We start from the raw sequence: 57671 nt of genomic DNA on the forward strand, positions 1-57671 counted from the left end.
AGGCGCTGGGCGGACTGACACCCGCCGCCTACGCCAAGCAGTTAAAGTAACACCGGACTCCAAACAGACCCGCTACTCAAGGCGGGGGGACGTCGTGCTGTGCAAGACAGAACAGCGAGAAAAAGCCAAGACGTTAAACGATTCATCCCTGATCTCCCCTGTGACTTGCTTCAAGTCTATCCAGTTTCTCTTCGCATTTGGGTTAAAGCCGACGCAGGATGGATCTTGGCCAATAATGGACTTTTCGCAAACGGTCTGTCAGCGCGCCAGGCCGTAGCTCAACTAATTCGATAATTAAAAAGCACTTGGGCAAATGCGGTGCAGTCGTTGTGCCCACTCGATGAGAGCCACTTTCGATTGGATGAGAGGCTGTCTCGCCTCAGTAAGTGGCATTGGCTACTCTTCTCGTGTGCCACAAGTGCTGGCCCGGTGAAAGGCACGGATGTTACATCTGTAATTTTGCTGCGTTACCGCAACGAACGACGCAATCTTTTTGCCATCCATCAAAGCTTCGCCGAAAACGTCAGCTCGTAGCTGCGCGCCGGTATCGTGAAATACAGCGGCGTGTTGTCCTGGGCGGTGTAGCCGGAAAGGTAGTAGACGCTCTTGTTGTCGAAGACATTGTTGACCTGCACGCCGATCTTGACGCTCTTGAGCGCTCCGAAACCTTCGGCAAACGTATAGCTGGTGGCAAAGTTGGTGGTGGCGTAGCCGCCGAACGGCTGCTGCAGACCGGTATCGCCATAGCGGTGACCGACGAATTTGTCGATCAGCGAGGCATACAGCGGTCCGCTGCTGTAGATCACACCCAGCGCGGCGGTCTTGCTGGGCGCGTTGGGCAGCCACTGGTTGGTGGCGTTGTCGATGGCACGATTGAGCGAGCCGTTGGCATACACGCTGAAGCCGTCAGCCAGCAGATAGGTCGCCTCTCCCTCCAGCCCTTTGTAGACCGCTCCGCCGGCGTTGTAGAAGGTGGTGATGGCGCCGACCGTGCGGCTTTCGATCTTGTTGTTGAAGTTGATGTAGTAGCCGTCCGCCGACAGCGTGAGGCGACCGTCGGACCATGTCGTACCGATCTGCTTGTTGATGGTCTGCTGCGGTTTGACCGTATTGTCCTGCGGTGCGCTGGTGTAGAAGGTGTTGAGGTTGGGCGCCAGGAATCCCTTGGCGAGCTGTGCATAGGCGGTCCAGCTGTCGCTCAGCTGCCAGTGCAGCGCCAGTGACGGCAGCACCTTGCTGTAATCTTTGGAATACACCAGGGGCTCGCCGGTTTTCTGATTCACCACGGCATTGATGTCGCGCTTGAAGTCGGCATCTTTCACGCCGCCGGTCAGGGACAGCCGGTCGGTGATGTTCCAGTTGTATTCGAGATACGGCTGAAAGGTGGTCAGCGTATCGCGCATGTCGCGATCGGTGGCGGCCAGCTGGGTCGGCGCGTTGTAGGCGTAGTTGAGATTGGCGTCCACCTCATAGAGCGTGCGCAGGTTGCGCTGGTGGTCGTACCAGAAACCGGTGCGCAGCTCGCCGGGGCCCAGTTCCTTGCCCAGGCGGAAAATGTCGCCGTACGACGTGTAGGTATTGCGCAGCGCCTGGGCCGGCACGTCGAGCGGGCTGTAGATGGTGCCGTTCGGCGTTTCGCCATTCGGGTCCTCGCCGTTCCAGCCGAAGTGGTTGTACGAATAGGTGTAGGCCTTGTTATCGATCGTCCAGCCGTCGAACGCCGAGTGCAGGCCGACGTAGCTCATATAGGTGTCGATATTGTCGATGTTGTAGCCGTAGTAGTCCTGGCTGTACGGATCGTTGTTCAAGCCATAGTTCGGGCCGTATGCCTCGATCTGGGCGCGCGTCGCGCCCAGCGGCACGTTCTGGTGGATGTTGTTGTACATGCCGACAAACGTCAGCGTGGTGTTGTCGCCGATCGGCTGCACGATCTTGGCGAAAACGTTCTGCCGGCGCTGCCCGGCGTACGTCAGGTAGCCATCCGACCGGGCGTTCTCCAGGTTGATCAGCGCTGTGGTGCCGCCGGTCTGCTGGATCGCACCGGTATGGAGCTGAGCGCCCTCGACCCAGGTGCCGAAGCTGCCGAAACTCAGATAGGGCTCGATACCCGCGGTATCCGACGGCGTGCGTGAGCCCACCGCAATGGTGCCCCCGAACGTGGCGTTGCCCAGCGTGCTCGCGGTGCCCGGGCCACGATCGACCACGATGCTGCCGGTGTCCTGGGTGGTGAAGTACGAGGTCGAGTGATGGGTGAAGTCGTTCGAATCGCCCCACGGAATGCCGTCGAAGGTGACGTTGTACTCGCCGTCCTGGAAGCCGCGCATGGTGACGCTCTGCGCCTCCATCAGGCCCGGACCGTTCGGCGCGACGGTGGAGATGCTCGGCGCGATGGAGATGGCGTCGGTGTAATCACCGGTCGGCGCCACGTTTTCGCGTAGGTACTGCTCACCGATGATCGACTGCGGCTGGATCGCCATCATCGAACCCTGGGTCGGCGCGATCTTGTCGACTGTGATGGCGGCACCGGTCACCTTCACCGCGTCGAGATTCTTCACCTTCTTGGAAGAGTCTGCGCTGGCGTCATTCGTCGCTGTCGCCGGGATAGCGGCTGTTGGCGTGGCATCGCTGGCGTAGCTGGCAAACGGCAGGTTGGCTATCAGACAAAGGGCAAGCTGAGTGCTCGTGAAAAGAGTCGTGCGACTGATCCGCTTCATGATTATCCAGAAAATAGGGTCGTTAATGACCATCTATTTCTATTCATAAACCGTGACATTTTTATAACCGAAAATGGATTATCGATATTATTTTTCAAATACAAAAATAATCATTTAAACTAAGCGAAAACTAAGTATTCGCAAGAACTGGAGCGCAAAGGTTTGCGCTGGTGCCGATGCCGATATCACCCGAGGTTTTCGGACTGGAATATCGCGGAAAATGGCAGATTTCCATAGCTGCATCGCACTTCGGGCAAAATTGCAGAGTATCGGTTAAGGCCATTTGATCAGGGGCGAAGAATGCAGCCCGATCGAAGGGTCGACTAATGCTCATTCGCCGATCGGAAAACATGGTCAGATGTAATGCAGGATTATCTGGCGACCCCGTGTATCGCCGTGGATTCGTTTTGGCACCGTTGAAACGCGCGATCCATTTTTTGATTATCGGCACTTCGACACGCGACGGCCCCGGCCTGCGCGCAGCTCGGGGCCGTCGTGATGGTTATCAGTCGCGGCGTTTCAACGTAAACCCGATCAGCATCGGCATCACCAGCAGCACCATCGGATACTGCAGCATCAGTCCGGCGATGATCGCGATCGCCAGCGGTTGCTGCAGGCCTGAGCCCTGGCCGATCGCGAGCGCCAGCGGCAACAGGGTGAGGATCGCGGCCAGCGTGGTCATGGTGATCGGCCGCAGGCGGTCGACGCTGGCCTGACGCAGGGCCATCCGCGGCTCCACGATGTCCGCCAAGCTCACGTACTCGGAGACATAGAAAATCGCCATCTCGGTGCCGATGCCGATGATCATGGTCATGCCCATCATGGCCGTGATGTTGAGATCGACGCCACTCAGCCATAGCGCAATGAAAACTGCCGTGGTGGAGAACAGCGAGCAGCTCAGCACGATCAGCGCCAGCCACAGCCGCTGGTACAAAAACATCAGCAGGATGAATTCGGCCACCAGTGCGGCAGCGAAGACCTTGCTCAAACCGACGAAGGCGATCTGCTGCTGCTGGTAAAGGCCACCCAGCTCGTAGCGCACGCCCGCATCCAGCATGCCGGGTTTGGCCAGCAGCGCTTTGACATCGGCCACCGCCGCGCCGATGCCACGACCTTCGATGCGCGCCGTCACGGCGACCATCGGCTGCAGATCCTCGCGCGAGATCTGCGGTTGTCCGCTGACCGGCTCCAGCGTGGCCACGCGCCCGAGTGGAAACACGTGGCCGTCCGGCGCGCGTATCGGCAGACGCGCGAGCTGCGGAATCTTCAGCTGCATCGCGCCGGGAATCCACACGCGCACGCCCACGCTTTTGGTCAGCTGCGGCAGCTGCGTGGCGACCGTGCCGGAAACGGCCTGATCGACGGCCTGCGTGATGGCGTCGACGGTCATGCCTTCGAACGCGGCACGCGCTGCATCGATGTTCACGTTGAGCGCATCGCCGGCGAGCTGCACGCCGCTTTTGATCTCGACCACGCCGTCGATTTTTCCGATCGCCTTGGCGACCTTGTCGGCCTGATCGTCCAGCTCACCGGGGTTGGTGCCGTAGAGTTTTATCTCGATCGGCTGCGGCACGGCCGTGAGATCGCCGATGAGATCTTCCATCAGCTGCGCCAGTTCGATCTCCACGCCGGGCACTTCGCTTTCGATACGGGTGCGTACCGCGCTCATCACCTCCTCGGTGGCGCGCGCGTGATCGGGCTTCAGCTTGACGAAAAAATCGCCGTGATAGGACTGTCCGAGATCGCCGCCGAGGCCGGTGCCGAGCCGGCGCGAAAACGTGTCGACCTCGGGTTGGGCTCTGAGAATGGCCTCGATCTGGCCGACCTGCCGCGAGGTTTCCGGCAGCGATGTGCCGGGCGCGGTGTAGTAGTCCATGACGAAACCGCTTTCGTCGACCGTCGGCATGAAGCCGGTGGCGACCTTGGTGTAGGCGACGTAGCCGAGCACCAGCAGCGGCACCAGCACCACGGCCAGCAGCCACGGCCGCCGCGTCAGCCCGTCGTAGAGCGGCCCATGCGCGCGCCGCAGCCAGCCGCGCGGGTTGCTGCCGGGGTCCTGCCAGCGCTGAAAGTTGATCAGCTGGCGCGCCAGCAGCGGCACCACCAGCGCGGTCACCAGCCAGGACACGATCAGCGCGCTGGCCATGGTGATCGACAGCGCCTTCGAAAACGCGCCGGTCACGCCGTCGAGGAAACCCAGCGGAATAAACACGATCAGCGTGGCGAGACTCGATCCCGACAGCGGCGCCATGAATTCGCGCGCCGCCGGCAGCACCGCATCGGCGCCGACCGCGCCGTGCGCCTGGGTGGGCGCGGCGCCGGCGCGGCGCGCGATGTGTTCGATCATCACGATCACATCGTCGATCACCAGGCCCACGGCGGCTGCGATGCCGCCCAGCGTCATGATGTTGAAGCTCAGCCCCAGCACGCTCAGCAGCAGCACCGTCACCGCCAGCGTCGCCGGCACCACGATGACGGTGATCAGGGTCACGCGCAGGTTGCGCAGAAACAGCAGCATCACGATCGCGGCCAGCACCAGGCCGATGATCACCGCATCGCGCACGCTGTTGGCCGACTCGGTGACCAGCTCGCTCTGGTCGTACCAGTTGCGAATCGTCACGCCGCGCGGCAGCGCGAAGCCGGACAGCTTGTCGCGTACCGCCTGCGCGATCTGCACGGCGTTGCCGTCCGGCTGCTCGTAGACGTTGAACAGCACCGCCGGCTTGCCGTCCTCGGCGACCTTGATCCACTGCGGCAGGTAGCCGTTGCGCACCGTCGCCACATCGGCGAGTTTGAGCCAGCCGGTCGCATCGCTTTTCACCACGACGTTGCGCAGCGCATCGATCCCTTTGAGCGAATGATCGGCGACGACGAGATACAGCTTGTTGTGATCCTGCACGCGGCCGACCGCTTGCCGCGCATTGGCGCCGGACAGCGCGGTCACCAGGTCACTCAGCGCCAGGCCGTGCAGGGCCAGCTTCTGCGGATCGGCCTCCACTTCGATCTCGGCCGTCTCGCCGCCCTGCACGTCGACGTGCGAGAGCCCGGGCACGGCGGCCAACAGCGGCACGATCTGATACTGCGCGAGGTCGCGCAGCGCGACTGGCGACAGCGTGTCGGAGCGCAGGGCGTACGAGATGATCGGAAACACGGTCGGGTCCATCCGACGTACGCCGTACGTGCTGCCCACAGGCAAGGTGGGCAGCACGCGCGCGATCGCCGCGTCCACCAGTAGGGTCGACGAGGTCATGTCGCGGCCCCAGCCAAAATCGATCGACACCTGGGCCGATCCGCGCGTGGTGTCCGAGCGCAGGCTCACCACGCCTGGCACGGTGCGGATCGCTTCTTCGACAGGGCGTGTCACCAAAAGCGCGGTCTGATCGGCCGGTCGATCGCCGGCATCCAGATCGACCACCACGCGCGGAAACGACACTTGCGGAAACAGGCCGACCGGCAACGACAGCGCGCTGAACAACCCGGCCAGCATCAGCGCCAGCGCCACGATGATCAGCGTTCTGCCGTGACGCGCGAGCCAGTCGGGGCGCCTTGATATCGGCTCGCTCACTTCACCGGCTCCGCCGTACGGACCGCCATGCCGTCCTCGAGCTGGGTATTGCCGACGACGACGAGCGGGCGTTGTGCATCCAGCGTGCCGCTGACCACCGACACCGTATCGGACTCGCCAACGAGGGTGACCGGCACCTTGACCGCCTTGCCGCCAGCGACCTGAAACACTTGCCACGCCGTACCGTCCTCGACCAGCGCATCGCGCGGTATCAACCAGCCATGCCACTGGCCGACGGTGATGTCGGCGCGATAGCCCATGCCGGCGATCACCGGACTGTCGGGCGCGATGTCGGCGTTCTGCAGATGCGTGTGCGGGTCGAGCATGCCGGCCACGCGCTTTACCACACCGGTCACCGGCGCACCGGCGCCCAGCGGCACCAGCGTGACCTTGTCGCCGGGCACGGGTGCATGCTGCGGATCCATCTCGAGGCCGACGCTCACCAAGACGCCGCCGCCACGCGCCAGCGACAGCAGTGCTGCGCCCGGCTGCAGGGTGTCACCACGGGTCGCGGCGATACTGCTGACGATACCGTCGACCGGCGCCAGCAGTTCCATGGTGCGGCCGTCGCCCTGCTGTTTACGCAGCGCATCGAGTGCCGAGCGCGCATCGCTCGCCGCCTTGTCGGCTTGCGCCAGCTGGTCGCGCGTGGCGAGCTGGTGGGCCAGCAGTTGCGCAGTGTGTTCGCGTGCAGCCTGCGCTACGTTCAACGCCGTACGCGCCTGCTGGTAAGCCGCCGCTGCCGTTGGCGACAGCGTGAAGGTGAGTAGGCGCTGGCCGCGGTGCACGGCGGTGCCGGCCGTGACGTCGAACTGTGTCACCGCCCCTTCGGCCTGAATGCTCAGCGTCGAGGCCGCATCGATCGCGGGTGCCGCCGTGCCGTAGGCGCTGACGACGTCGGGCAGGCTGCCTTGATGCACGGCCTGCGTGATGACGGCGGCGCTGACCTTGTCACTGCCGCCGGCGTCCGAATCGGCGGCGCTGCCCCCGCAGCCAGCCAAGGACAGGGCGACGAGCGCAAAAATGCATCGGCATAGACGCGTGTTCATGGCGCAATGACATCCTGGGGAAGGGAATCGGGCATGCCGGTGCCGAGCAGCGTATCCATCGCCACCTGCTGCTCCAGCACGGTTTGCTGCAGGGTGATGGCCGCGGCCTGGCGGCTTTGCGCGGCGACCAGCAGATCGACGTAGGTGCGCAGACCGATCAGCCCCTGCTGCTGCGCGGTGGTTGCCTGATCGGCGTCATGCACGGCCGCGGGCAAGGTTGGCAATAGGTCGGCCAGCTGCGCACGCGCCAGCGCCTGTTCGGTTAGCAGTGCATCGATGTCGCCGTGCGCCGACGACAGCCGCGCGGCGTATTCGTCGCGCAACTGCTGCCGGGTCGCTTTGGCGATCGCGATAGTGCCCTGGTTGCGGTCGAAGATCGGCAGGTCGAAGGTGATGGACGGCCCGCCGTTGCGCACGCGGCTGTTGTCCTGCGATGCGGCGTAGCCCAGCGAGAACATCGGAAACTGCGCCAGCACGGCGGCGCGCAGCGTCGCTTCCTGTGCCTGATAGCCCAGCTGCAGCGCGACGAGGTCGGGACGCCGTCGTTCGATGTCCCGCGCGCTGGCCCGAATGCGCGCGTCGTCCGCCGCGGGGATTTCCAGCGCGGCCGGCAGCGCAATCGCGGTATCGGCCGCCAGGCCAAGTAGCGCGGCCAGATCGTGATGCTGGCTGAGCAGGCGACGCTGCAGATCGTCATAGGCAGTTTGCGCGTCCGCCGCGGCGACGAAATCCGGTGCCGCAGCGGTAAGGTCGGTATTACCCTGATTGACGCTTTGCCGCAGCTGCCGGTTGCGCTGCGCCAGCTGCTCCAGCGTGTGGCTCTGCAGCGCGCGTAGGCGCTCGCCCTCGACCAGATCGACCACGAGCAGCCGCACCTTGCCGATCGTCTGCCATTCCTGCCACAGCAGGCTGGCGTCGATCTGCGCGGCGGCAGCTTTCGCCGCCTGCCGTCGCGGCGACAGGGTGATCAGCGCGCGGATGTCTTCGCTGAAGCCTGCCGTCCACGCGGTGGCATCGCCTACGCCGGAGATCAGATAGCCGATGCTGCCGTTGATCGCCGGGTTGGGCAGCAGCCCGGCTTGCAGCATTTGCGCCTGCGCCGCGTCGTGCTGAGCGCGCGCCGAGCGCAGGTCGGGATTATTGAGTAGTACGAGACGTTCGATCGTCGGCAGATCGAGCACGCGCCCATCGCTCGGTGCGCCCTGCAACCGCGCCACGTCATGTGGCAGTTCAACAGCGGTCGGCAGCGGCGCAGGGCGGTAAGTGGCGCATCCTCCGAGCATGCTGCTACCGATCCAGCATAGTCCGATGATCAGGGCGCGCGACCGCGCAGCCGAAAATATCGGCAGCGCGTCATCGGTCTGCTTGAGTACTGATCGCGACAAGCTGCGCTCCGGCCATGCTGATGTGGCGCCCTACGTTAGCTGGCACGGCTTAGTAGGAACTTTGTGGAGCGTGACACTTTGACTTAATGGATAAAGGGCGGCGGGGCAGGATCTTGCGCGCTGTCACTAAGGTGGCAGTAAGGGGATGCTTTCATGCTGACACGCGATCGATCTCTCCCTCATTCGTCAGGACCGTCTCATGCACAAACTTTTCCGCCACGTTCTGCCTGCGGCGCTCGCCCTGTCAATCGCCGCTCCGTCCATCGCAGCCGACGCCGGACATGCCGGCAGCGGCTACCAGGTGATCTCGCGCATGGATCTCGGCGGTGACGGCGGCTGGGATTACCTCAGCTTCGACGCGCCGCGCCATCACCTGTTCGTCAGCCGCGGCGATCGCGTGCTGGTGATCGATGCCGTAAAGGACAGGCAGGTTGGAACCATTGCTGATACCCAGGGCGTGCACGGCATCGCCGTGGCGCAGGATCTCAAGCGCGGCTTCACCAGCGACGGAAAGGCAGCCACGGTCACCGCGTTCGATCTGGATACGCTGAAGACCGTCGCAGTGATCAAGGGCACCGGCCTGAACCCCGACGCCATCGTCTACGACACGGCGTCCCATCATGTGCTGACGCTCAACGGCAAAAGCAGCAGCGCCAGCGTGATCGACCCGGCAACCAATGCGGTGATCGCCACCATTGCGCTGCCGGGCAAGCCGGAGTTTGCGGTGTCCGATGGCGCGGGCCACGTGTACGTGAATATCGAAGACAAATCCGAACTGGTTGAAATCGATTCGGCCAAGAACACCGTGCTGAACACCTGGTCGCTGGCACCGTGCGAATCGCCCAGCGGTCTGGCGATCGATCGCCAGCATCATCGCCTGTTCTCGGTGTGCGACAACCAGAAAATGGCCGTGGTCGATGCGGATAACGGGCATCTCGTCGCCACGCTGCCGATCGGCGACGGCCCCGATGCGGTGGTGTTCGACGATGCGGCCTCGATGGTCTACAGCTCCAACGGCGAAAGCGGCACGATCACCGCGATCCACGAAGACGATGCGGATCACTACACGGTAAAAGACACCATCGCGACTCAGGTCAGCGCGCGTACGCTGGCGCTCGATCCGTCGTCGCACCGGCTGTATCTGTCGGCGGCAAAGTTCGGAGCTACCAAGCAGGCGAATGGACGTCCATCTGTCGTACCCGGCAGCTTTACGGTGCTGGTAGTCGGTCGACACTGATCGGTTCGATCAGCTGACGGGGCGGCGTCTTGCAGAGCTGCCCGGTTAGTCGGCCAGTGGCATGGCGACCCGCACGCGCAGGCCGGTGCCGAACGGCGAATCGAGCAGTTCGATCGACGCGTTGTGCAGCTCGGCCGCGCGCTGCACGATCGAAAGGCCCAGACCGTAGCCTTCGCCGCGGCTGGATTTTTCGCGATGAAAACGTGCGAACACGGCGGCGCGCTGTTCGACGGGAATGCCCGGGCCGTCGTCGATGACGTCGATCGTGGCTTCCTTCTCCGTCTGCCCGATGACCAACTGCACCTGGCCACCCTGCGGCACGTGGCGCAAGGCGTTTTCGATCAGGTTGCGCAGCAGGGCGGCCAGCGCGGCCTCGTAACCTTGCACGACGACGTGTGGATGGAGCCGCATGAAGTCGAGCTGCACACCACTTTCGGCGATGATGGTGGTCAGCTCTTCGATCACATCGCTGGCGACCTCGACCAGATCGATTGTCGTGTGCTGGCGCGCGGCGACGCCGGCTTCGAGTCGCGCCAGGGCGAGCAGCTGTTCGATCCGCCGCGCCAGTGCGACCACGCTGTGCTGCGCGCCGCCGAGACTGTCCTGCGCCTCTTTCAAATCGTGGGTGGCCAGCGCGCTCTCGAGATTGATCATGATCGAGGCCAGCGGTGTGCGCAGCTCGTGCGCCACGTCCGCGCTGAAGCGCCGCTCGCGCTCGAGCGCATCTTCCTGACGTTCGAGTTGGGCGTTGAGCGCGGCCAGCACCGGCTGCAGTTCCTGCGGTGCTTGATTCAGATGAATCGGCTGGCGGCTGCCCGGCTCGCGCGCCGACAGCGCCTGCGCCAGCGTCGCCAACGGGCGCAGGCCGCGCGTCACCGCCCAGCCGACCAGCAAGGCCAGCAGCGGCAGTCCCAGCAGCAGCGGCACGCCGTGGTCGAGCCAGAGCGCGCGGAGAATGCCGTTGCGGCTGTCGTAGCGTTCGGCGGTGCGGATCACCACGCCCTCGGCCGCATCGCGCAGCGTATAGACGCGCCAGAGGTAGTCACCGATGCGCAGGTCCTGAAAGTCCGCGTCGCCCAGCCTGGGCGCGGGCAGGCTCACCACGTTGGCGGTGGCCAGCGTGGGACGCTCCAGACGATCGAACACCTGAAAGCCGACCTCGGCCTCGTAGGTGTAGGAGTGTTTGCTGCGCGCCAGCTTAATGGCGGCTTCGTTCGGTACGGGCACCAGATCGCTGTGGCCGTCGGTACCACGCAGCGAGTCGATGCCGGCGTGCCCGATCAGTACTTCGAGCGTGCGCGCGGATTCGGCCAGCCGGCCGTCCATCAGCTCATCGACTTCTCGGATGGTGCGCTGAAAGCTCAGCACACCCAGCGGCACCAGCACCACGACCAGCACGATCACGATCAACCAGCGCAGCCGCGCACGCAGGCTGGTCGGCGTCATTGCGGTTCTCGCGGAATCATGTAGCCGAAGCCACGAACGTTCTGGATCGTCTCGAAGCTCAGCTTGCGCCGCAGCGCGTGCACAAGCACTTCCAGCGCGCTGCTGCCCACGGCGTTGTCCAGCCCGTACAGCGAGTTCTCCAGGCTTTCGCGCCGAACCAGTCGACCGGCGCGCTCCATCAGCGTCTGCAGCAGCGAAAACTCGCGTCGGGTCAGCTCGACACGCTCGCCGCGAAAGGTCACTTCGGAGGTGCCCAGGTCGAGGCTGAGCGCGCCTGCCTCGATGCGATTGGCGGCCAGACCCTGCACGCGTCGGGTCAGCGAACGGATGCGCGCGCCCAGCTCGTCGAGATGGAAGGGCTTGACCAGATAATCGTCGGCGCCGGCGTCGAGGCCGGCCACGCGCGCTTCCAGCGTATCGCGCGCGGTCATCACCAGCACCGGCGTCTTGATGTTGTTGCGTCTGGCTTCGATCAGCACGTCCAGACCATCCTTGCCCGGCAGGCCGAGGTCCAGCAGCATGAGGTCGGCGGTTTCATCGCGCAGCGCGGCCAGCGCCGCGCGACCGTCGTGCAGCCATGTCACCGTATAGGACAGACGTTCCAGCGCGCGCTGAATCGCGGCGCCGAGCGGTGCGTCGTCTTCCACGAGAATGATGTGCAACGTGCGCTCCTCCGGTTGTCGCTCCGCATGGTCTGTCGGAGCGGCATGGGACAAGCGCACAGTATTGCGCCGATCGCTTTCAAACGACTTAGAGGCGATGTGCGCTTACCCCTCGATCAGAGTCCGAACGACACGGACGCGAACCAGCTGCGGCCCGGTAGTACGTAATACGAGCCGGTGTTGCCGCTGACCGAGTTAATCACCAGGTTCTGACTGGCGAACAGGTTGTCCACTTCCAACCGCACTTTGTAGCTCTTGAACACCGGGCCGTTGAGGTTCTGGCCATAGCCGATGCTGGCCGCCGCCTGCCAAAAGCCGCCGCTGTGGATGGTCGAGGTGGCCGTGCTGGCGATGTCCGGATTGAACGTGCTGTTGTAGGCAGTCTGGCGGCCGGAAAACTTGTCGTACAGCGACGCGGAAAAGCCCTGGTCTTCATAGAGCAGGCCGATCGCCGCAGTGCGGTTGGGCACATTGGGCACGTCGAGCTTCGAGCCCTTGAACGTGGCGTCCTGCGCCGAGCCGTTGATGAAGGCGCTGGTGCCGGCGCCGAGGTAATACGTGGCCTCGGCCTCGACGCCCTTGATATACGCGCCCTTGGCCTCGTAGTTCAGCGGATCGGTGGTGCCGGGAATGGTGGTGGAAAACGCGTAGTTCTGGAAGTTGATGAAATAGACGTCCGCGTCGGCGTTGAAGCGATCGGTCTTGTACACCGTGCCGAACTGGTAGTTCTTGGTTTCCTCCGGCTTGATCTTGTTCTGGCCCGGATTGCTCACGTAGAACTCGTCGAGGTTGGGTGCCAGAAAGCCCTGCGCCACGGTGCCATAGATGCTCCAGTCGTCGCGCAGCAGATAGTTGGCGGTAAGAAAGCCCAACGTCTTCTGCGAGGTCTGGTCGTAGTACAGCGGTGTCTTGGTGGTCTGGTTGATCGGTGCGTCGATATAGCGCTTGAAGTCGACGTCCTTCACGCCGGGCGTAATGGTCAGCTTGTCGGCGGCGTGCCACTCGTATTCGGCGTAGAGCTGGGTCGTGCGCATGCGATCGTTCATGGTGTACTTGAACGGTCCGCTGTACACGCCCTTGGCGTTGAACGAGCCGTAGATCGGCTGGCCCGGCTTGACGTCGATGGCGCCGCCGCGGTTGTAGTCGATCGCGATGCTGCTGCGGTCGTTGCTGGTGAACTCGTACCAGCCGCCGGTACGGAACTGGCCGTAGTCGTCGGTATGGGTCAGCTCGAACGTATCGCCGAAGGCACGGTATTTGTTGATCTTGATGTAGCCGCCGATATCCGTCGGCGAGGTCTTGGTGCCGACGTACGGGCTTTCGTGGCTGGTGTTGCTATAGGCGTAGGTATAGAGCTTGTCGTCAAGCTCCCAATTGTCCGGCAGGCGGCTGTGCACGCCGATGTATTCCAGATCGGTTTCCTTGGTCTGGTAGTTGTAGCAGGCGCAGTTGGTGCTCTTGGGGTCGTTGTTCAAACCGAAGTTGCGGCCGAGCGTGGCGATCTGCTGCAGGGTCAGCGAGCTGAGGTTGGGATTGTTGAAGCGGATGTAGTTGTAGTTGCTGAGAAAGGTGATCTCGGTGCTGTCGCCGACGGGCTGCACGTACTTCACGTAGCCGGTCTTGCGCGAGGAGTCGCTGTCCGTCTTGGCCGTATCGGTGGTGAGGTACTGCGCGCTGGCGATCAGCTTGCCGCCGTTGTCGAAGGTGCCCGAGTTGAGCTCCAGATGCGTGAGCGAGGTGCCGTAGCTGCCGTAGGTCTGCGAGGGTATGAACGAGAACGTGTCGCGCGCATCCTTCGAGCTCAGTGCCACCGTGCCGCCGAAGGTCGCCTCGCCGATCGTGCTGGCGTTGCCGGGGCCGCGATCGATCAGCACCTGGCCGATCATCTTGGCCGGGAAATAGCTGCTGGTGTGATGGCTGAAGTCGTTGGTGTCGCCGAACGGGATGCCGTCGTAGGTCACGTTGTAGCTGTTGTCATTAAAGCCGCGCAAGGTCATCTGCTTCGACTCGCCCAGGCCCGGGCCCGCCGGGCTGACGTTGGTGACGCCCGGCGCGATGGCGGCGATGGTGGCGTAGTCGGCGGTCGGCGAGACGTGGTTGCTGATCCAGTCCAGGCCGATGATCGACTGCGGCTGGGTAATGGTCAGGTCCGCCTGCGTTGGCGCCTGGGTCAGCGCAGAGGTGCTGGTGTTGCCGCGCACTTCCACTTCTTCGAGCTGCTTGGGCGGCGTGACGGGCAGGGCGGTGACATCCGCCGGCGCCGTCGCATTCGGTGCCGCATCTGTGGCAAACACGTTGCCGCTCAGCGACAGCCCCGTCACAAAAATCCAGCCCAGGGGTGCCATGCTCTGGCGCAGACTGCGGATCAAAGGGCGCAGCGCCAACGAGCGGGAGCGGTGCGGCAGAGCGCTGAATCGACTTGGCATACGAACCTGCACGGTAGTGGGAATAGTCCGCTAGCGTGATCAGGCCATATGACAGTTCTGCGGCAGCCGCGTGTAGCGCGACCACCGTTTTCTTAGTTTTGTCTTAGAGCGTGGGCTCAGGCACGAAAAAACGCGTGGCATGGTATCGGATGGCTCGCCACGGGCGACGTATCCACGCAAAAACTCGGATCAATCCGAGATCGCCAGAATGCACTCGCCCGCGCCAAAGCTGCGGCAGCAGACAGAAAATATCGAGATCTGGTGCGACTGCACAGCCGGCGTCAGCAGACCTTCCAGAAAGCCGCTTAAAAACACGCAGCCGGATTGACCGCTCTCGCTGCAGATCGGGCTGTGATGGATATGCAGCTGCTCGGCCTGTTGATCGACTTCGACCAGCAGGCCGAGCGACGGCATGCCGACGCGCTCGATCGCCTCCAGCAATCCGAGCCCGCGGCTCGAGCCGTGGTCGTGTTCGAATATCGACGCGCCCAGGCGCTGGCCCGCCAGCTGCAGCGATGACGCACGGGCGGCTTCGGCTACCGAATCTTCCAGCTTCTGCAGACGGGGGAAAATATCCGGGTAGTCGCTCAGTAACTTGGGGAGCATCTGGTCGACGGACGTGACGTCGGGGCCGAGCGGGATCATTTCGATGAAGGGCTCGATCGGAGGTGCCGTGGGCGCTGGCGCTGGTGCCGATACAAGGGCAAACGGGACATCAGCCGCCATCACCTGCGCATAGTCTGGTTCGGTCGGTAGCTCGACGGCGGTGACGACTTGGGACTCTTCGGCTGCGTCGATCGTCTCCAAAGCAGGCGCGGGCGCTTCGACAACCGTGGGTTCGACAGGCGGCTCGGTAGCCGGGGCGCCGGGCTGATACGCGATGCGGCGCGAGGCGGCGAAGTGCGGCTTCTGCACACCTTCTTCGAACGCCGATATCTGATAGCTGATGATGCGCTCCTGCGCATCCATCGCCGCTGCCAGCGCGCGCTGCTTACGCTCCGGTCCGCGCACTACCATCGTCAGCAGCACGCCGTGCTGGTCATCAGCCAGGCGCTGACGCTGCAGGGTGAACCCCTGTGAGAGGACGACGCGACCGATCTCGATCAGCAGGTTTTCGCGTCGTTCCGACAGGGCCTGGATTTCCAACGCGATCATCGGTGCCTTAACGTTGTGGTTGATCGAAGGGGTGAGTTGCCTTCAGCGAATGCCATCGGTGCCCCGCGGCCGATGAAACCCATGCCGAACAACCGTAGGCGATATGTCGCCCACGCTATCCGTCGATCACCTTTTCGACAAGTCGATCGTGTAGGTAGCCGTGCCGTCGCCGTGGTCTTGGGATAGGCGGATGTTGGTCAGCCCGGCCGCGTTCGCCACATCCTGCTTGCCGCTGGCGCCGGTGAAGACAATCGGGCCGCGGGTTTTGATTGGCGCAAACTGCCACGACCTCGCTTCGAGATCGCTCGCATCGATCCGCTTTTTCTGCTTCAACCAGTCGGCCAGAATTTCGCGTGTGCCGTCCGGCGCGGCCAGCACGATGCTGCTGCCGTCGAGGCCGGGGAAGTGGCCGCCACCGCTGGCGCGGTAGTTGTTGGTGACCACGACGAAGGGCTGTTCCGGCGTTACCGGCTTGCCGTGATAGGTCAGCGCGGTGATGCGCTGGCCGACGGGCTTCGACACGTCGATGACGTAGTGGATGCCGCCCTGGATCTGGTCGACGTTGAAACCGGGGTATTTGTCGTTGATCAGCGGCTGTTCGATGGTCTTGTTTGGGTCGATCAGATTGAAGCGCTCGGCCGATTTCTCCAGCCACGCCTTGAGGCCGGCGCCGTCGGTTTTTACGGCAGCCAGCGTGTTGGGATAGAAGTACAAATCGGCCGCCCTGCGCAGCGTCAGCGAGCCGGCGGCGACGTCGGTGTAATCGTCGGGGCCACCAAAGCCGGTGCGGAAGGCCGCGGCGCTGGACAGCACCGGCACGTCGCGCAGCTCGGGATGCGTGCGCGGCAGCTCGCGCCTCACGTAGTCGGCCTGCGCGGCGTTGACCACGGCCAGCGCGGTCATATTGCCTTCGTCGGCAAAGTAGCTGCTGAGGCGCACGCGGCTTTCGCCGATCGGCGTGTTGACGTAGGCGATGGCGGCCGCCTGGGTCTGATCGAGCAGCGGCGCGATCTGCGGATCGGCCGGCACGCACTCGGGCTTGGCCGACTTGCTGGCACCGGGGGCGGCAACGCAGATCGGCCGCACTTCGCTGTGCGAGCCGCTGCGATCGATTACCCAGCGGCCCTGCTGCCGATCGAGCGCCAGCTCGATCACGCCCAGGTCCTTGCCGAAGAAGCCGCCCATCACGGCCGGCACGCCGCGCACGAAGCCGCGCTGCGCATCGACATCTTTCATGTCGGCGTAGTGTGGGCCGGGGAATTCGGTGTGCGCGTGGCCGAGCAGCAGCGCGTCGATGCCCGGCACGCCGGCCAGGTACCAGCCGCCGTTTTCCATCGCCGGCGTGTACGGCGCGGTGTCGAGGCCGCCGTGCAGGATGGCCACGATCAGGTCGGGATGCTGCGCCTGCAGCTGGGGCAGGTATTTTTGCGCCGCCTCGACCACGCCGGTGACGGTGACCTTGCCAGCCAGATTCTGCTTGTCCCACTGCATGATCGGCGGCGGGGTGAAACCAATGATGCCGATTTTCAGCGGCACGCGGATCGTCTTGCCGTCGGCTGTGGTGGCTTCGATGGTTTTCGTCACCACCGTCCACGGTTTGAAGATGGGCTGGCCGTCGCGCGCGCTGTCGACGTTCGCCAGCACCAGCGGAAAATGCGGGCCGGCGCAGCGATCGGTGCGGCCGCCGTCGACGTTCATCGGCGTGCCGGTGGCCTGCGAGAGAAAGCCCAGGCCGTAGTTGAACTCGTGGTTGCCGGCCGTGCCGCCGTCGTAGCCGATCGTGTCCATCGCACGGTAGATCGCCAGCTCCTGATCGCAGGCGATCGGTTTGACCAGCGCCTGATAGTCGGCCAGCACGCTGCCCTGGATGGTGTCGCCACTGTCGAACAGGAAGGTGTTGGGAAATTCCGCGCGGGCGCGGCGGATCAGTGTGGCGGTGCGCTCGTAGCCCAGTGTGCTGTCCGGCTTGAGCTTGTAATAGTCGTAGCTCAGCACGTTGGAGTGCACGTCGGTGGTTTCCAGAATCGCCACCTTGGCCCGCACGCCGTCGGGCAGCTTGGTGGATTGGCTGGCGCAACCGGCGAGCAAGGCAAGAACAGCGAGAGCGACCAGACGAGACGACATGCAGTATTCCAGTAGAGGGTGGCGATGCGTGCGACCGAAGCCGGGCACCGACGCTAGCAGATGCCGATGACAGTTTCCGCGATGCGGTGCCCGACGCACATACAGCAACGCCGCCCGAAGGCGGCGTCTGTAGGTGCGATGGGGGCGGCTTGGTAATTCGGCTTACTTGGCCTGATCGACGATCCAGGTGACCGCTGCCTTGACCTGCGCGTCGGTCAGCGCGGGGTTGCCACCCTTGGCCGGCATGTAGTTGCCGTCCGGGCCGTGATAGCCCTCGATGGCATGCTTGACCAGCGTGTCCAGGCCCTCGGCGATGCGGGGCGCCCACATGGCCTTGTTGCCGACCTTGGGCGCGCCGGCGACACCGGCGGTGTGGCAGCTGGTGCACAGGTTGTCGAAGATGGTCTTGCCGTCGGTGGTGCCGCCGTAGGCCACCTGCGAAGCCGCGGCCTTGGCCGCCGCATCGGCCGCCGCCTGCATCGCGGCGCGGCCGGTATTGCCGGCATAGACGGCGCCGGCGGGCGCGATGCGATCGGCCACGGCCGCGGAGGCGTTGGGGTTGGTTTCTTTCGGTGCGTGGTCGTAGATCTCGTAGCCGGCGAACATCAGGACCAGGGTCAGCACGACCAGGCCGCCCACCATGATGACCAGCTGACGGATGGTGGCCTTGTCGGAATTGCTCATGGAACCGCTCACGCACGTACTCCTTTCAGTAGGCAGGGCGGTGAGCCAGTGCGGCTGTTCCGGCTTACCTGATGGCTGTTCTGTTGCACCGGTGGTCTGGCCAGACCTGCACTGGGGCAGCTGCAGCGCTGGCTATTGCGCGCGGTTGCCATGCTCGCTCAAAGGCAACCAGCGCAGGATTATAGACGAAGCCCGTTATAAGCGAAGCCCGCCCGGCGCATCTGCATCCACGGCGCGAATCACGCCCAAGGAACGATTTTTCGGGACCGAGCGCGCAGCGTGAACGAAGCCGCCGAAAAGAGGTCTGCAAGAAGCCGCCCCTGCCATCGGTCATGGCCGACCCCTGTCAACTGGCATTGTTCAAGCCCGCTGCACTGCACCTATCATTTCGTCCCAGTGGAGCCGCCGGTCGTCGTGCCGGCCGGGGGAGACCCGAATAGCTCCGATAAATACGCCATGCGTGCCAACCGGTGCATGGCTTTTGCCTTGTGGATCACGTTGCCGCGTTGTTTCAAGTCCAGGAGTTTCACATGTCGCGTTTTTGGAAGATCGCCCTGATCGTCATAGCTGTGATCGTGGTGGCGTTAGTGGGCTTTCGGCTGTTGCACAAACCGGCGGAGACGGCCGGTGGCCATCATCGCCGCGGCGCTGGCGCGGATGCTTCCGCGGCCAAGGGCCAGGATGCCCAGGGCGAAAAAGATGCCGCGCCGGTGCCGGTCACCGTGCAGCCAGTGGTCAGCCAGGCCGTGCCGATCTATCTCACCGGCCTGGGCACCGTGCAGGCGCTCAACACCGTGACGATCAATCCGCAGGTCGGCGGCGAGATGATGACGATCAACTTTACCGAAGGTCAGTCGGTGAAGAAGGGCGACGTGCTGGCGCAGATCGATCCGCGCACCTACCAGGCCAACTACGACCAGGCCGTGGCCAAACAGAAGCAGGACGAAGCCCTGCTGGGTACCGCGCAGAGCACGTTCAAGCGCAACCAGGCGCTGGTCGGGCAAGGCTACGTGGCAGCGCTCGACATGGACACCTACCGCAATACCGTCGCCTCGGATGCGGCCACCGTGGCCTCCGACGCCGCCGCGGTGAAATCGGCCAAGGTGCAGCTCGACTACACCAAGATCATTTCGCCCTGCGATTGCGTTACCGGCATCCGCAGCATCGATCCGGGCAACGTGGTGACCACCACCACCGCCATCGTCACGCTGACCCAGATCCATCCGATCTACGTTATCTTCTACCTGCCGGAACAGAATCTGGAAACGGTGCGCAATGCGGTCAAGGGTGGTGCCCAGCTCGCGGTGGCGGCGCTGGACAAGACCGACGCGCATCCGCTGGCCAGCGGCGGCGTGCTGCAGGTGATCGACAACCAGATCAACACCACCACCGGCACGTTCAAGCTGCGCGCGCAGTTTCCGAATCTGGACAGCAACCTGTGGCCCGGCCAGTTCGTCAACGTGCAGCTGAAGGTGAGCACCACGGCCAACGGTCTGGTGATTCCGGCGCAGGCCGTGCAGCGCGGCCCGGACGGCGACTACGTGTATCAGCTGCAGGCCGACAAAACGGTCAAGATGCAGCCGGTCACCGTGGCGAACGAAGTGGGCGCCAGCAACGTCATGATCAGCAAGGGTCTGGCCGTTGGCGATCAGGTGGTGACCGAAGGCCAGTTCCGGCTCAAGCCCGGCAGCAAGGTGCAGGCGCTCAAGCCCGGCGAAGTGCCGGCCGCACCGACCGCGGCCGAGATGCAGAAGGCCAAGCAGGGCGGTGGTCGTCGTGGTGGGTGAGGTTGAGTTGAGCGCGGGAACCGCTTTGGGTGGTTCCCCGTTCCCCGTTACTCGCGGCGTTGCCGCTCGCCCTTCGGGCCGCCTGCGGCGTTCGCGCTGCGCGCGTCCCCGCTCTTAACTGCCAACGGTCCGACGCCTCATGGGATTCTCCACCCTCTTCATCCGCCGACCGATCGCCACCTCGCTGCTGATGGTGGCGGTGCTGCTGCTCGGCATCCTTGGTTACCGCGAGCTGCCGGTGTCGGCGCTGCCCGAGATCGAGGCGCCCAGCCTGGTCGTCACCACGCAGTACCCGGGCGCCAGCGCGGCGACCATGGCGTCGCTGGTAACCACGCCGCTGGAGCGCAATCTCGGCCAGATCTCCGGCCTGTCGATGATGACCTCCGACTCGTCGGCCGGCCTGTCGACGATCGTGCTGCAGTTCGATATGGATCGCGATATCGATATCGCCGCGCAGGACGTGCAGTCGGAGCTCAATCAGGCGCGCGGCACGCTGCCCAGCACCTTGCCGTATCCGCCGGTGTACAACCGCGTCAATCCGGCCGATGCGCCCATCCTCACGCTGCAGCTGACCTCGGACACGCTGCCGCTGCGCGACGTCAACAATTATGCCGATTCGATTCTGGCGCAGAAGCTGTCGCAGGTGCAGGGCGTGGGCCTGGTTTCGATCGCGGGCAACGTGCGCCCGGCCGTACGCGTGCAGGTGAATCCGGCGCAGCTGGCCAACCTCGGTCTGACCATGGAGGACGTGCGCAACTCGCTCACCCAGGCCAACGTCAATGCCCCCAAGGGCACGCTCAATGGCGCCACGCAGAGTTACAGCATCGGTACCAACGACCAGCTGGCCACTGCGGACGAGTACAAGAACACCATCATCAGCTACAGCAACAATGCGCCGGTGCGCTTGTCCGACGTGGCCAGCGTGGTCGATGGCGTAGAGAACGATCAGCTTGCCGCGTGGGCCAACGGCAAGTCCGCCGTGCTGCTGGATATCCGCCGTCAGCCGGGCGCCAATATCGTGCAGACGGTGCAGTCGATCCGGCAGATTCTGCCGCAGCTGCAGGCCGTGCTGCCGGCCGACGTGCATCTGGACGTGTTCGCCGATCGCACCGTGACCATCCGCGCTTCGGTGCACGACGTGGAGATGACCTTGCTGATCACCATCGCCCTGGTGGTGGCGGTGATCTTCGTTTTCCTGCGCCGGCTGTGGGCCACGGTGATTCCGTCGGTGGCGGTGCCGCTGTCGCTGCTGGGTACCTTTGCGGTGATGTCGTTTACCGGCATGTCGCTGGATAACCTTTCCCTGATGGCATTGGCGGTCGCCACCGGCTTCGTGGTGGACGATGCGATCGTGATGATCGAGAACATCGTGCGCTATATCGAGCAGGGCATGGACGGCAAGGAGGCGGCCGAGGTCGGCGCCAGGGAAATCGGCTTCACCGTGCTGTCGCTGACCGTGTCGCTGGTGGCGGTGTTTCTGCCGCTGTTGCTGATGCCCGGTGTTACCGGTCGCCTGTTCCACGAATTCGCCTGGGTACTGACCATTGCGGTGGTCATCTCGATGCTGGTGTCGTTGACGCTGACGCCGATGATGTGCGCGTACCTGCTGAAGGCCGACGAGCTGCCCGACAGCGACGACGTGCACGAGCGTCACGCGGCGGCGGGCACCAAGAACCTGTGGACGCGCATCGTCGGCGGCTACGAGCGTTCGCTCGACTGGGTGCTCGACCACCAGCGCCTGACGATGGTGGTGGCCGGCATCACCGTGTTCATCACCATTATTTTGTACATCATCATCCCGAAGGGCCTGCTGCCAGAGCAGGACACCGGCATGATCACCGGCGTGGTGCAGGCCGATCAGAACGTGGCGTTCCCGCAGATGGAACAGCGCACGCAGGCGGTTGCCAATGCGCTGCGCAAGGTCGATGGCGTGGCCGGCGTGGCGGCCTTTATCGGTGCCGGTTCGGTCAACCCGACCTTGAACCAAGGCCAGCTCAGCATCGTGCTGAAGGATCGCGGCGATCGCGCCAATCTCGACACCGTCGTCGCCGACCTGCAGAACGCCGCGGCCAATATTCCCGGCGTGGCGCTGTATCTGAAACCGGTGCAGGACGTGACCCTGGACAGCCAGGTGTCGGCGACCGAATACCAGTACTCGCTATCGGACGTGAACTCGACCGAGCTGTCCGGTTACGCGAACCAGATGACCCAGGCGCTGCGCAAGCGGCCCGAGCTGGCCGACGTCGACAACAACCTGGCCGACCAGGGTACGGCGCTCAAGCTGACCATCGATCGCGACAAGGCCAGCCGCCTCGGTGTGCCGGTGCAGACCATCGACGACACGCTGTACGACTCGTTCGGCCAGCGCCAGATTTCGACCATCTTCACCCAGCTCAACCAGTACCGCGTGGTGCTGGAAGTGGCGCCGCAGTTCCGCAACAGCACGGCGCTGCTCAACCAGCTGGCGGTGAAGAGCAACGGCAACGGCGCGCTGACCGGCAGCAATGCCACCAGCTTCGGCCAGGCGGCGTCGAGCAATTCGTCCACCAGTACCGGTATCGCGGTGGCCAATACCGGCGTGATCATCGGTACCGGCAGCATCATCCCGATCGCCTCGCTGGCCAGCTCCGAGGTCACCACGGCGCCGCTGGTAGTAAGCCATTCGCAGCAGCTGCCGGCGGTGACGGTGTCGTTCAATCTGGCGCCGGGCTATTCGTTGTCGCAGGGCGTCGACGCGATTCACGAGGTGGAAAAGCAGCTGAAATTTCCGGCGCAGGTGCGCGGCCAGTTCATCGGCAAGGCGGCCGAGTTCTCCAACAGCCTGGGTGATGAGGTGCTGCTGCTGCTCGCGGCGATCATCGTGATCTACATCGTGCTGGGCGTGCTGTACGAGAGCTATATCCATCCGCTGACGATCATCTCGACGCTGCCGCCGGCCGGTGTCGGTGCCTTGCTCGCGCTGATCATCTGCGGCATGAGCCTGTCGGTCGACGGCATCGTCGGCATCGTGCTGCTGATCGGCATCGTCAAGAAGAACGCGATCATGATGATCGACTTCGCCATCGAGGCGAAACGTACCGGGCTCAACGCGCGCGAGGCGATCCGCCGGGCCTGCCTGCTGCGCTTCCGCCCGATCATGATGACCACCGCCGCGGCCATGCTTGGCGCATTGCCGCTGGCGCTGGGCAACGGCATCGGCTCGGAGCTGCGTCGCCCGCTCGGCGTGTCGATCGTCGGCGGCCTGCTGCTGTCGCAGCTGGTGACGCTGTACACCACGCCGGTGATCTACCTGCATATGGAGCGCTTCTCCGACTGGATGGAAGCGCGCCGCCAGCGGCGTGCGCTGGCCCATGCGCAAGGAAGCCGCCAGGTGCGGAGCGTGACGTGATTCCAGCGGTTCGATGGCGACCGTCCGTTCATGTGCGGACGGCACGACAGGAAAGGGGCGCGGCGCGAGCCGTTCGCCCCTTTCGCCTTGATGGTGATGCGCTGGCATGCCGCGTCATGACCGTGCCGCAAACGCCACTTTTTGCCCCACTTTTCGATTTCGGATGTTCTGTGCAAAGCGTTTTTCAGGTTCACTCTTTCTTCGACGTAGCCGCTGACCACGGCACGAATGTTCATCAGCCCAGCGCCGGCCTCGTGGGTCGCCGCGCCGCATGAATATCTCCGGGCCTTTCATCCGTCGTCCGATCGGCACGTCGCTGCTGGCCATCGGCATTTTTGTGGTCGGCGTCATCTGCTATGCCCTGCTCGGTGTGGCTGCGCTGCCGGACATCCAGGTACCGGTGATCTACGTGCAGGCCAGCCAGGCCGGCGCCAGCGCGGGCACCATGGCGTCGACCGTGGCGGCGCCGCTGGAGCGGCACCTCGGCCAGGTGACCGGCATCGATACCTTGCGCTCGTCCAGCTCGCTGGGCAGCACGCAGGTGTTCATGATTTTCGACGGCGGGCGCAATCTCGACGATGCGGCGCGCGACGTGCAGGCGGCGATCAACGCCGCGCAGTCCGATCTGCCGTCGGGGCTCAACAATCCGCCGAGTTACGAGAAGGCCAATCCGAACGACGATCCCATCATTGCCTTCGCGCTGACGTCCGACACGCAGTCGGCGCGCGATCTTTACGACGTCGCCGATTCGCTGCTTGCCCAGCGCCTGCGTCAGCTCGAGGGTGTGGCGTCGGTGGATATTGCCGGCGCATCCACCCCCGCGGTGCGTGTGGACGTGAATCTGCGCGCGCTCAACGCGATGGGTCTGTCGCCGGATGATTTGCGCAACTCGCTGACTGCCGCCAACGTCACCTCGCCGCAGGGTTTTCTGTCCGACGGCAAGACCACGATGGCCGTGACGGCCAACGACGCGCTGCACGATGCCGCCGATTTTTCCAGCCTGGTCATCTCCAACCAGAACGGCGTGGCGGTGCGTCTGTCCTCGGTGGCCACGGTGTACGACGGCCAGCAGGACGCGTATCAGGCAGCCTGGTTTCAGGGCAAGCCGGCGGTGCTGATGTACGTGTACAAGCAGTCCACTGCCAACATCATCGGGACGGTGGACAGGGTCAAGGCGGCGATACCCGAGCTGCGCGGCTTCCTGCAGCCGGGCACTAAGCTGACGCCGTATTTCGACGGCACGCCGACCATCCGTGCTTCGCTGCACGAGGTGCAGGCCACCCTGCTGATCAGCCTGGCGATGGTGGTGCTGGTGATGGCGATGTTCCTGCGCCGGCTGGCGCCGACGATGATTGCAGCGCTCGCCGTGCCGCTGTCGCTGGCCGGTGCGGCGGCTACGATGTACATCCTCGGCTATACGCTCAACAACCTCACCCTGCTGGCGCTGGTCATCGCCATCGGCTTCGTGGTCGACGATGCGATCGTGGTGATCGAAAACGTCGTGCGGCACATCGATCAGGGCATGACGCGACGCGAGGCCGCGCTGGTCGGTGCGCACGAGATCGGTTTCACCATCGTCTCGATCACCGGTTCGCTGGTCGCGGTGTTTATCCCGCTGCTGTTCATGGGCGGCATCACCGGTCTGTTCTTCAAGGAATTCACGATGACGCTGGTGGCGGCGATCGTCATATCGGCCATCGTGTCGCTGACGCTGACGCCGTCGCTGTGCGGGCTGTTCCTGAAAGGCCACAGCGAGCCGGAAAAACCGTCGCGCCTGGGTCGGGCGCTGGAGTCGATGCAGGACAAGATGCTCGCGGTCTACACGCGCGCGCTGGATTTTTCGCTGCGCCATGCGCTGATGCTTTCGCTGACGCCGCTGTTGCTGATCGTCTTCACCATTTTCATGTTCACTCAGGTCAAGGCCAGCCTGTTTCCGCCACAGGACACCGGCCTGATCCGCGGCCGCGCGACCTCGGGTGCCACGGTGTCGTTCCAGGATTCAGTCAATCGCCAGCAGCGCCTGATCGACATGCTGCTCAAAGACAGGGACGTAGCGACCGTCGGCTCGCGTTTGGGCAGCGGTCGGCAGGGCGCCAGCGGATTTTTCGATATCCAGCTGAAAAGCCACGCCGATGGCCGCAACGACGACACCTTCGCGGTGCTGGCGCGGCTCAGCGCCAAGGCCGCGCGCTATCCCGACCTCAACGTGCGCCTGCGTCCGATCCAGGATCTGCCGAGCTTCGGCGGTGGCGGCACCAATCAGGGTGCGCAATATCAGGTGTCGCTGCAGGGCGACGATCTGGCCCAGCTGCAGTTGTGGTTGCCCAAGCTGGTTACCGAGCTGCGCAAGAATCCGAAGTTGAAAGATGTCGGCAGCGACGTCGATGACGCCGGCCTGGAGCAGGACATCATCATCGATCGCGACAAGGCGGCGCGGCTGGGCTTGTCGATCGGCACGATCGATGGCGCGCTCTACGACGCGTTCGGCCAGCGTCAGGTTTCGACGATCTACTCGGATCTGAACCAGTACAAGGTGGTGATCAACGCGCTGCCGAATCAGACCGCCTCGCCAGCCTCGCTGGACAAGACCTACGTCAAGTCGAGCAGCGGCCAGATGATTCCGCTGACTGCTTTCGCGCATCAGCAGGCAGGTCTGGCACCGACCCAGGTCACGCACGAAGACCAGCAGACCACGATGGATCTTAGCTTCAATCTGGCGCCGGGCGTCAGCCAGGGCGAAGCGCTGCAGATCATCCAGGCCACCGCCAGCAACATGCGCATGCCGGGCGACATGAAGCTCAACATCGGCGGCGATTTTCGCCGCTTCCAGCAGTCGCAGAGCGGCATGCTGTGGCTGGTGGCCGCGGCGATCATCACCGTCTACATCGTGCTGGGCATGCTGTACGAGAGCCTGATCCATCCGGTGACGATTCTTTCCACCTTGCCGGCCGCCGGCGCCGGTGCGCTGCTGGCGCTGTGGATCACCGACACCGAGCTGTCGGTGATCGCGCAGATCGCGCTGGTGCTTTTGATCGGCATCGTCAAGAAAAACGCGATCATGATGATCGACTTCGCCCTGGTGGCCGAGCGCGAGCACGGCAAGAACCCGCTCGAAGCGGTACGCGAGGCCTGCCTGGTGCGCTTCCGCCCGATCATGATGACGACGATGGTGGCGATTCTGGCTGCCATGCCGATCGCGATCGGGCTCGGCGAGGGCTCGGAGCTGCGCCGGCCGCTGGGCATCGCGATGATCGGCGGCCTGCTGATCTCGCAGAGCCTGACCCTGCTGAGCACGCCGGCACTGTACGTGATTTTCTCCTGCCTGGCCGCGCACTGGAAAAGCTGGCGGGCCCGGCGGCGAGAGCGTGTGCGCTCCCGGCGGATCGTCGGCGTAAGGGGTTGAGTCCATTCAAAAAGGGCGCCGCCTTTCATGACGGCACCCGATCGGCGTGTTACCTGATTGTCCTGCTCACCATCGGTTAACCCGCCAGGGTTTATTGCTGTCGGCGGTTGAACGCTGGGAATGCGCCATCGGCGTGGCATGAAAGGGGTTTGCACCGCTGTTCGACTGCCGATTCTTGTCCGTACCGCTCCAGAACACGCCGGTTCTCAAGTGATCCGCCAGCGGGCCATCTTCTACAACGACCGCGCCAGGTGATAGCCTGTACACGGTTGCCTGGTAGTTTGACGGCAGCGCCGATGCATGGAAGCCGCTTTTGATGCCCGTCGTGATCAGCTTATGGACCCCGATCGGATCAGACCCGGTCAGATGTAAAAAATTTCCTTCCAACCCTAGAACTGGAGATGTTTGTATGAAGATGACCCGTACCCTGATCTGCGCTGCCTCGCTGGCCGCCGTCCTGTCCCTCAGCGCTTGCGGCAAGAGCGACGATTCTTCGTCGGCGCCGGCTGACTCGACCCCGCCTGCCGCTGCCACCGCCGCTCCGGCCGCCACGCCGACCCCGGCTTCCACAGCTGCAATGGCTCCGGCTTCGACCGCCGCCATGGCTCCGGCTTCCACCGCTGCGACGGCTCCGGCCAGCACGGCGGCTGCCCCGGCCAGCACCTCCACTGCCGGACACTAATTCGTCCAAGCGGTAGAGAGCTTGCTCGATGGCCGGTAATGGCCCCGACAAGCCGCTCGCAAGAAACACGAAAAGAGCGCGGTTATCCGCGCTCTTTTTTATTGGCCGCCCGGCCTCGATACGCTTGGTTGGTCATCCGCTGCACCACATGCTTCTCATTGGCGCTGACAGCGCCGTTCCCTTTGCGCAGCGCAGCAATGAACCGCCGCCTGTGGTCGGCATGGTCAGCGCGCTCCATTCGGGCGAAAATGGGCGTCTTGTGTCTGTCCGGGGCGGCGCCATGTCGTCCTGATGTTTTTGCAGGTTCCGATTCACCAGCCGGAGATTTCCATGTCTGACAACAAGCCCACGCCACCGAGCGGCGGCAGCAAGATCACCATTACCGACGGCACGCTGCATGTGCCGAACCAGCCGATCGTGCCCTTCATCGAAGGCGACGGCATCGGTCCCGATATCTGGCGCGCTTCGGTGCGCGTGCTCGACGCGGCCGTGGCCAAGGCCTACAACGGCGAGCGCAAGATCCACTGGATGGAAGTGCTGGCCGGCGAAAAGGCCTTCAACGAAACCGGCAGCTGGCTGCCCGACGAAACCGTCGAGGCCTGCCGCGAGTACCTGGTGTCGATCAAGGGTCCGCTGACCACGCCGGTCGGCGGCGGCATCCGTTCGCTCAACGTGGCGCTGCGTCAGCAGCTGGATCTTTACACCTGCCTGCGCCCGGTGCGCTGGTTCAAAGGCGTGCCCTCGCCGGTGAAGAAGCCCGAGGCGGTCGACATGGTGATCTTCCGCGAGAACTGCGAAGACATCTACGCCGGCATCGAATTCCAGGAAGGCACCGACGACGCGAAGAAGTTTCTGCAGTTGCTGCAGGACAACTTCCCCGACCGCTTCAAGAAGATCCGTTTCCCGACCACGTCCGGCATCGGCATCAAGCCGGTATCGAAGGAAGGCACCGAGCGCCTGGTGCGCGCGGCCTTCAAGTACGCCATCGACAACGACCGCAAGTCGGTGACCCTGGTGCACAAGGGCAACATCATGAAGTTCACCGAAGGCGCGTTCCGCGACTGGGGCTATGCCCTGGCCAAGAACGAGTTCGGTGCGGTCGAGCTGGACGGCGGCCCGTGGATGAGCTTCAAGAATCCGACCAACGGCAAGGAGATCGTGGTCAAGGACGTGATCGCCGATGCGTTTCTGCAGCAGATCATGACCCGCGCGGCCGAGTACGACGTGGTCGCCACGCTGAACCTCAACGGTGACTACATCTCCGACGCGCTGGCGGCGGAAGTCGGCGGCATCGGCATCGCGCCGGGCGGCAACATCAACTACGTCACCGGCCACGCGGTGTTCGAGGCGACCCACGGCACGGCACCGAAGTATGCAGGCCAGGACAAGGTGAACCCGGGTTCGGTGATTCTGTCCGGCGAGCTGCTGCTGCGTCACCTGGGTTGGAACGAGGCGGCCGACAAGATCATCGAGGCGATGGACAAGGTGATCGCGGCCAAAACGGTGACCTACGACTTCGCCCGCATGATGGACGGCGCCAAGGAAGTGAAGTGCTCCGAGTTCGGCGACGCGCTGATCGCAGCGCTCTGATCCACCGGCACGCCAGTTGAGTTGAACAAAAGGGGTCGCGTTCGCGGCCCCTTTTTTGTTGGCGCAGTGCACACGGGTCGTTTTGAATTGTACTAAGGTAATCCCAACGAGCGTTTGGGGTGAACGGACAGGAGGTGTTTGGCGCACGATGAAGTGGGTGCTGGCGATTGCGTTTGTCTTCTTGCACGTGGCCGCCATCACGCTTTGGCCGGCACACGCGATGGTGGCGTCCTATGTTTTTCTGATCGCTGCGCCGCTGCTGGGTGCGGCGATCGCGTTTCGTCGATGCCGGATTGAAGGTTTCGCTCTGTCGCGGGGCTGGAGCCTGGCGGCGATCAGTTTGCTGCTGTGGACCCTGGGCATGATCAGCAGCCTGGATGCCGACCTTTCGCTGTCCGATCCGAGCCAGGTTCCGGGCGGCAGCATGCTGCTCTATATCCTCTACGGCGTGCCGATCACCTATGCCGTCGCCACCATCGGCGTGGACCGCAGCAATGGGGTACAGCGCGGCATCGACGCGTTGCTCGCTATCGTGCTGGGTTATCTCTATTTCGTACTGACGTTTTCGTGGACCACCCTGCACGGCGTGGTGAGCAATCAGTCGGCCACCATCATTTCGTACACCTTCGATTTGGAAAACGTTTTTCTGGCAGCGACGACATGGATCCGCTACGCAGCCTCGGAAACGTCGGCCGACCGAAACCTCTTTCGCACGTTGGCAACATATTCCGGCGTGTACGGCATTTGCGCCGCGTACTACAACCACCATGTCGCGCTCGGCGTGGCGCCGGATATCGGTAGCTATTACGACGTCGTGATCGATGCGCCGTTTCTGCTGTTTGCGATGGTGGCGTGGTCGCCAACGTCCCGCGTGGAGGTAGTCCACAAAAGTTCTCTGTTCGTCCACTTCGTCCGCAGCGGCAGCCCGCTGCTGCTATCGCTATCGGTACTGACGCTGTCGCTGCTGCTGCTCTATCAGCGTCAGCACACCGATCTGGGCATCGCCGGCGTGGTCGTTGCCGTGCTCGGTTACGGCCTGCGCAGTATTCTCAGCCAGGTTCGGCATATCGAGACGGAAGACCTGCTGCGGCACGATCGCAGTACGTTGGCAGAGCTGGCCATGCACGACGCACTGACCGGCCTGCTCAATCGCCGTGCCTTCGACGAGGCGATCGAGCGCGAATGGCGCATGGTGCAGCGGGGCGATCAGGTCATTTCGCTGGTGCTCATCGATATCGACCTGTTCAAGCAGTACAACGACAGCTATGGCCATCCCGCCGGCGACGCCTGTCTGAAGCTTGTCGCGGACGAACTGCAAAAGTCGCTGCGCCCGGCCGATATCCTTGCCCGCTACGGTGGCGAGGAGTTCGTCGTCATTCTGCCGGCGGCGACGCTGGCGGCGGCCAGCGCGGTGACATTGCGCATGTGCGAGCGCATCCACGCGCTGGCGCTGCCGCATGCGGCTAGCCCCTTCGGACATGTCACGGTCAGTGCGGGCGTTGCCTGTTCGTCGCTGGCTAGGGCTGGCACGCCGGAAAGCCTGATCGACTGCGCCGATCGCGCGCTTTACGAAGCCAAGCGCCGGGGTCGTAACCGCGTCGAGCAGGCCAGCTGAGGCATCACCCATCAGTGTTCGACACGGCCAGCGCTAAACTAGCCTGATGACCCCTCCGCGCGAGCCGCCCGTTCCCGCTCTCGCCATGCCGCAAGCAAGCGCTGCGGCGGCGTTATTGGTCGACGCGTTTGCCGACTACAACGCCCGCTTTGCTGATATCACGCGTCGCGCGCAGCGGCGATTCGAGCGGCGTGACTGGCAGGGGAGCGCGCTGGATGCGCGCCAGCGGATCGATCTGTACGACAGCTGCATCCGCGAGACCCAGGGACGGCTGGACGGCCTGTTGGATGATCGCGTGCGCTCACGTCCGCTGTGGGCGTCGATGCGGCAGGCGTTTGAGCAGCAGATCGCCGGCCTGACCGACCGCGAGTTCTACAAGACCTGGTTCAACTCGCTGTCGCGCCGCCATTTTCATACGCGGGGCATTGCCTCGGATATCGAATTCGTGGCGCTGGAACGCGAGCCGGATTCCGAAGGCAGCGACGCTGCGCCGCATCGGCACTACGAGGTCGGCGGCGATCTATCTGCGGCTTGCGCGCGTCTGTTGTCGGATGCCGGCTTCGCCTTTGCCGACCGGGTTGGCTGCGCCGCTGCGTTGGCGCGCAAGCTGCAGGCGCGCCTGCAGGCCGCCGCTCTGCCGGCGGTCGAAGTCATCGATCTACTCCAGGCCATTTTCTACCGCGATCGCCGCGCCTATCTCGTCGGGCGCCTGCGCGTCGGCCATCGGCGCCATCCGCTGGTGATCGCCCTGACGCACGCGGATGACGGCGTGCGGGTCGATGCGTTGCTGACCGTGCGCGAGCAGATTTCGATACTGTTCGGCTATGCGCGCAGCTATTTTCACGCGGATATCGGCAACGTTGGCGCCGTGGTTTCCTTTGTACGCGCCTTGCTGCCGCACAAGCCGCTGGAGGAGCTCTACGCCGTGCTCGGCCGCGCCAAGCAGGGCAAGACCGAGCGCTATCGTCGTGTATTCAGCCATCTGGCCGTCCATCCGGAAGAGCGTCTGGTGCACGCCGACGGCAAGCGCGGTATGGTCATGGCGGTGTTCACACTGCGCGATCTCCCGGTGGTCTTCAAACTGATCCGCGACCGCTTTGCGTGGCCGAAGGACATGGTGCGCAAGCAGGTCGAGGAAAAATACCGGCTGGTGTTTCATCACGACCGCGTGGGCCGTCTGATCGACGCGCAGGAGTTTGGCCAGCTGCGTTTTCCACTGCGCCAGTTTGAGGAGGGGCTGCTGCAGGAGCTGCTGGACGAATGTGCGCAAAGCGTGCGCGTGGACGGCGACGATCTGGTCATCGGCCACTGCTACGTCGAGCACCGCATGCGCCCGATGGACCTGTACGTGCGCGAAGCCGAGCCGGCGGAAGCGGTGCGCGCGATGTGCGACTACGGCCAGGCGATCAAGGATCTGGCCGGCAGCAATATTTTCCCCGGCGATCTGCTGCTGAAGAACTTCGGCATCTCGCGCAACGGTCGCGCCGTGTTCTACGACTACGACGAGCTGTGCACGCTGGGCGAGTGCCATTTCCGCGCGCTGCCCAAGCAGCACGAGGACGACGAGATGCAGCCGCTGCAGGACTCGGTCTATGCCGCGCCGGACGACGTGTTTCCGGAGCTATTCGTCAACTTTCTCGGGGTGCCAAAGGTGCTGCGCGACGCGCTGATCGACGCGCACGGCGAGATCTTCGATCCGGTGTGGTGGCGCGGCCTGCAGGATCGCCTGCGCGCAGGGGATTACGTGGACGTGCCGCCGTACCCGCCAGAAGCGCGTCTGGCCCATGACGTGACGCCTGCCGATCAGCAAAACGCGCTGCGATGAGCGCAAGCGTGAATGCCGGATGTACTTCCACGCGCCGTCACGCACCTTCCAGGGAAATGGCGGTCAATACTGCAGCCCGACGATTGGCCCATCAAGGAAACTCTATGCGCGTTGTATCGGCATTCTGCCTGCTTGCTCTATCGCTCGGTGCGGCGGCGCAGACCGCGCCGGCGGCGGTGCCAGCCTCTCCCTCCAGCGTGACCAACCTCGCGGCCGTGGCGGTCAGCGGCGTGCAGCCCGGTCCGGGGCTGTGGAAAGTCAGCAAGGGTGGGCACAGCATGCTGCTGCTGGGCGTGATCTCGCCGCTGCCGCAGCTGATGCAGTGGCGCTCGGCCGACGTCGAAACGGCAATCTCCGGCTCGCAGCAGGTGCTGCAGCTGCCCGACGTCAAGCTCAAGGTCGACGTGAGCTTCGTCGGTAAACTGTTTCTGCTGCCGTCCGCCTATAGCGCCCGCAAGAATGACAACGGTGCCACCTTGCAGCAGGTGCTGCCGGCACCGCTTTACGGGCGCTGGGAGACACTCAAGCTGAAGTACATCGGCAGGGACAGCGGGATCGAGCGGTGGAAGCCGATCTTCGCCGCGCAGGAACTGTATAAAAAGGCGCTGAAGGCTAACCAGCTGAGCAAGTCCGGCGGCGTGCAGGCCAGCATCGACGCGCTGGCGAAAAAGTACAACGTCCCGGAAACCTCCACCGAATATCCGCTGGTGATCGAGCATCCGCACGATGCGATCAAGGCGTTCAAGTCGTCCGGCCTGGACGATATCGCCTGCTTCGGCCGCACGCTCGATGCGGTCGAACAGGACATGCCGGCCATGACCCTGCGCGCGAACGCGTGGGCCACCGGTGACCTGGAGGCGCTGCGCAAACTGCCCGACAGCGACCGTCGCGGCACTTGCATCACCGCCGTCACCGACGCGGACTTCGCCCACAAGCTCGGCCTGTCGGACGTGCCGGCAAAGATGGAAGCCAACTGGCTGGATCTGGCGCGCGCCGCCCTGGCAAAAAACACGCAGACTTTCGCCATGCTGCCGATCAAGGAGCTGCTCTCGCCCGACGGGTATCTGGCCAAGCTCAAGGCCGAGGGCTATCAGGTCGAAGCGCCGGATGACGGCAGCGATGACGGCGATCCGGCGGCAGCCAGTTCGGCGGCCGCGAGTCCGGCACCGCGTGCACCGGCCCCCGCCACGTCGCCAACCGGTCATTGAGCTGACGGAGCAAGCCGCGCATGTCGATCTCCCGAACTATCGCGCAACGACTGATGGCCTTGTGCCTTGCCGGCCTGGTGTCGGTGGCCGCCGCCGTCGAAGCACCGGTGTCTTCATCCTCGATCACGACCTCGCCACCGGGCAAGGTCACCGAGCTGCAGGGCGTCAGCGTCAGCGGCGTCCAGCCCGGGCCGGGCCTGTGGAAGATTAGCAAGGGCGATCATGTGCTGTGGGTGCTCGGCACGCTCGATCTGCTGCCCAAACATATGGACTGGCAGGCGCGTGACGTGCAGGCGGTTATCGCCGAATCGCAGCAGGTGCTGGACCGGCCGCAGGTCAAGCTCGATGCCAAGCTCGGGTTTTTCGGCACGCTCGGCCTGCTGCCCAGCCTGATCGGGGTACGCAACAATCCCGACGGCAAGCGGCTGGTCGACGTGGTGCCGCCGGATCAGTACGCGCGCTGGCTGGTGCTCAAAAAGCGCTATCTGGGCTGGGACAACGGCGTGGAAAAGCAGCGGCCGATCTTCGCGGCGGCGGCGCTGTTCATCGCGGCGATCAAGCAGGCCGACCTGAGTAACGACATGCTCGATCCGCTGATCAAAAAGGCGGCGGCGCAGCACGATCTCAAGCCGACCCCGGTTACCTACACCGTTGTCGTGGATCAGCCCAAGGCCGTGGTGAAGGATTTCAAGAAAACCCCGATGGATGACCGCGACTGCTTCGCCAAGACGCTCGATCATCTCGATAGCGACGTGGCGCTGATGCGTGCGCGGGCCAACGCGTGGGCCACCGGCGATCTGGATACGTTGCGCCGCCTGCCGCTGAGCGATCAGCTGCAGGTGTGTCTGGCGGCGGTCGACGCATCGGGCATCGCCCACGAACTGGGCCTGACGGCCATCGAGGACCATGTCGAGGCGACCTGGGTAACGGCGGCGAGCAAAGCGCTGGCAACCAACCGGGTAACCTTCGCTCAGCTGCCGATGCAGCGGCTGCTTGGCGACCACAGTTATCTCGCCGCACTGCAGTCTCTGGGTGATACCGTGACTCCGCCCGACGGCCTGTCTGACGGCGAGCCGGCGGCACCTGTCGTGTCACCGACTACTTCTGCGAAACCTGACGCTGCCGGGCATCGCTGAGCAGCGTCAGGTTTATTTATCGAGCCGAACCCGTCGGTAACGTCACTCGCTCGCGGTGTTGAGCTGTGCTACGTCCTCATCGCTCAGGCTGAGCTCGGCCGCGCCCATCAGTTCATGCAGCTGCTCCACGCTGGTGGCGCTGGCGATCGGCGCGGTAATGCCCGGACGCGCCATCAGCCAGGCGAGCGCGATCTGGGCGGGCTTCGCGTGGTGCGACGAGGCGATGTCGTCCAGCGCGGCCAGAATCTGCATGCCGCGCGGAGTGAGATACTTCTTCACCGCGCCGCCGCGCGCGCTGCTCTTGGCCAGATCGCTTTCGCTGCGGTATTTGCCGCTGAGAAAGCCGCTGGCCAGCGAGTAGTAGCTGATCACGCCAATGTTTTCCTTGCGGATCAGCGGCTCGAGATCTTTTTCATAGCCCGCGCGATCGATCAGGTTGTAGTCCGGCTGCAGGGTTTCATAGCGCGGCAGATGGTTTTCGCTGGATACCTTCAACGCCTCCGCCAGCCGGTCGGCACTGTAGTTGGACGCGCCGATCACCCGTACCTTGCCGGCATCGATCAGGCGGCCGAAGGCATCGAGCGTCTCTTCCAACGGCACGCTGGCGTCGTCCTCATGCGCCTGATACAAATCGATGTGATCGGTCTGCAGACGCTTCAACGAACCTTCCACCGCCTGCGCAATATTGATCGGCGAAAGACCGGGCTGCTTGTCCCATTTGGCCACCTTGGTCGCGATGATCACCTTGTCGCGCTTGCCGCTTTGCTTGAACCATTTACCGATGATGGTTTCCGAATCGCCACCGCTGTTTCCAGGCACCCAGGCCGAATACACGTCGGCGGTGTCGACCAGATTGAAGCCGGCGTCGACGAAAGCGTCCAGCAGTTCGAACGAGCGCTTCTGATCCGCGCTCCAGCCGAAGACGTTGCCGCCGAAGGCGAGCGGGGCGACGGACAACGACGATTTGCCAAGGGGACGCTGTTGCATGGAGACATACCTCGTGCAATGGAAAGTACCAAGCATGCACTCGTCCAGGCAAAGCGGGCGTGACGTATAGGGCCATGACGTAGCGCAGACCGACCGGCCGATTTGCTTCAGCGCGGCGCGATCAGCCTTGGCCACGCCAATGCGCAGGTCGACCGCGCCACGAACCTCGGCTTGCCGATGGCGATGACCGCCTTGGGTGCATTCGGCGGGATGCGCGTGTCGGGTTTCCAGGCCAGCTCGGCGTGGGTGATGTGGCCGTGCAAGTACAGCAGATTTTTCCACAGCGGATTCATAAAGGTGACTCCCTTGAGGCCTTGGGTTTGGGCTGTACTCAAGGTAGGCGTCAGGTCCTGCCGGAAAAAGCGATATATTCACAAGATAGACTTGAGAGAAATTCAAGATGGGTAGGTTGCCGCTGAGCCTGTTGCAACAGTTCGTGCTGGTCGCCCGCCTGGGCAACCTGTCGCGTGCCGCGGAGCAGGCGAGCCTTACCGTCAGCGCGCTCAGCCACCAGATGCGCCAGCTGGAGCAGCGGATGGAGCGCAAGCTGTTCGACCGCGGTCCGCGCGGCGTGCAACTCACCGCCGAGGGGCGCCGCCTGATGGAGGCGGTGGCGCATCATTTCGAGGGTATCGAGCTGGCGATGGCGACTTACCAGTGCCGTCGTGAGGCGGCACTGACCATCAGCACCCTGTCCGGCGTGATGTCGAGCTGGTTGATGCCGCGCGTGGCCAGTCTGGTTGCCATGCATCCCGAGCTGGAGCTCAATCTGCAGTCCTCCAGTGCGCTGGTCGACTTTGCGCGTGATCCTGTCGACGTCGCCATACGCTATGGCAAAGGTCATTGGCATGGCGTGCGCAGCGAACACCTGTTCGACGAATGGATCGTGCCGGTGGCGTCGTCCGCCCTGCTGCAACATTTGCCGGGCGCAGACCCGGGCGACATGAGCCTGTGGCCGTTGCTTGGCGACCCCAGTGAGCGCTGGCGCGATTGGTTCGAGCAGATCGGCGGCCACGCGCCCAGGCGCTTCGTGGCGCAGTTCGACACGACGGACGCGCTACAGCGTGCCGCGCTGGAAGGGATGGGCGTGGCCCTGGGGCGGATGGTGATGGCACGCCCGCTGATCGATGCAGGCCTGCTGCATGTGCTGGGTCAGCGCTATCTGCATATTCCGGAGGCCTACCATCTCGTCTATCCGGAGCGCTCGCTTGGGCATGCCGGTTTTCGCGTGTTCCGCGAATGGATACGCGAGGAGGCGCATCGCTACGGTGAATCGATGACGTACATGTCGGTGCAAGCGTCGGCCGATATGCCGATGACGGAGTCGAGAAAGGGCAAATAATGCGAGGGTTATAGACGGTCTATGTCTGATTGGCCACCGAGCGTAACGTAGAATGCCTTCACGCCAGCGCGCTTCCACATGCGCTACGGTCGTTATGACACGGACGGAGACGGCGTCAGTTCAATCACCATTGAAGCTAAGGGCAAAGGGGCAGGCAGTATGGAAATGAATCGTTCGCGCGCGCTTGCAGCATGTTTGCTGGCCGCCTGCATCGGCTTGCCGACATTGGCGATGGCGCAGGCTGCGCCGGCTTCGACGGTGCAGGATCAGCCGGCCGATGCCTTGGTGCCTCCCACCAGTGCCAGTGATTTCACCGGCCAGCAGCTGGATGCCGCTCTGGCTGGCGACTGGCGCTCGCCCAACAACCGCGCGCGCGACGTTTATCGCCACCCCAAGGCGACGCTGCAGTTTTTCGGCATTCGCCCGGATCAGACGGTGATCGAAATCACGCCCGGCGGCGGCTGGTACAGCGAGATTCTGGCGCCGCTGCTGCACGATAACGGGCACTACGTGGCTGCCGTGGAAAAGCCCGACAGCAGCGACGAGGCGCGCAAGGATCAGGATGCGCTGCAGCGCAAGTTCGCCTCCGACCTGATGCGCTACGGCAACGCGAAGTTCGTCGCGTTCGACCCCAAGGCGCCGGTGTTCGGCGCGCCCGGCTCGGCCGATCTGGTGCTGACCTTTCGCAACGTGCACAACTGGGTCATGGCCGATACCACGCCGGCGATGTTCAAGGCGTTCTATGCCGTACTGAGGCCGGGTGGCGTGCTCGGCGTGGTCGACCATCGCGCCGACGACGGCGCGGCGCTGGACGCGGTGAAGAAGAGCGGCTACCTGCCGACCAAGTATGTGGTGAAGATGGCGACCGACGCCGGTTTCGTGCTGGAAGATAGCAGCGAGATCAATGCGAATCCGAAGGACACGAAGAATTATCCGAAAGGCGTGTGGACGTTGCCGCCGACGTACGCGCTGGGCGATACCGACAAGGCCAAGTATCAGGCGATCGGCGAATCCGACCGCATGACGTTGCGCTTCATCAAGCCGGTGATGCCGGCGGCCGCCAGTTCGACCCACTGAACCGTCGGATGAGTCAGCGGCAGGGCAGCGTGGCGCCGTGTTGATCGCGTTGAACAAACCGTACGGCGTGCTCTGCCAATTCACCGACGAAAATGGCCGGCGTACGCTGGCCGATTTTGTGAAACAAAAAGACGTCTATGCGGCTGGACGGCTCGATCAGGACAGCGAGGGTCTGCTGCTGCTGACCGACGATGGCGCGCTGGCGCATCGGCTCACCGATCCGCGGCACAAGCAGCCGAAAACGTATGTGGTCCAGGTCGATGGCGAGATCGACGACATGGCGCTGCTCGCATTGAGGACGGGCGTGTCGTTGAAGGATGGTCCGACGCTTCCGGCCGAGGTGAAGCGCGTTGATGAGCCGGATTGGCTATGGCCCCGCGATCCGCCGGTGCGCTTTCGCAAGCACCTCCCGACCAGCTGGCTCAGCCTATCCATACGCGAGGGCCGCAACCGGCAGGTGCGACGCATGACGGCGGCGGTGGGCTTTCCTACGTTGCGCCTGATACGCGCGCAGATCGGCGAGCATGCGCTGGATGGTCTGGGACTGGGCGAGACGCGCGTGCTGTCACGGTAAGCAGTCACACCCAGGCAGCCCGCGGGCGCCGCGCCGCCATCACCAATCACGATAGCCGGAAAAAAGCCTCGGCCGTCGCCGTGCTGTTGGCGGCGGTGACGTCAGTCGTTTCTCCCCGATCGCGCGCGATCTCCTCGCAGATGTGCCGCAGATACATCGGCTCGTTGCGCCGGTGTTTGGGCTGTGGCCGTATCGTGCGCGGCAGCAGATACGGCGCGTCGGTTTCGATCATCAGGCGATCGGCAGGAATCTCGCGCACCAGTTCGCGCAGATGGCCGCCGCGGCGTTCGTCGCAGATCCAGCCGGTGATGCCGATATGGCAGTCCAGCGCCAGATAATCGCGCAGCGCTTCAGCGGTATCGGTAAAGCAGTGCACCACCGCGGCCGGCACCTTGTCGCGATAGCGCCGCAGCAGCGCAAGAAAATCCTGATGCGCGTCGCGCTGGTGCAGAAACAGCGGCAGCTGCAGGTCGACGGCGATCTGCAGCTGCCGCTCGAATACCTGCAGCTGCACCTCGCGCGGCGAATAATTGCGGTTGTAGTCCAGCCCGGTTTCGCCGACGGCGCGCACGAAGGGATCGCGCGCCAGTTCGCGCAGCAGCGCATCGGTGGCATCGTCGTAGTCGATCGCGTGATGCGGATGCACGCCTGCAGTAGCCCACAACAGGCCGGGATGCGCCTTGGCCAGCGCCAGCGCATGTGCGCTACCCTCACGCGAGGCGCCGGTCACGATCATCCGGCCCACGCCGTGCTCGGCCGCGCGCTGCAGCACCGCGTCGAGATCGGGCTGAAACGATTCGTGACCGAGATTGACGCCGATGTCGAGCAACTGCATGGTTGAACCGCTTTGAGCAAAGCGCCATTGTCCCAGACATTGACACGACGACAAGCCGGTCGGGCGGAGCTTCGGATCCAGGCTCCGGCGCATCTCGCGCGGTTCGCCCGGATGCACGGCGATGCCGTTGGCTCTGGCCGTGGGCATCGGTCGGCATGTTCATCGGCACGCCGTCTACACTGGCGGCGAAATCCGTGCCGTGATCGAGGTTGTATCGCGCAGAAAATACGGGTCGGCCCTGCTGTGGCCCGGGTCCTGGGTCACGACCCTGCCGGGAGTGACTTCGAGCACCTTGCCCGGGCGCAGTAGTGGAATATCGTGCAGCGACAAGCTGGGGGTGACACCCTGCGGTGCGGCATTCGATGTGTCGATGCCGTTGTCGCAGTGACCTCGACCTTTGAACAAGCTCTTGATGGGGCAAGATTTTCGCCAAAAAATGTCGAGGATGCGCACCGGCGCGCTGTCGGCGGCAGCGCTATCGACAGGCTGTGCATGCGCGCAAAGCATCACCGATGGCGTGAGAGTGGCTAATGTCGCCGATATGTTTTTCGTATGGGCGGCATCGGACCCCAGCATCCATCGTATTCCGCAACCCCGACGCTCATCGAGCGTGCCGGCAAAAGCCGCAGTTCCCGTCGGCCTTTCGAACTAACCGTCGGCACTCGGGTCAGATTCAGATAGTCCGCTGCCCCACGGTGGGGATGCAGGAAATTTTCCTAAGCTAGGAATGCGCCGCTGGACGAGTGGAAACGTCACAATGGTGGGTGTTTTGCGTGCGATGCGTGTCGGCGGGTAGTTCAGACGCCATCGCAGGAAACAGGGTGTGACGGCCGTCGGTCCATTCATCGGTGGCCACATCTGGATAACGAAGTTGTGCTAGTTATGGTGGTCATTTCGTCGGAGCGGGTGGTTTGCGCAAACCAGCGTTGACGGCTCACACAGGCATTGAGCGGGGTGGAATCATGTCGGCAGTCATCAAGCCGGCGGTAAGCGGGGCCGGCACGGTGGCAGACGATCGCGAAGCGGAAGTTTGCGCGTGGCTGGTGGCGCGTGGCCGCCTGAAGGACAGCGACCTGGGCCGCGCGCGTCGTCTGCACGAAGAGTCGGCCGAAGGCACGCTGACCACACTGATGGCGCGCCTTGGTCTGGTTTCCGAGCGCGACCTGGCCGAGGCCTGGGCCGAGCTGCTGCAGGTACCGCTGCTGGCGGCGCGCGACGCGCCCGAGCTGCCGCCGACCGATCTGGACATTTCCCTGCGCTTTTTGAAGCAGCAGCACGTGGTGCCGGTACAGGACGAAAAAGACGGCTTGGCCTTGATCGTCTCTGATCCGGCCGATCCGTATCCGCTGCAGGCGGTGACCCTGGCGGCCGGCCGGCCGGTGGCGCTGCGCGTGGGCCTGCGTTCGGAAATCGACGGATTGATCGAACGTTATTACGGCACCGGCCGCTCGGCGATGGGCACCATCGTGGAAAACCTCGACGGCAGCGCCGCCGAAGAGGACGACGTCGAGCATCTGCGCGACCTTGCCTCCGAAGCGCCCGTCATCCGGCTGGTCAATCTGATCCTGCAGCGCGCGGTCGAGCAGCGCGCTTCGGACGTGCATATCGAGCCGTTCGAAAATCGCCTGAAGGTGCGTTATCGCATCGACGGCGTGCTGCACGAGGTGGAAGCGCCGCCCTCGTCGTCGACCGCCGCGGTGATCTCGCGCGTCAAGATCATGGCGCGGCTCAATATCGCCGAACGCCGCCTGCCGCAGGACGGCCGCATCCAGCTGCGCGTGCAGGGCAAGGAGCTCGACCTGCGCGTATCGACCGTGCCGACCAGCTTCGGCGAGTCGGTGGTCATGCGTATCCTCGATCGCGAATCGGTGGTGTTCGATTTCGCGTCGCTGGGGTTTACCGACAGCTTCCAGCAGCGCTTCGTCGACGTGCTGCAGCGTCCGCACGGCATCCTGCTGGTCACCGGCCCGACCGGCTCGGGCAAGACCACCACGCTGTACACGGCGCTGTCGCAGATCAACACGTCGGACGTGAAAATCATCACGGTCGAAGACCCGGTTGAGTACCAGCTCGAAGGCATCAACCAGATCCAGGTGAAGCCGCAGATCGGGCTGGATTTTTCCGGCGCGCTGCGTTCGATCATGCGCCAGGATCCGGACGTCATCATGATCGGCGAAATGCGCGATCTGGAAACCTGCCGCATCGCAATCCAGTCCGCACTCACTGGCCATCTGGTGTTGTCGACTCTGCATACCAACAGCGCGGCGGGAGGCATCACGCGTCTGCTCGACATGGGCGTGGAGGATTACCTGCTCGGCTCCACTATCAACGGCATCTTGGCCCAGCGGCTGGTGCGCCGGCTCGATCCGGAAACGGCGATTTCTTACGAAGCGCTGCCCGAGGTGATCGAACAATTCGAACTGGAAAAATACACCGACGAGCGGCCGATCCGATTGTGGAAGCCGGGCACCAGCGCGGCCAACCCGACCGGCTATCGCGGCCGTCGCGCGATCATGGAATTTCTCACCATGAGCGATCCGCTGCGCCGGCTGGTGATGCAGCGCGCCGACGCCGGCGAGATCGAGCGCCAGGCGCGCAGCGAGGGCATGCGCACCATGTACGAGGACGGCATCGCCAAGGCCGTGGCCGGCGTGACTACCCTCGAAGAAGTCATGCGCGTCACACAGGACGGTTGACGTGGCGCAATTCAGCTACAGGGCGGTCAGCGATTCGGGCGAAATGCTGCAGGGCCAGATGGAGGCGGCCAGCGTCGAGGACGTCATCGGTCGCCTGCAGGATCAGGGCCACACTCTGCTGGCCGCGCAGCCGGCCGACGGCGCCGCGGGCGGCAGCGGGCTGGCCGGCTTGTTCAAGCGCGGGCCGTTCAGCGGCGATCAGCTGGCCCAGTTCACCCATCAGCTGGCGACCCTGTTGAGCGCAGGCCAGCCGCTCGATCGCGCACTGAGCATCCTGCTGGATCTGCCCGAGGGCGAGCACGCCAAGAAGATGGTCGAACGCGTGCGCGACCGCGTGCGCGGCGGCACGACGCTGTCGCAGTCGATGGACGAGGAGCTCGGCGTGTTTCCCAAGCTGTACATCAGCCTGGTGCGCGCGGGCGAGGCGGGCGGCTCGCTCGAAGAAACCCTGCGTCGTCTGGCCGACTATCTGGAGCGCGCGCAGGCGTTGCGCGGCAGCATCGTCAACGCGCTTATCTACCCGGCGTTTCTGATGGTGGGCGTGCTCGGTTCGCTGGTCCTGCTGCTGGCCTACGTGGTGCCGCAGTTCGTGCCGATTTTTGCCGACATGCAGGTACCCATTCCGTGGATCACCCAGGCGGTACTGGTACTGGGCAATACGCTGCAATCCTGGTGGTGGCTGATCCTGCTGCTGATCGGCGGTGGCGCATTTTTCTGGCGCGCGCGCCTGCGCGATCCCGAGGCGCGGCTGGCCTGGAATACAAAACTATTGACGATGAAGCTGGTCGGTCCGCTGCTGTTGAAAGTGGAAACGGCACGCATCGCCCGCACGCTGGGCACGCTGCTGAAAAATGGCGTGCCGCTGCTGAGTTCGCTGACCATCGCGCGCCAAGTCACCAGCAATCGCGCGCTGGACGCCGCGCTGATCCAGGCGCATGAGCAGGTCAAAGGTGGCTCCGGTCTGAGTCTCGCGCTCGGCCAGTCGAAGCTGTTTCCGCGGCTGGCGATGCAGATGGTCCAGGTCGGCGAAGAAGCCGGCCAGCTCGACACCATGCTGCTGAAAGTCGCCGACACCTTCGAGCTCGAATCCAAGCGCGCGATCGATCGCCTGCTGGCTGCCCTGGTACCGGCGCTGACCATCGTGATGACGGTGATGGTAGCGATCATCATGGCGGCGATCCTGTTGCCGCTGCTGAGTCTGACCAGCAATATCCAATGACGATTTTGAACGGAGAGATGACGATGGGTTATTTGATGAAGCGGGAACGGGGAACGGGGAACGGGGAACATGAGAGTGCTTTGCCAAATCAACTCTTGCGCAGCAATGTGAATCCTTTCGAAGCGCGTGACGAAAGTCCGCGATCAACCTCCCGTTCCCCGTTACTCGCGGCTTCGCCGCTCACCCTGCGGGCCGCCTTTGGCGTTCGCGCTGCGCGCGTCCGCGTTCCTCGTTCCCTGCGCGCATCGCGCGTCTCAGGCTTCACCCTGCTCGAAATGCTGGCGGTGATCGTGCTGATCGGCATCATCGGTGCGGTGGTGGTGACCCAGGTCGGCAAGAATGTGGACAAGGGCAAGTACGGCGCGGGCAAGGCGCAGTTGATGACGCTCAGCCAGAAAATCGAGAATTACGCGCTCGACAACGGCTCGCCGCCGCAGCAGCTCGACGACCTGATGACCAAGCCGGCGAACGCGACGAACTGGCAGGGTCCGTACGCGAAAGAGTCCGAGCTGAAGGATCCTTGGGGCCACCCGTTCGGTTACCAGTATCCGGGCCAGCACGGCAACTTCGATCTGATTTTCTACGGGCAGGACGGCAAGCCCGGCGGCGACGGCTACAGCCAGGATGTCGGTAACTGGCAATGAGCATGTTTAGGAAACGGGGGACGGGGAACAGGGAACGCCAGTGCCAAGCAGGTTGTCTGTCCGCGCCTGTGTTCCCCGTTTCCCGTTCCCTGTTCCCCACGCGCTCACCGCGCGCCCAAGGCTTCACCCTGCTCGAAATGCTGGCCGTGATCCTGCTCATCGGCATTGCGGCAGCGGCGGTTTCGGTGTCGGTGACGCAGGGTCTGGCCAGTGCGCGCATCAACGCGGCCAGCAGTGAGTTGGCGGCCGCGCTGCGCGCCGTGCGGGCGCAGGCCATCGTCAAAGGCGCGCAGCAGAATTTCGACGTCGATACGCGCAGCGAGACCTATCTCAATCTCAAGCGGCAGCCCGTCGCGTTGCCCAAAGGACTGAAGCTCAGCATGACCAGTGCCAAGGACGACCAGCCGAACGATCATACCGGCCGCATCCGCTTTTTCCCCGACGGCAGCTCCACCGGCGGGCGCATCACCCTGGCCAGCGGCAAGCGCGAGTGGCATATCGATGTCTCGTGGCTGACCGGCGAAGTGCGGGTGGTGGATACGGCGACCGCGGTGGCGATGCGATGATTCGCCGGGCGTCGGGGCAGCGCGTGTCGTCGATCTTGCCGCAGCGGGCGCAGGCCGGCTTCAGCCTGCTCGAAGTGATCGCCGCGATCATGCTGCTCGCCATTGCGTTTGCCGCCTTGATGAAAGTGGCCGGTGGTTCGATCAGTCTTACCCAGAAGGCGGCCGATTACAGCGAGGCCTCGCTGTGGGCGCGCGGCCTGCTCGACAGCGCCTTCATCGGTACGCCGATAAAAACCGGCAGCAGCGCGGGTCAGTTCAACAACCGCTTTCGCTGGCAGCTCGCGGTGACGCCGTGGACCGATGCCGGCACCCCGCCGCCGGAAGCGCCCTTGCATTTGTATCAGCTGGATCTGGACGTGCTCTGGGGCCCGACCAGCCATCCGCGTTCGGCGCATTTTCGAACCCTGCGGCTGGCCGGGCAGGACGCTGCCAACATGACACGGCCGGCACCATGAGTGCGGTTGCGATCAAGCCGATGGCCGGCTTCACCCTGCTCGAGGTGCTGGCCTCGCTGGTGCTGCTGTCGCTGCTGCTGGTCGGCGTGTATTCCGGTTTGCGTACGGCCACGCACAGCGTGCGCTCGGGCACGGCATCGGTGGAGCGGATCGATCAGATCCGCTCGGCCCAGCAGTTTCTGCAGCGCGAGCTGGCGCAGACGATGGCCCAGCCGATCCGCAGGAACGATAGCGGCGAAAACATTTATTTTCAGGGCGACGCGCACGAGATGCTGTTCGTCGCGCCGATGCCCGGCTATCTCGGCAAGCTCGGCCCGCAGCTGGAAAGCCTCAAGCTGATCGACGATGGCCACGGCGATGCGAGCCTGGTGCTTACCTTGGCCGTACTGCCGCCGGACGGCTCGCCGCCGAAGGCGCTGGGCGATCCGCAGGTCTTGCTCGATCACATCAAGAGCGGCGGCTTCACCTATCGTGGTGTCGATGCACAGGGCAAACCGGTGCCATGGTCGACTGCATGGCCGGACGGCCGTTTGCTGCCGCTGCTGGTGCGCATTCAGCTGCAGCCGAGCGGCAATTACGCCTGGCCGCTGATGGAAATCCCTCTGCGGGTCAATCCGCTGGCTAGCGGTACGCCCAGCGGCCTGCAGCCGTTGAACGGGATCGCGCGATGAAGCGGCAGCGCGCGCCGCTTTCGCCGGCACGCTCGCGCCAGCGCGGCGTCGCCCTGCTGCTGGTGCTGTGGGCATGCACGCTGCTGGCGATTCTGCTCGGGGGTTATGCGGCATTGGCGCGCACCGAAGGTTTGCAGACGCGCTATCAGTTCGCCCAGACGCAGGCGCACTATGCCGCCGAGGCCGGCATCATGCGCGCGTTCTACGGCTTGCAGGATCCGATCAACAAGAATCGCTGGATCGGCGATGGACGCATCTATTCGCTGGCGTTCGATCACGCCGACGTCAAGGTGTCGGCGATCGGCGAAAGCGGCAAGGTGGATCTCAACGCGGCTTCGCCCGACGTTCTGCAAGCGCTGTTCCAGGCCGCAGGCACGCCCGCGGCGGACGCCAGATCGCTGGCCGCCAGCGTGGCGGATTGGCGCAGCGCGCCGCTGATCTCCAGCGATCTGGACAAGCGTCGCGCGCAATACACGGCCGCCGGTCGCGACTATGGCCCGCGCAACGGTCCATTCGTCAGCATCGAGGAACTGCAGATGGTGCTCGGCATGACGCCGGCGCTGTATCGCACGATCGAGCCCGATATCACGATCTGGTCCGGCAATGCCGCGCCCGATCCGAATACCGCGCCACCGCTGGCGCTGGCTGCCATTCCCGGCATGACGCCGGAGCAGGAAGCGATCGTGTATGCGTCCCGCAACAGGAGCGCGACTGATCCCAGTATGGTTCTCAACAACGGAGTAACGCATAGTATCCGGTCGGAAGCGACGCTGGCCGACGGCACGCGCGCCGTGCTGAGGGCGACGATGCGTTTGCAGCAGGGCAATCAAGCAGGCGCACAGCCGTACGCGGTGCTGCGCTGGCAAGAGGGGGACGGAGAATGAGCAAGGCTTCGCAGTCGCTGCGGCCACTATTGGATCGCATGCGCCGCGCGTGGCGTGGTTCGCCGTTGCCGGACTTTTTTCGCTGGTGGGGCGGCGAGTTGCGCGCACTGCTGCCAGCGAGCTGGCAGCGTCTGTTCGGCGGTGGCGACGACTGGTATCTGCTCGAGCACGAAGGCAACCAGTGGTCGCTGCGCCACGCCGGCAACAGTCTGGCGATGACGCGCTGGAGCGACAGCGATGACAGCCTGATCCAGCAAGCGGCGTTGACCAGCGCGCTGAAGCATGTCGATCGCGAAGATCTGCGGCTGGCTCTGCTGCTGCCTGCCGCCGCTGTCCTGCGCCGCACGCTGGCGCTGCCGCTGGCCGCGCGCGACAACCTGCAACAGGTGATGGGATTCGAGATCGATCGGCAGACGCCCTTCAGTGCAGCGCAGGTTTACTACGCCGTGCGCGAACTGCCGCAGGCTGCCGCCGCCGCCGGACGCGTCAATGCCGAACTCGTCGCGGTAACGCGCGGCGCGCTCGATCCGCTGCTGGAGCGCCTGCTCGCGCTGGCCATATCGATCGATGCGGTGGACGTCGTCGCGGGGCATGATCGCCTCGGCATCAACCTGCTGCCGCCGGAACGCACGCCGCACCGCGTGCGGCCACGTCTGCGCCTGAACCTCGCGCTGGCAGCATGTTGCCTGCTGCTGCTGCTGGCGTCGCTGGCGACGTATCTGCACAACCGGCAGACCGCGCTGGCGAGCATGCAGGACACCGTCGAAAGTATGCGCAGCGAGGCACAGCAGGTTTCCTCCTTGCGTCAGCAGCTGCAGGACAACGCGGGCGCCGCCGGCTTTCTGGCCCGGCGCAAAATGAAGGCCGTCAGCATGTTGAGCCTGATGCAGGACATCACCGCCCGTCTGCCGGACACGGCCTGGCTGGAGCGTTTCAGCGTGGATAACTCCGGTCAGGTCGGCCTGCAGGGACAGAGCGTGCAGGCCGCCAAGCTGCTCGACGCGCTGAAGGATTCCAAGCTGATTACCGACGCGAGTTTCCAGGGCAGCATTCAGCCCGACCCCGCCACCGGCAAGGAGCGTTTCTACCTCACCGCGCAGCTGCGCCAGCCGCCCGCCGGTAAAGGGAAATCGTCGACGGCCGGCGGCGGAGGTGTGCCATGAAAAAACCGACTCTGAGCCCGCGCGACAGTCGCTTGGCGGCGATCGGCCTGCTGCTGCTTGCCCTGGTGATAGGTTACTTCGTGCTGCTGCATTGGTGGTTCGTGGCGCCGCTGCGGCAGATCCGCAGCGACATGGTCGATCTGCGCGATACGCAGAGCCGCTTTGCCGCGGCGATCGCCGAGAAGCCGGCGCTGCAGCAACGCATTGCTGCACTCGGTGCAGGGCAGGCGGCGAGCAGCGCGTTTCTGGCCGAGGACGACCCCAATACCGCCGCGGCCGATCTCATGCAGCGCGTGGTCGACGTGGTCGGCAGTCATACCCAGAGCGGCAGCTGCACGGTCAGTCAGAAAGTGCCTATTCCCAATCCGCCGACAACGCCGGGCGAGCCGTATCGCAAGGCTGCCGTCAGCATCAACCTCAGCTGCGATATCGAATCGCTGGCGCAGGTGCTGCAGGCGCTTGAACAGGGCACGCCGTACGTATTCATCGACGATCTGAGCATCTACCGCAACCCGGTCGCCACGCAGCAGAATCAGGCGGCACCGCTGGAGGTGCAGTTCACGTTATCGGGCTATGTGCGCCCCGCGCGCGCAACCCCGTCCGCTGCGCCGCCGGCGGGCAATGCGGCTGCCGGCGGCGGTCAGGGAGACCGCTCATGAACGCTGCCAGCCAACGCCGCCTTACGCCGGTGCTTGCCGGCATCGTGGTGGTGCTGGGCATCGCGCTGGTGGCTCTGATGAGCGGACTCGGCCGCAAGGTGCACTGGGACGAGGCGCGACCGCCTGTCGCGCTGCCGCCATCCACCGACGCGACCCATCTACCGACGCCGCTGCCGCTGGAGAGTTTTGCGCTGGTCTGGCAAAAGCCCCTGTTCACGCCGGACCGCAAGCCGATCGCTCGCGTCGCCGACGGCGGTACGTCGCTGGGCGATCTGTCGCTCACCGGCATCATTCTCACGTCCGGTCTGCGCATGGCCCTGTTGCACGACAAGAACGGCGACCGCCAGATTCGCCTGCGCGAAGGCGAGGCGCTGCCCGATGGCAGCGTGAAGCTGGTCGAGGTTCGCCCACGCTCGGCATTGTTCGACGCATCCGGCGGTCGAACCGAATTGAAGCTGCCCGCTGGCGCACCGATCGACGAGCCAAAGGGAGCTGCACCCGCGCTGGCGAACGGCGATGCGAATGCCAACGGTGCACAGGTGCCGGCCGGTTCAGTGATGACCATTGCGCCGCCGCGTCCCTACGGCAACCCGCCGGCTAATGCACCCACCGAGTCACCGTTGATCGATCGAATCAGACAGGCAAATCAGAGACGCCGTGCCCAAAACGCGGCTTCCCACTAACGAGTAGGTGATTCATGCTTCGCAAGCTCTCTCAGCAAATTCTGCGCGTCGGCGCCATCGCGGTGGCCGTGTCGCTGGTCGGTTGCGCCAACGCACCGGTGCGCGATGACAGTGCGCTGCAGCGCGAGGCGATGGCCGGCACGCAGAATCCGGTGCCCGCGCCGTTGCCGTTGACCAACGGCCTCAATGACGTCGGCAGCGGTGCCGCGCCAAAGTCGGATATCAGCAAGGGCAGCGGCGACTTCATCCATCCCACTGCGCTGGCTACGCCGCGCGCGGCGGCTACCGGCGACGGTGCGGTGACGTTCAACTTCGAAAACCAGCCCGTGCAGGCCGTGGTCAAGGCGATCCTCGGCGACCTGCTCAAGCAGAACTACACCATCGTGCCGGGCGTGCAGGGCAACATCTCGTTCTCCACATCCGAGCCGGTGGACAGCAGCCAGGCGCTGCCGATTCTGGAAACTCTGCTGTCCTGGACGCACAACGCGCTGATCAAGCGCGCCGGCGGTTATGTGGTACTCCCGGAAAAGGATGCCGTCGCTGGCAACATGGTGCCTAGCCTGGGCGCCAGCGCACCGACCGGCGGCCTGCAATCGCGGTTGTTTCCGCTGCGCTATATCTCCGCCACCGAAATGCAGAAGCTGGTCAAGCCCTTCGCCCGGCAGGACGCGGTGTTGCTGGCCGACCCGTCGCGCAATCTGATCGTGATGTCCGGTACGCCGGAGGAACTGGCCAATTATTCCAGGATGGTGAAAACCTTCGACGTCGACTGGTTGCGCGGTACGTCGATCGGCGTGTTCAGTCTGCAGCACGCCACGGTAACCGAGCTGATGCCACAACTGGACGGGCTGTTCGGCGAGCACGGCAGCACGCCGCTGGCCGGCATGCTGCGTTTCATTCCGATCGAACGCACCAACGCGATGGTGGTGATCAGTACGCAGCCGCAGTATCTGCAGGAAGTCGGCGACTGGATCGCCCAGATCGACGCCGGCGGCGGCAACGAGCCGCAGTTGTTCGTATACGACGTACGCAATATGAAAGCCTCGGATCTGGCGAAATATCTGGCGCAGATCTACACCAACGGTGCGGGCAACGGCAGCCCCAGCGATGCCAACGGCAAGGTCGGCCCGGGCCAGACCGCCGGCACCCTGGGTAGCGGCAACAACAGCAGCTCGCAAAGCCTGGGCAGCACGGCCGGCAGCTTCGGTTCGTCTGCGTCCGGCTCCACCGGCATCGGCGGCTTGGGCAGTTCGAGCGGCAGCACCGGCTTGAGTGGCGGTCTGAGCGGCAGCACCGGTGGACTCACTTCGGGTATCGGTGGCAGCAGCGGCGGCCTGGGCGGCTCGACTTCCGGCGTTGGCGGACTCGGTGGTGCCAGCGGAAGCAGCATGGCAAATGGCAGCAACGGCGGTGCGTCGTCGGACGAGCAGTACAGCTCATCCGACGGCAGTGTCCACATCGGCTCGGTCGACAGCAACAATCAGCTGCTGGTCCGCGCACGGCCGGCGCAGTGGAAAGAAATGCAGGCGGCGATCAAAAAACTCGACAACGTGCCGCTGCAGGTGCAGATCGAGACGCGCATTCTCGAGGTGACCCTCGTCAACCAGTTCGCCTTCGGCGTGCAGTACTACCTCGATGGGCTGACCGGCGCCACCACGAACTCCAACGGCTCGATCACTCCCGGCCAGTCGTATCGCCATCGCAATATCGGCGTGGGCGGCGGCGGTACGGTACCGACCAGCGGCGATACGCTGTTCTACTCCTTCATCAACAGCAATACCCAGGTCGCGATCAGCGCGATGGAAACCAGCAGCAATACCAAGACGCTGTCGGCGCCGTCGATGGTGGTCATGAACAACCAGCCGGCGCATATCCAGGTCGGCAACCAGATACCGATCAACCAGACTTCGCTGATTGGCCTGGGCGGAACCGCAAGCACCGATACCACGGCAAGTTCCGTAACTTACATTCCAACCGGCGTTATTCTGGACGTGCAGCCGCGTGTGAATCCGGGTGGCCTGGTCTATCTCAACGTTCACCAACAGGTGAGTACGGCGTCGACAACGACGAATTCGCAGGGCAATCCCACCATCGCCCAACGCGATGTGGCGACTCAGGTCGCGGTGCAGAGCGGACAGACCGTACTTCTCGGTGGTCTGATCACGCAAGATGAAAGTAAAGCCGATACCGGAGTTCCATTTCTCAGCGACATTCCCGTGTTGGGACGCCTGTTCGGTACCACCAATCGCAATCGCGATCGTACAGAGTTGATAGTACTGATCACGCCGAAAGTCATCCGCGGCAGCGAAGATGCCAAGCAGATCACCGACGATTACCAGAGCAAGTTCGAATCGCTCGAACCATTGCACACATCGAACAACCATGCCAGCAACAGCACATCGCCGATGAATCTAGCGCTTGAAACCGCCCTGCAGGCGGGCGTTTCGTCAGGCAACAGGCCGGCCGTAGTCACGCCGCTGCCGACATCATCGAACGCTGCTGCAAGCTGGCCCGAGCAACTGCAGCAGCATGCGGAAGATGCACTGCGCCAGGCCGACTTTGCGAACGCGCAGGATCTGGCTATGCAGTCGTGGCGGCAGGGTACGCATCGCGGATCGCTTTGCGCGCGCAACTGGCAGGTGATCGTGCAGGCGCGCCAGCACAACAACCGACTGGGCAACGTCGACGCGGCGCGCAAGCAGGAAAACGCGTGTATGGCCGCATCGAGCTCGCCGTAGCGGAATCACAACTGTCGATCGGCGAACCACGGAGGGTTCGCCGTGCATCGATCCGGGAATGCCTGTCGCCAGCCGTTATCATCCGCAGCGATGAATGCGATGTCACCAGACTCCCCGAGCCTCCTGTTTCCGATCACGCCACTGCTGGCGCAGATCGGCGCGTCGCTGGCGGACCATCCGCGACTGGTACTCGAGGCGCCGCCCGGCGCGGGCAAAACCACCCAGGTGCCGTTGGCGCTGCTCGACGCGGCGTGGCTGGCGGGCGACAAAATCATCGTGCTGGAGCCGCGTCGTCTCGCGGCCCGCGCCGCCGCGCAGTTCATGGCGCAGCAGCTCGGCGAAGTCGTGGGACAGACCGTCGGTTACCGCATCCGCTTCGAGTCGAAGGTCAGCGCCACGACGCGCATCGAAGTGGTTACCGAGGGCATTCTCACGCGATTGATCCAGCGCGATCCAGAGCTGGCCGGCATCGGTGCGATCATCTTCGACGAATTCCACGAGCGCCATCTCGCCGGTGACTTGGGCGCTGCGTTGGCGCTCGACGTGCAGGCCACGCTGCGTCCGGACCTGCGGCTGATCGTGATGTCCGCCACGCTGGACGGCGAACGCATGGCGCAATGGCTGGATGCGCCGCGCGTCAGCAGTCCCGGCCGCAGTTTTCCTGTGCGTATCGAGCATCCGCCGGCGCGCGCGCAGGAGACGATCGAACATCATCTCGCGCGCGTCGCGCGCCAGGCCCTGGAACAAAACGAGGGCGACGTGCTCGCCTTTCTGCCGGGCCAGCGCGAGATCGCTCGCGCGAGAAACGCGCTGGCCCAGACCGTAACGCAGGACAACGTCGAAGTGCTGGCGCTGCACGGCGAGCTGTCGCAGGTCGAACAGCAGGCTGCGTTGGCGCCGGCAGAATCCGGCATGCGGCCAGCTGGTATGAGGCGTGTAGTGCTGGCGACCAATGTGGCGGAGTCCAGCATCACCCTGCCGGGCATTCGTGCGGTGATCGACGCGGGGCTGGCGCGCGAACCGCGCTTCGATCCGAATTCCGGTTTCACGCGGTTGGAGATCGTGACTATTTCGCAGGCTTCGGCCGATCAGCGCGCGGGCCGTGCAGGTCGCGTCGCGCCCGGTACGGCGTATCGCCTGTGGCCGCAGAGCAAGCGGCTGGAATCGGCGCGGCGTGCGGAAATCAGCCATGCCGAGCTGTCAGGACTTGCGCTGGAACTGGCGGCCTGGGGCGTGACGACCAGCAATACCGACACGCTGCCGTGGCTGGATGCGCCGCCCAGCGGCGCGTTGGCGCAGGCGCGCGCGTTGCTGATCGGTCTCGGCGCACTGGATGACGCCATGCGCATCACGGCGCTGGGTCGCGCCATGCTGGAGCTGGGCGCCAGCCCCCGACTGGCGGCGGCTGCGTTGCGCGCGCCGGCGGTTTTGCGGCCGCTGATCTGCGATCTTCTGGCGCTGATGGAGGCGCGTTCGCCCATGCGCGGCGCGCAGGCCCGTGGCGACGACTTCCGCGTGCGCGTCGCGGCGTTGCACGCATGGCGCGATCGGCGCGGCGGCCCGTCGCGCGGCGCTGGTCCATCCATGGACGTCGGCCGCTCTCGCACGTCCTGTGCTCGCGGCACTAGTCCATCCATGGACGTCGATGTCGGCGCGCTGGCGGCGATCGAGCAGATCGGCAAGGGCTGGCGAAGACGTCTGGACGTCCGAACGCCGGCCAGCGGCGTACCAGACAGTCACGCCGTCGGCGATCTTCTGCTGCATGCGTTTCCCGATCGCGTGGCGCGCCGCGACGAGTCCAATCCCCTGCGCTACACCCTGGCCAACGGTCGCGGTGCGCGCCTGCACGAAAATACCGCGCTGCATGGCGAGCCGTGGCTGGTGGTTCTGGATCTGCGGCACGAGACACGCGATAGTTTGATCCTGGTCGCCACACCGTTCGACCCGGCTGTGTTGGAGCGCGACTATCCGGCGCAGTTCGTGCGCGAGCGCACGCTGCGCTGGAACGAGCCGCGTGCGCTCGTCGAAGCGTTTGACGAACACCGCTTCGGCGCCATCGTGCTGGAGCGCCGCAGCGTGCCGGTGCGGCCGGAAGATGCGCTGCCCGCGCTGCTCGCCGTCGTACGCGCCAAGGGCATCGCCTCGTTGCCTTGGGGCGAGCACGCCAAGCGGCTGCGCGCCCGCATGCAGGCATTGCGCGCGTGGATGCCCGAGCTCGGGCTACCGGACGTATCCGATATGGCCCTGCTCGATTCCGTCGACCGCTGGCTGGCACCCTATCTCAGCGGCAAACGGTCGCTCGATGCGTTGGGCGCGGATGAACTGGCGCAGGCGCTGGCTGCACTGTTCGATTACGAGCAACGCCGCATGCTCGACTTGCAGGCGCCCGAGAGTCTTGTCGTGCCCAGCGGCCAACAGCGCCGCCTCGACTACGCGCCAGACGAGCCGCCGGTGCTCGCGGTCAAATTGCAGGAGCTGTTCGGTCTGGCCGATACGCCGCGCATCGGCGGCGGGCGGATTCCTGTCACGCTGCACCTGCTGTCGCCAGCGGGTCGGCCGATCCAGGTCACGCAGGATCTGAAAGGCTTCTGGGAGCGCACCTATCCCGAGGTGAAAAGGGAATTGAAGGGCCGTTATCCCCGGCATCCGTGGCCGGACGACCCGTGGACGGCGGTACCGACGCATCGCGCAAAACCCCGTGGTACCTGATTTGGGTGCCACGTGACAAACAACGTGCGCAAGCCGATGATCGGCCGTCACCTTGGGTTGGGATAATAAAGCCTGCACTCCAATTTCATCGTGGCAGGCGTTTCATTTATCGTTGTGTTGCTGTACTGAGTTTCAACCCCACAAGGAGAAGACCCATGAACAAGCGTTTTGGATTGATGGCCCTGCTGTTTCTCGCCCTGCCTGTCATGGCTCACGCGTCCTGCGACGACGTGAAGTCGAGCATCGATGCGAAGATCAAGGCCAAGGGCGTCAGCGACTACAAGCTCGATGTCGTGTCCAGCGACAGCGCCGGTGCGGACGCCAAGGTCGTTGGCACCTGCGAAGGCGACAAGAAAATCGTCTACACCCGCGGTGAAGGCGGCAGCTCGGACAGCGCGTCGTCGGACAGCGCGTCATCCGACGGCTCGGCCCCAGCGGATGCCAGCAGCGCCCCGGCCCCGGCGAAAAAGCATCATCATATGAAGAAGGCGACGGACGATTCGTCCGCGCCCGCACCCGCTACTTCCAGCGGCGGTTGATCGGTTCGCTTTGGCTATAAGAAAGGCGCCGAGGGGCGCCTTTCTTATTGACCAGAGCCACTCAGTGGCCAGGCGCCGAACTGCTGCTGGCAGGCGCGGGCGACCGCGTGAAGCTGCCCGGGTCGCCGGGGAACACGACCGGACTTTCGTAACCGTCGGCCGATACCGACGAGACGCCGAAGAACCAGTCGTCGATCACCACATCCTTCAGCACGGCGCTGCCCACGTCGCCGATACTTTGCTGATGCTGCCATTGCGCCGCGGTGGTATCGCGCCAGTGCACGCGATAGTCGGCAGCGCCGGCGACCTTGTTCCACTTCACGGTCGTGTCCGTGGCCAGCGCGCCTTCGATGGTGACGCCGGTCGGTGGTGCCGGCGCACGGCTCAGCGACGCCATCGTCAGCGTATTGAGCGCGGTGACGCGAGCGAGATAGTGGAAGTCCACACCGGCGATGGTGTCGCCGTAGCGAACGCCGCGATCCTCGTCCGAGGTGCCGGTACGCAGATCCTGATGCTGGTGGGTATAGTCCTCGTGGGATTCCGTCACGCGCACGGCGGGAAAGCCGGCCTGGAGAAACGGCACCTGATCCCCGCCGCGGCCGTAGCGGTCGGTGCGATAAATCATATGCACGCGCAGGTCGGGCAGGTAGGTGTCGGCAAGGCTGGCCATGTAGCGCGCCATATTGCGCGAGGGCGAGTCGACCTCGCCGCCGTGGTAGCTGCGGGCCGTGGCCTGCGCCGCGGTTTCGTTGCTCTTGGTGCCTTCGGAGAACACGCGCACAGAGGTGTTGTCGATGGCGCCGTTCTGGCCGCGGCTGTTGCCGACGATGTCGTTGTTGAGATCGGTTTCGACCTGCCAGCCTTGCGCCACCGCGTAATCGGCCAGCACCTTACCGCCGTAGAGGCCTTGCTCTTCGCCGGATAGCGCGGCGAAAACCAGGGTGGCCCGATTGTCCCGTTTCGACAGCAGGCGCGATGCCTCGATCAAGGCGGCGACGCCGGAGGCATCGTCGTTGGCGCCGGGCGCATCGCTCTTGCTGTTCATCACATCGGTGACGCGCGAATCGAGATGGCCGGTCATCACGATCACGCGATTCGGATCGCCCGTGCCGCGCTTGATCGCCACGATGTCCATCACTTCGGTCGGCGTGGGCAGGCGCTTGCCGGTGAAAGTCTGCGACGGCGTCACTACCTCGATGCAGCCGCCGCAATCGCGAGAGATGGCTTCGAAACGCGCTTTCACCCACTGCCTTGCCGCGCCGATGCCGCGTGTCTTCGACGTGGTATCGGACATGGTATGGCGTGTACCGAAACTGACCAGCTTGGTGATCGTGGCCCGAAGTTCGGTTTCACTGGGCGCGCTGGCCAGCGCTTGCAGACTGGCTTGATCGGATGGCACGGTCGAGGCGCTCTGTGCCATCGCGCCGACGCTGATGGCAGCCAGCAGGGCAACGGAAAAAATAGGTAGACGAGTCATAGCAGCTATCCACTCTCAATGAATCGATACGATACAACGGCCCGACCGACAATGGCTGTCGCCAGCTGCCGGGCGTGACTTCGATGAACGGCCAGACTGGCATCATGTCTGTTCGACACTTCGCATGAGGTGAGCGTCGCCACTTACTTTTTGGATCAACCATGCCGGACAATGAGGCATGCCTGATCGAGCGCACCCTTCCTCGGACTCCCCGCCGGCGGCCGACGTTTCGCCCAGCCGTCAGGACATCGAGAGACTTACCCAACTGGTGGGTAAGCAGCAACATGCGCAAGCGCAGTCGCTGGCGCGACAACTCATCGCGCGTTTCCCCACCCATGGCTTTGCATGGAAAGCGCTTGGGACATCGCTGAAGTCGCAGGGCCGAATCGCCGATGCGGTGGTCGCCGAGCGACAGGCGGCATCGCTTCTGCCGCACGATGCGAGCGCGCATCACAACCTTGGCAACGGGTTGATGTTACTGGACGACCCAGCTCAAGCCGCCGACAGTTATCGTCGCGCCCTAGCCATCCGGCCGGATTATTTCGAAGCGCATTTCAATCTGGGCAGTGCGCTGGAGGCACAGGGCGAATGGAGTGATGCGATCGACAGCTATCGTCACGCGCTGGCGATTCGACCGGGCTTTATCGATGCGCATGCGCGGCTTGGTCATGT

43 protein-coding genes (1 of these 43 running past the window's edge) are annotated in these 57671 nt (G+C 64.2%); 27 read left to right on the forward strand and 16 right to left on the reverse strand.

The genetic code is table 11. The features are described from left to right. Positions 1 to 503: 503 nt before the first annotated feature. From HDE78_RS13600 to HDE78_RS13615, 4 genes are all read right to left on the reverse strand, one after another. Positions 504 to 2714, reverse strand: a complete 2211-nt coding sequence (locus HDE78_RS13600; RefSeq protein ID WP_179480394.1) for a TonB-dependent receptor — start codon at positions 2712 to 2714, stop codon at positions 504 to 506. Positions 2715 to 3219: 505 nt separating this feature from the next. Beyond that, complete coding sequence (locus HDE78_RS13605) at positions 3220 to 6279, reverse strand: efflux RND transporter permease subunit (protein WP_345776067.1); 3060 nt, start codon at positions 6277 to 6279, stop codon at positions 3220 to 3222. After that, on the reverse strand, positions 6276 to 7328 hold the full coding sequence (locus tag HDE78_RS13610) for an efflux RND transporter periplasmic adaptor subunit (protein WP_179480397.1): 1053 nt from the start codon (positions 7326 to 7328) through the stop codon (positions 6276 to 6278). The genes HDE78_RS13605 and HDE78_RS13610 overlap by 4 nt, the downstream gene beginning before the upstream one ends. After that, a complete protein-coding gene (locus HDE78_RS13615; protein ID WP_179480399.1) occupies positions 7325 to 8713 on the reverse strand; it encodes a TolC family protein in 1389 nt (462 codons plus the stop codon). Before HDE78_RS13615 ends, HDE78_RS13610 begins: the two co-directional genes overlap by 4 nt. A gap of 199 nt (positions 8714 to 8912) precedes the next feature. Here HDE78_RS13615 and HDE78_RS13620 point away from each other — a divergent pair, with 199 nt between their 5' ends. Next, a complete protein-coding gene (locus tag HDE78_RS13620) occupies positions 8913 to 9950 on the forward strand; it encodes a YncE family protein (RefSeq protein ID WP_179480401.1) in 1038 nt (345 codons plus the stop codon). Positions 9951 to 9995: 45 nt separating this feature from the next. Here HDE78_RS13620 and HDE78_RS13625 read toward each other — a convergent pair whose 3' ends face one another. The 6 genes from HDE78_RS13625 to HDE78_RS13650 form a co-directional block, all read right to left on the reverse strand. After that, entirely contained in the window at positions 9996 to 11396 is a 1401-nt protein-coding gene (locus HDE78_RS13625; RefSeq protein WP_179480403.1) for an ATP-binding protein, read from the reverse strand. Beyond that, entirely contained in the window at positions 11393 to 12058 is a 666-nt protein-coding gene (locus tag HDE78_RS13630) for a response regulator (protein WP_179480405.1), read from the reverse strand. Before HDE78_RS13630 ends, HDE78_RS13625 begins: the two co-directional genes overlap by 4 nt. A 116-nt stretch (positions 12059 to 12174) precedes the next feature. Next, positions 12175 to 14403, reverse strand: coding sequence for a TonB-dependent receptor (locus HDE78_RS13635; RefSeq protein WP_179480406.1), 2229 nt, complete (start codon positions 14401 to 14403; stop codon positions 12175 to 12177). A 270-nt stretch (positions 14404 to 14673) separates the two neighbouring features. Continuing rightward, positions 14674 to 15639, reverse strand: a complete 966-nt coding sequence (locus HDE78_RS13640) for a hypothetical protein (RefSeq protein WP_179480409.1) — start codon at positions 15637 to 15639, stop codon at positions 14674 to 14676. A 126-nt stretch (positions 15640 to 15765) separates the two neighbouring features. After that, on the reverse strand, positions 15766 to 17763 hold the full coding sequence (locus tag HDE78_RS13645) for a bifunctional 2',3'-cyclic-nucleotide 2'-phosphodiesterase/3'-nucleotidase (RefSeq protein ID WP_179480411.1): 1998 nt from the start codon (positions 17761 to 17763) through the stop codon (positions 15766 to 15768). A 162-nt stretch (positions 17764 to 17925) separates the two neighbouring features. After that, positions 17926 to 18447, reverse strand: coding sequence for a c-type cytochrome (locus HDE78_RS13650; RefSeq protein ID WP_179480744.1), 522 nt, complete (start codon positions 18445 to 18447; stop codon positions 17926 to 17928). A gap of 530 nt (positions 18448 to 18977) precedes the next feature. Here HDE78_RS13650 and HDE78_RS13655 point away from each other — a divergent pair. The 3 genes from HDE78_RS13655 (at position 18978) to HDE78_RS13665 (ending at position 27025) form a co-directional block, all read left to right on the forward strand. Further along, entirely contained in the window at positions 18978 to 20234 is a 1257-nt protein-coding gene (locus HDE78_RS13655; RefSeq protein WP_179480413.1) for an efflux RND transporter periplasmic adaptor subunit, read from the forward strand. Between the two features lie 139 nt (positions 20235 to 20373). Continuing rightward, positions 20374 to 23622 (forward strand): efflux RND transporter permease subunit, encoded by a 3249-nt coding sequence (locus tag HDE78_RS13660; protein WP_179480415.1) that lies wholly within the window; start codon positions 20374 to 20376, stop codon positions 23620 to 23622. A gap of 271 nt (positions 23623 to 23893) precedes the next feature. Next, on the forward strand, positions 23894 to 27025 hold the full coding sequence (locus tag HDE78_RS13665) for an efflux RND transporter permease subunit (protein ID WP_179480417.1): 3132 nt from the start codon (positions 23894 to 23896) through the stop codon (positions 27023 to 27025). A gap of 66 nt (positions 27026 to 27091) precedes the next feature. Here the strand turns inward: HDE78_RS13665 and HDE78_RS13670 are convergent, their stop codons facing one another. Then, entirely contained in the window at positions 27092 to 27628 is a 537-nt protein-coding gene (locus HDE78_RS13670) for a hypothetical protein (protein WP_179480419.1), read from the reverse strand. A gap of 107 nt (positions 27629 to 27735) precedes the next feature. On the opposite strand from HDE78_RS13670, the gene HDE78_RS13675 reads away from it, so the two are divergent. The 6 genes from HDE78_RS13675 to HDE78_RS13700 all read left to right on the forward strand — a co-directional run bounded on the left by HDE78_RS13675 (position 27736) and on the right by HDE78_RS13700 (position 35081). Next, positions 27736 to 27999, forward strand: a complete 264-nt coding sequence (locus HDE78_RS13675) for a hypothetical protein (RefSeq protein WP_179480421.1) — start codon at positions 27736 to 27738, stop codon at positions 27997 to 27999. A 38-nt stretch (positions 28000 to 28037) separates the two neighbouring features. Then, on the forward strand, positions 28038 to 29297 hold the full coding sequence (icd, locus tag HDE78_RS13680) for an NADP-dependent isocitrate dehydrogenase (protein ID WP_179480423.1): 1260 nt from the start codon (positions 28038 to 28040) through the stop codon (positions 29295 to 29297). Between the two features lie 148 nt (positions 29298 to 29445). Continuing rightward, on the forward strand, positions 29446 to 30912 hold the full coding sequence (locus HDE78_RS13685) for a GGDEF domain-containing protein (RefSeq protein WP_179480425.1): 1467 nt from the start codon (positions 29446 to 29448) through the stop codon (positions 30910 to 30912). A gap of 46 nt (positions 30913 to 30958) precedes the next feature. Continuing rightward, positions 30959 to 32737 carry a bifunctional isocitrate dehydrogenase kinase/phosphatase gene (gene aceK, locus HDE78_RS13690; RefSeq protein ID WP_179480427.1) on the forward strand — a complete coding sequence of 593 codons (1779 nt, stop codon included), beginning with the start codon at positions 30959 to 30961 and terminating at the stop codon, positions 32735 to 32737. Between the two features lie 104 nt (positions 32738 to 32841). Continuing rightward, positions 32842 to 33945: a TraB/GumN family protein gene (locus HDE78_RS13695; RefSeq protein WP_179480428.1), complete on the forward strand. Its 1104-nt coding sequence runs from the start codon at positions 32842 to 32844 to the stop codon at positions 33943 to 33945. A gap of 20 nt (positions 33946 to 33965) precedes the next feature. Next, complete coding sequence (locus HDE78_RS13700; RefSeq protein ID WP_179480430.1) at positions 33966 to 35081, forward strand: TraB/GumN family protein; 1116 nt, start codon at positions 33966 to 33968, stop codon at positions 35079 to 35081. A 42-nt stretch (positions 35082 to 35123) separates the two neighbouring features. Here HDE78_RS13700 and HDE78_RS13705 read toward each other — a convergent pair whose 3' ends face one another. Together HDE78_RS13705 and HDE78_RS13710 are read right to left on the reverse strand one after the other, a co-directional pair. Next, positions 35124 to 36068, reverse strand: a complete 945-nt coding sequence (locus HDE78_RS13705; RefSeq protein WP_179480432.1) for an aldo/keto reductase — start codon at positions 36066 to 36068, stop codon at positions 35124 to 35126. Positions 36069 to 36175: 107 nt separating this feature from the next. Next, positions 36176 to 36403: a hypothetical protein gene (locus HDE78_RS13710; protein ID WP_179480434.1), complete on the reverse strand. Its 228-nt coding sequence runs from the start codon at positions 36401 to 36403 to the stop codon at positions 36176 to 36178. A gap of 65 nt (positions 36404 to 36468) precedes the next feature. Between HDE78_RS13710 and HDE78_RS13715 the strand changes: the two genes are divergently transcribed. From HDE78_RS13715 to HDE78_RS13725, 3 genes are all read left to right on the forward strand, one after another. Further along, the gene (locus HDE78_RS13715; RefSeq protein WP_179480436.1) at positions 36469 to 37410 is read left to right on the forward strand and encodes a LysR substrate-binding domain-containing protein; all 942 of its coding nucleotides are present in this window, start codon (positions 36469 to 36471) and stop codon (positions 37408 to 37410) included. Between the two features lie 159 nt (positions 37411 to 37569). Further along, positions 37570 to 38487 (forward strand): methyltransferase, encoded by a 918-nt coding sequence (locus HDE78_RS13720; RefSeq protein WP_218862368.1) that lies wholly within the window; start codon positions 37570 to 37572, stop codon positions 38485 to 38487. A 37-nt stretch (positions 38488 to 38524) separates the two neighbouring features. Next, positions 38525 to 39061 carry a pseudouridine synthase gene (locus HDE78_RS13725; RefSeq protein WP_179480439.1) on the forward strand — a complete coding sequence of 179 codons (537 nt, stop codon included), beginning with the start codon at positions 38525 to 38527 and terminating at the stop codon, positions 39059 to 39061. A 46-nt stretch (positions 39062 to 39107) separates the two neighbouring features. On the opposite strand, the gene HDE78_RS13730 is transcribed toward HDE78_RS13725, so the two are convergent. Further along, positions 39108 to 39896, reverse strand: coding sequence for a TatD family hydrolase (locus HDE78_RS13730; RefSeq protein ID WP_179480441.1), 789 nt, complete (start codon positions 39894 to 39896; stop codon positions 39108 to 39110). A gap of 174 nt (positions 39897 to 40070) precedes the next feature. Next, entirely contained in the window at positions 40071 to 40472 is a 402-nt protein-coding gene (locus HDE78_RS13735) for a hypothetical protein (RefSeq protein ID WP_179480443.1), read from the reverse strand. Positions 40473 to 40858: 386 nt separating this feature from the next. Between HDE78_RS13735 and gspE the strand changes: the two genes are divergently transcribed. From gspE to HDE78_RS13800, 13 genes are all read left to right on the forward strand, one after another. Further along, on the forward strand, positions 40859 to 42592 hold the full coding sequence (gspE, locus tag HDE78_RS13740; RefSeq protein WP_179480445.1) for a type II secretion system ATPase GspE: 1734 nt from the start codon (positions 40859 to 40861) through the stop codon (positions 42590 to 42592). 1 nt (position 42593) lies between these two features. After that, positions 42594 to 43811 carry a type II secretion system inner membrane protein GspF gene (gene gspF, locus HDE78_RS13745; RefSeq protein WP_179480447.1) on the forward strand — a complete coding sequence of 406 codons (1218 nt, stop codon included), beginning with the start codon at positions 42594 to 42596 and terminating at the stop codon, positions 43809 to 43811. Between the two features lie 236 nt (positions 43812 to 44047). Continuing rightward, positions 44048 to 44455 carry a type II secretion system major pseudopilin GspG gene (gspG, locus tag HDE78_RS13750; protein ID WP_179480746.1) on the forward strand — a complete coding sequence of 136 codons (408 nt, stop codon included), beginning with the start codon at positions 44048 to 44050 and terminating at the stop codon, positions 44453 to 44455. A 68-nt stretch (positions 44456 to 44523) separates the two neighbouring features. Then, on the forward strand, positions 44524 to 45021 hold the full coding sequence (locus tag HDE78_RS13755) for a GspH/FimT family pseudopilin (RefSeq protein WP_343205705.1): 498 nt from the start codon (positions 44524 to 44526) through the stop codon (positions 45019 to 45021). Further along, positions 45018 to 45476, forward strand: a complete 459-nt coding sequence (locus HDE78_RS13760; RefSeq protein WP_218862369.1) for a prepilin-type N-terminal cleavage/methylation domain-containing protein — start codon at positions 45018 to 45020, stop codon at positions 45474 to 45476. Before HDE78_RS13755 ends, HDE78_RS13760 begins: the two co-directional genes overlap by 4 nt. Next, positions 45473 to 46147, forward strand: a complete 675-nt coding sequence (locus HDE78_RS13765) for a prepilin-type N-terminal cleavage/methylation domain-containing protein (RefSeq protein ID WP_218862371.1) — start codon at positions 45473 to 45475, stop codon at positions 46145 to 46147. Before HDE78_RS13760 ends, HDE78_RS13765 begins: the two co-directional genes overlap by 4 nt. Beyond that, positions 46144 to 47031, forward strand: a complete 888-nt coding sequence (locus tag HDE78_RS13770; protein ID WP_179480451.1) for a type II secretion system protein GspK — start codon at positions 46144 to 46146, stop codon at positions 47029 to 47031. The genes HDE78_RS13765 and HDE78_RS13770 overlap by 4 nt, the downstream gene beginning before the upstream one ends. After that, positions 47028 to 48194 (forward strand): PilN domain-containing protein, encoded by a 1167-nt coding sequence (locus HDE78_RS13775; RefSeq protein WP_179480453.1) that lies wholly within the window; start codon positions 47028 to 47030, stop codon positions 48192 to 48194. The genes HDE78_RS13770 and HDE78_RS13775 overlap by 4 nt, the downstream gene beginning before the upstream one ends. Then, a complete protein-coding gene (gene gspM, locus HDE78_RS13780) occupies positions 48191 to 48853 on the forward strand; it encodes a type II secretion system protein GspM (RefSeq protein ID WP_179480454.1) in 663 nt (220 codons plus the stop codon). Before HDE78_RS13775 ends, gspM begins: the two co-directional genes overlap by 4 nt. Then, positions 48850 to 49536, forward strand: a complete 687-nt coding sequence (locus HDE78_RS13785; protein ID WP_179480456.1) for a general secretion pathway protein GspN — start codon at positions 48850 to 48852, stop codon at positions 49534 to 49536. Before gspM ends, HDE78_RS13785 begins: the two co-directional genes overlap by 4 nt. 14 nt (positions 49537 to 49550) lie before the next feature. Further along, positions 49551 to 52274 carry a type II secretion system secretin GspD gene (gene gspD, locus HDE78_RS13790; protein WP_179480458.1) on the forward strand — a complete coding sequence of 908 codons (2724 nt, stop codon included), beginning with the start codon at positions 49551 to 49553 and terminating at the stop codon, positions 52272 to 52274. A gap of 99 nt (positions 52275 to 52373) precedes the next feature. Then, a complete protein-coding gene (gene hrpB / locus HDE78_RS13795; RefSeq protein ID WP_179480460.1) occupies positions 52374 to 54983 on the forward strand; it encodes an ATP-dependent helicase HrpB in 2610 nt (869 codons plus the stop codon). A 155-nt stretch (positions 54984 to 55138) separates the two neighbouring features. Further along, the gene (locus HDE78_RS13800) at positions 55139 to 55522 is read left to right on the forward strand and encodes a DUF1161 domain-containing protein (protein ID WP_179480462.1); all 384 of its coding nucleotides are present in this window, start codon (positions 55139 to 55141) and stop codon (positions 55520 to 55522) included. Positions 55523 to 55583: 61 nt separating this feature from the next. Here the strand turns inward: HDE78_RS13800 and HDE78_RS13805 are convergent, their stop codons facing one another. Then, positions 55584 to 56999 carry a M28 family peptidase gene (locus HDE78_RS13805; protein WP_179480464.1) on the reverse strand — a complete coding sequence of 472 codons (1416 nt, stop codon included), beginning with the start codon at positions 56997 to 56999 and terminating at the stop codon, positions 55584 to 55586. A gap of 178 nt (positions 57000 to 57177) precedes the next feature. Here HDE78_RS13805 and HDE78_RS13810 point away from each other — a divergent pair, with 178 nt between their 5' ends. Further along, positions 57178 to 57671: the 5' portion of a tetratricopeptide repeat-containing sulfotransferase family protein gene (locus tag HDE78_RS13810; RefSeq protein WP_179480466.1), read on the forward strand. 1537 nt of this gene lie beyond the right edge of the window; the window shows 494 of its 2031 coding nt (coding positions 1–494); it begins with the start codon at positions 57178 to 57180; the stop codon falls past the right edge of the window.

The sequence above is a fragment of the Rhodanobacter sp. K2T2 genome (assembly GCF_013408815.1).
GTDB lineage: Bacteria > Pseudomonadota > Gammaproteobacteria > Xanthomonadales > Rhodanobacteraceae > Rhodanobacter.

What these genes read in the sequence shown, in the direction of transcription:
- HDE78_RS13600 (WP_179480394.1), bottom strand. Translation starts at nt 2,714, where the DNA reads ATGAAGCGGATCAGTCGCACGACTCTTTTCACGAGCACTCAGCTTGCC.
- HDE78_RS13610 (WP_179480397.1), bottom strand. Translation starts at nt 7,328, where the DNA reads ATGAACACGCGTCTATGCCGATGCATTTTTGCGCTCGTCGCCCTGTCC.
- HDE78_RS13620 (WP_179480401.1), top strand. Translation starts at nt 8,913, where the DNA reads ATGCACAAACTTTTCCGCCACGTTCTGCCTGCGGCGCTCGCCCTGTCA.
- HDE78_RS13625 (WP_179480403.1), bottom strand. Translation starts at nt 11,396, where the DNA reads ATGACGCCGACCAGCCTGCGTGCGCGGCTGCGCTGGTTGATCGTGATC.
- HDE78_RS13635 (WP_179480406.1), bottom strand. Translation starts at nt 14,403, where the DNA reads ATGGCACCCCTGGGCTGGATTTTTGTGACGGGGCTGTCGCTGAGCGGC.
- HDE78_RS13640 (WP_179480409.1), bottom strand. Translation starts at nt 15,639, where the DNA reads ATGATCGCGTTGGAAATCCAGGCCCTGTCGGAACGACGCGAAAACCTG.
- HDE78_RS13645 (WP_179480411.1), bottom strand. Translation starts at nt 17,763, where the DNA reads ATGTCGTCTCGTCTGGTCGCTCTCGCTGTTCTTGCCTTGCTCGCCGGT.
- HDE78_RS13650 (WP_179480744.1), bottom strand. Translation starts at nt 18,447, where the DNA reads ATGAGCAATTCCGACAAGGCCACCATCCGTCAGCTGGTCATCATGGTG.
- HDE78_RS13655 (WP_179480413.1), top strand. Translation starts at nt 18,978, where the DNA reads ATGTCGCGTTTTTGGAAGATCGCCCTGATCGTCATAGCTGTGATCGTG.
- HDE78_RS13660 (WP_179480415.1), top strand. Translation starts at nt 20,374, where the DNA reads ATGGGATTCTCCACCCTCTTCATCCGCCGACCGATCGCCACCTCGCTG.
- HDE78_RS13665 (WP_179480417.1), top strand. Translation starts at nt 23,894, where the DNA reads ATGAATATCTCCGGGCCTTTCATCCGTCGTCCGATCGGCACGTCGCTG.
- HDE78_RS13670 (WP_179480419.1), bottom strand. Translation starts at nt 27,628, where the DNA reads ATGGCGGCGGTCGAAGCCGGAGCCATTGCAGCTGTGGAAGCCGGGGTC.
- HDE78_RS13675 (WP_179480421.1), top strand. Translation starts at nt 27,736, where the DNA reads ATGGCCGGTAATGGCCCCGACAAGCCGCTCGCAAGAAACACGAAAAGA.
- icd (WP_179480423.1), top strand. Translation starts at nt 28,038, where the DNA reads ATGTCTGACAACAAGCCCACGCCACCGAGCGGCGGCAGCAAGATCACC.
- HDE78_RS13685 (WP_179480425.1), top strand. Translation starts at nt 29,446, where the DNA reads ATGAAGTGGGTGCTGGCGATTGCGTTTGTCTTCTTGCACGTGGCCGCC.
- aceK (WP_179480427.1), top strand. Translation starts at nt 30,959, where the DNA reads ATGACCCCTCCGCGCGAGCCGCCCGTTCCCGCTCTCGCCATGCCGCAA.
- HDE78_RS13695 (WP_179480428.1), top strand. Translation starts at nt 32,842, where the DNA reads ATGCGCGTTGTATCGGCATTCTGCCTGCTTGCTCTATCGCTCGGTGCG.
- HDE78_RS13700 (WP_179480430.1), top strand. Translation starts at nt 33,966, where the DNA reads ATGTCGATCTCCCGAACTATCGCGCAACGACTGATGGCCTTGTGCCTT.
- HDE78_RS13705 (WP_179480432.1), bottom strand. Translation starts at nt 36,068, where the DNA reads ATGCAACAGCGTCCCCTTGGCAAATCGTCGTTGTCCGTCGCCCCGCTC.
- HDE78_RS13715 (WP_179480436.1), top strand. Translation starts at nt 36,469, where the DNA reads ATGGGTAGGTTGCCGCTGAGCCTGTTGCAACAGTTCGTGCTGGTCGCC.
- HDE78_RS13720 (WP_218862368.1), top strand. Translation starts at nt 37,570, where the DNA reads ATGGAAATGAATCGTTCGCGCGCGCTTGCAGCATGTTTGCTGGCCGCC.
- HDE78_RS13730 (WP_179480441.1), bottom strand. Translation starts at nt 39,896, where the DNA reads ATGCAGTTGCTCGACATCGGCGTCAATCTCGGTCACGAATCGTTTCAG.
- HDE78_RS13735 (WP_179480443.1), bottom strand. Translation starts at nt 40,472, where the DNA reads ATGCTGGGGTCCGATGCCGCCCATACGAAAAACATATCGGCGACATTA.
- gspE (WP_179480445.1), top strand. Translation starts at nt 40,859, where the DNA reads ATGTCGGCAGTCATCAAGCCGGCGGTAAGCGGGGCCGGCACGGTGGCA.
- HDE78_RS13760 (WP_218862369.1), top strand. Translation starts at nt 45,018, where the DNA reads ATGATTCGCCGGGCGTCGGGGCAGCGCGTGTCGTCGATCTTGCCGCAG.
- HDE78_RS13765 (WP_218862371.1), top strand. Translation starts at nt 45,473, where the DNA reads ATGAGTGCGGTTGCGATCAAGCCGATGGCCGGCTTCACCCTGCTCGAG.
- HDE78_RS13770 (WP_179480451.1), top strand. Translation starts at nt 46,144, where the DNA reads ATGAAGCGGCAGCGCGCGCCGCTTTCGCCGGCACGCTCGCGCCAGCGC.
- HDE78_RS13775 (WP_179480453.1), top strand. Translation starts at nt 47,028, where the DNA reads ATGAGCAAGGCTTCGCAGTCGCTGCGGCCACTATTGGATCGCATGCGC.
- gspM (WP_179480454.1), top strand. Translation starts at nt 48,191, where the DNA reads ATGAAAAAACCGACTCTGAGCCCGCGCGACAGTCGCTTGGCGGCGATC.
- HDE78_RS13785 (WP_179480456.1), top strand. Translation starts at nt 48,850, where the DNA reads ATGAACGCTGCCAGCCAACGCCGCCTTACGCCGGTGCTTGCCGGCATC.
- gspD (WP_179480458.1), top strand. Translation starts at nt 49,551, where the DNA reads ATGCTTCGCAAGCTCTCTCAGCAAATTCTGCGCGTCGGCGCCATCGCG.
- hrpB (WP_179480460.1), top strand. Translation starts at nt 52,374, where the DNA reads ATGTCACCAGACTCCCCGAGCCTCCTGTTTCCGATCACGCCACTGCTG.
- HDE78_RS13800 (WP_179480462.1), top strand. Translation starts at nt 55,139, where the DNA reads ATGAACAAGCGTTTTGGATTGATGGCCCTGCTGTTTCTCGCCCTGCCT.
- HDE78_RS13805 (WP_179480464.1), bottom strand. Translation starts at nt 56,999, where the DNA reads ATGACTCGTCTACCTATTTTTTCCGTTGCCCTGCTGGCTGCCATCAGC.